Origin of the sequence: Schaalia sp. lx-260 (assembly GCF_021083645.1) — a bacterium.
In the GTDB taxonomy this organism is placed as follows: Bacteria; Actinomycetota; Actinomycetes; order Actinomycetales; family Actinomycetaceae; genus Pauljensenia.
Map to the genome: position 1 here is coordinate 57,672 of NZ_JAJNRQ010000004.1, position 57,671 is coordinate 115,342.

48 protein-coding genes and 1 pseudogene (2 of these 49 cut by a window edge) are annotated in these 57,671 nt (G+C 50.0%); 12 read left to right on the forward strand and 37 right to left on the reverse strand.

What is annotated here, in order from left to right; translation table 11 throughout:
• Positions 1-626, forward strand: the 3' portion of a protein-coding gene (locus tag LRP57_RS05840; protein WP_231205601.1) for an HAD-IIA family hydrolase. The gene continues 196 nt to the left of window position 1, outside the view; 626 of the gene's 822 nt are visible here — the last part of the coding sequence; its start codon lies beyond the left edge, outside the window; its stop codon occupies positions 624-626.
• A gap of 189 nt (positions 627-815) precedes the next feature.
• Positions 816-1,385: an orotate phosphoribosyltransferase gene (gene pyrE / locus LRP57_RS05845; protein ID WP_231205602.1), complete on the forward strand. Its 570-nt coding sequence runs from the start codon at positions 816-818 to the stop codon at positions 1,383-1,385.
• Between the two features lie 308 nt (positions 1,386-1,693).
• On the opposite strand, the gene LRP57_RS05850 is transcribed toward pyrE, so the two are convergent.
• Positions 1,694-2,476 carry an SDR family NAD(P)-dependent oxidoreductase gene (locus tag LRP57_RS05850; RefSeq protein WP_231205603.1) on the reverse strand — a complete coding sequence of 261 codons (783 nt, stop codon included), beginning with the start codon at positions 2,474-2,476 and terminating at the stop codon, positions 1,694-1,696.
• Between the two features lie 174 nt (positions 2,477-2,650).
• Between LRP57_RS05850 and LRP57_RS05855 the strand changes: the two genes are divergently transcribed.
• Positions 2,651-3,469 carry an exodeoxyribonuclease III gene (locus LRP57_RS05855; protein WP_231205604.1) on the forward strand — a complete coding sequence of 273 codons (819 nt, stop codon included), beginning with the start codon at positions 2,651-2,653 and terminating at the stop codon, positions 3,467-3,469.
• Positions 3,470-3,553: 84 nt separating this feature from the next.
• On the opposite strand, the gene LRP57_RS05860 is transcribed toward LRP57_RS05855, so the two are convergent.
• The 16 genes from LRP57_RS05860 to thrC form a co-directional block, all read right to left on the reverse strand.
• The gene (locus tag LRP57_RS05860; RefSeq protein ID WP_231205605.1) at positions 3,554-4,414 is read right to left on the reverse strand and encodes a serine hydrolase domain-containing protein; all 861 of its coding nucleotides are present in this window, start codon (positions 4,412-4,414) and stop codon (positions 3,554-3,556) included.
• A gap of 249 nt (positions 4,415-4,663) precedes the next feature.
• A complete protein-coding gene (locus LRP57_RS05865) occupies positions 4,664-7,279 on the reverse strand; it encodes an ATP-dependent Clp protease ATP-binding subunit (protein WP_231205606.1) in 2,616 nt (871 codons plus the stop codon).
• Between the two features lie 298 nt (positions 7,280-7,577).
• Positions 7,578-7,775 carry a hypothetical protein gene (locus tag LRP57_RS05870; RefSeq protein WP_231205607.1) on the reverse strand — a complete coding sequence of 66 codons (198 nt, stop codon included), beginning with the start codon at positions 7,773-7,775 and terminating at the stop codon, positions 7,578-7,580.
• A 492-nt stretch (positions 7,776-8,267) separates the two neighbouring features.
• Entirely contained in the window at positions 8,268-11,015 is a 2,748-nt protein-coding gene (gene asnB, locus LRP57_RS05875) for an asparagine synthase (glutamine-hydrolyzing) (RefSeq protein WP_231205608.1), read from the reverse strand.
• A 144-nt stretch (positions 11,016-11,159) separates the two neighbouring features.
• Complete coding sequence (locus LRP57_RS05880) at positions 11,160-11,918, reverse strand: hypothetical protein (protein WP_231205609.1); 759 nt, start codon at positions 11,916-11,918, stop codon at positions 11,160-11,162.
• Between the two features lie 242 nt (positions 11,919-12,160).
• Positions 12,161-14,632, reverse strand: coding sequence for an ATP-dependent Clp protease ATP-binding subunit (locus LRP57_RS05885; protein ID WP_231205610.1), 2,472 nt, complete (start codon positions 14,630-14,632; stop codon positions 12,161-12,163).
• A gap of 263 nt (positions 14,633-14,895) precedes the next feature.
• On the reverse strand, positions 14,896-15,321 hold the full coding sequence (dtd, locus tag LRP57_RS05890; RefSeq protein ID WP_231205611.1) for a D-aminoacyl-tRNA deacylase: 426 nt from the start codon (positions 15,319-15,321) through the stop codon (positions 14,896-14,898).
• A gap of 3 nt (positions 15,322-15,324) precedes the next feature.
• On the reverse strand, positions 15,325-16,509 hold the full coding sequence (ygfZ, locus tag LRP57_RS05895) for a CAF17-like 4Fe-4S cluster assembly/insertion protein YgfZ (RefSeq protein ID WP_231205612.1): 1,185 nt from the start codon (positions 16,507-16,509) through the stop codon (positions 15,325-15,327).
• 3 nt (positions 16,510-16,512) lie between these two features.
• A complete protein-coding gene (locus tag LRP57_RS05900) occupies positions 16,513-17,280 on the reverse strand; it encodes an FABP family protein (protein ID WP_231205613.1) in 768 nt (255 codons plus the stop codon).
• 93 nt (positions 17,281-17,373) lie between these two features.
• Entirely contained in the window at positions 17,374-18,336 is a 963-nt protein-coding gene (locus LRP57_RS05905; RefSeq protein ID WP_231205614.1) for a hypothetical protein, read from the reverse strand.
• A gap of 382 nt (positions 18,337-18,718) precedes the next feature.
• On the reverse strand, positions 18,719-20,002 hold the full coding sequence (locus tag LRP57_RS05910) for an adenylosuccinate synthase (RefSeq protein WP_231205615.1): 1,284 nt from the start codon (positions 20,000-20,002) through the stop codon (positions 18,719-18,721).
• Positions 20,003-20,157: 155 nt separating this feature from the next.
• Positions 20,158-20,406, reverse strand: a complete 249-nt coding sequence (locus LRP57_RS05915) for a hypothetical protein (RefSeq protein WP_231205786.1) — start codon at positions 20,404-20,406, stop codon at positions 20,158-20,160.
• A 71-nt stretch (positions 20,407-20,477) separates the two neighbouring features.
• Positions 20,478-21,428: an SPFH domain-containing protein gene (locus LRP57_RS05920; RefSeq protein WP_442984711.1), complete on the reverse strand. Its 951-nt coding sequence runs from the start codon at positions 21,426-21,428 to the stop codon at positions 20,478-20,480.
• Positions 21,429-21,561: 133 nt separating this feature from the next.
• Positions 21,562-22,545 carry a 23S rRNA (guanosine(2251)-2'-O)-methyltransferase RlmB gene (rlmB, locus tag LRP57_RS05925; protein ID WP_231205616.1) on the reverse strand — a complete coding sequence of 328 codons (984 nt, stop codon included), beginning with the start codon at positions 22,543-22,545 and terminating at the stop codon, positions 21,562-21,564.
• Between the two features lie 126 nt (positions 22,546-22,671).
• A complete protein-coding gene (cysS, locus tag LRP57_RS05930; protein WP_231205617.1) occupies positions 22,672-24,135 on the reverse strand; it encodes a cysteine--tRNA ligase in 1,464 nt (487 codons plus the stop codon).
• Between the two features lie 139 nt (positions 24,136-24,274).
• Complete coding sequence (gene thrC, locus LRP57_RS05935; protein WP_231205618.1) at positions 24,275-25,798, reverse strand: threonine synthase; 1,524 nt, start codon at positions 25,796-25,798, stop codon at positions 24,275-24,277.
• Positions 25,799-25,910: 112 nt separating this feature from the next.
• Between thrC and ispF the strand changes: the two genes are divergently transcribed.
• On the forward strand, positions 25,911-26,492 hold the full coding sequence (ispF, locus tag LRP57_RS05940) for a 2-C-methyl-D-erythritol 2,4-cyclodiphosphate synthase (protein ID WP_231205619.1): 582 nt from the start codon (positions 25,911-25,913) through the stop codon (positions 26,490-26,492).
• A 174-nt stretch (positions 26,493-26,666) separates the two neighbouring features.
• On the opposite strand, the gene LRP57_RS05945 is transcribed toward ispF, so the two are convergent.
• The 5 genes from LRP57_RS05945 to LRP57_RS05965 form a co-directional block, all read right to left on the reverse strand.
• On the reverse strand, positions 26,667-28,073 hold the full coding sequence (locus LRP57_RS05945; RefSeq protein WP_231205620.1) for an MFS transporter: 1,407 nt from the start codon (positions 28,071-28,073) through the stop codon (positions 26,667-26,669).
• Positions 28,074-28,200: 127 nt separating this feature from the next.
• On the reverse strand, positions 28,201-28,974 hold the full coding sequence (locus LRP57_RS05950; protein WP_231205621.1) for an IspD/TarI family cytidylyltransferase: 774 nt from the start codon (positions 28,972-28,974) through the stop codon (positions 28,201-28,203).
• The gene (locus tag LRP57_RS05955; protein WP_231205622.1) at positions 28,961-29,515 is read right to left on the reverse strand and encodes a CarD family transcriptional regulator; all 555 of its coding nucleotides are present in this window, start codon (positions 29,513-29,515) and stop codon (positions 28,961-28,963) included. The genes LRP57_RS05950 and LRP57_RS05955 overlap by 14 nt, the downstream gene beginning before the upstream one ends.
• A 240-nt stretch (positions 29,516-29,755) precedes the next feature.
• The gene (locus LRP57_RS05960; RefSeq protein ID WP_231205623.1) at positions 29,756-30,493 is read right to left on the reverse strand and encodes a phosphoglyceromutase; all 738 of its coding nucleotides are present in this window, start codon (positions 30,491-30,493) and stop codon (positions 29,756-29,758) included.
• A 129-nt stretch (positions 30,494-30,622) separates the two neighbouring features.
• The gene (locus LRP57_RS05965) at positions 30,623-30,946 is read right to left on the reverse strand and encodes a histone-like nucleoid-structuring protein Lsr2 (RefSeq protein ID WP_231205624.1); all 324 of its coding nucleotides are present in this window, start codon (positions 30,944-30,946) and stop codon (positions 30,623-30,625) included.
• Positions 30,947-31,472: 526 nt separating this feature from the next.
• On the opposite strand from LRP57_RS05965, the gene LRP57_RS05970 reads away from it, so the two are divergent.
• Positions 31,473-31,931 carry a MarR family winged helix-turn-helix transcriptional regulator gene (locus LRP57_RS05970; protein ID WP_231205625.1) on the forward strand — a complete coding sequence of 153 codons (459 nt, stop codon included), beginning with the start codon at positions 31,473-31,475 and terminating at the stop codon, positions 31,929-31,931.
• A gap of 152 nt (positions 31,932-32,083) precedes the next feature.
• Here LRP57_RS05970 and hemH read toward each other — a convergent pair whose 3' ends face one another.
• The 3 genes from hemH to LRP57_RS05985 form a co-directional block, all read right to left on the reverse strand.
• Complete coding sequence (gene hemH / locus LRP57_RS05975; RefSeq protein ID WP_231205626.1) at positions 32,084-33,142, reverse strand: ferrochelatase; 1,059 nt, start codon at positions 33,140-33,142, stop codon at positions 32,084-32,086.
• 251 nt (positions 33,143-33,393) lie between these two features.
• Complete coding sequence (locus tag LRP57_RS05980; RefSeq protein WP_003792170.1) at positions 33,394-33,492, reverse strand: 30S ribosomal protein bS22; 99 nt, start codon at positions 33,490-33,492, stop codon at positions 33,394-33,396.
• 85 nt (positions 33,493-33,577) lie between these two features.
• On the reverse strand, positions 33,578-33,796 hold the full coding sequence (locus tag LRP57_RS05985) for a helix-turn-helix domain-containing protein (RefSeq protein ID WP_231205788.1): 219 nt from the start codon (positions 33,794-33,796) through the stop codon (positions 33,578-33,580).
• A gap of 275 nt (positions 33,797-34,071) precedes the next feature.
• Between LRP57_RS05985 and LRP57_RS05990 the strand changes: the two are divergent.
• From LRP57_RS05990 to disA, 4 genes and pseudogenes are all read left to right on the forward strand, one after another.
• Positions 34,072-35,442: pseudogene (locus LRP57_RS05990) on the forward strand (TrkH family potassium uptake protein); the annotation flags it as partial.
• Between the two features lie 60 nt (positions 35,443-35,502).
• Complete coding sequence (locus tag LRP57_RS05995; RefSeq protein ID WP_231205627.1) at positions 35,503-36,171, forward strand: potassium channel family protein; 669 nt, start codon at positions 35,503-35,505, stop codon at positions 36,169-36,171.
• A gap of 105 nt (positions 36,172-36,276) precedes the next feature.
• Positions 36,277-37,653, forward strand: a complete 1,377-nt coding sequence (gene radA / locus LRP57_RS06000) for a DNA repair protein RadA (RefSeq protein ID WP_231205628.1) — start codon at positions 36,277-36,279, stop codon at positions 37,651-37,653.
• A gap of 37 nt (positions 37,654-37,690) precedes the next feature.
• Positions 37,691-38,761, forward strand: a complete 1,071-nt coding sequence (disA, locus tag LRP57_RS06005) for a DNA integrity scanning diadenylate cyclase DisA (RefSeq protein ID WP_231205629.1) — start codon at positions 37,691-37,693, stop codon at positions 38,759-38,761.
• Positions 38,762-38,833: 72 nt separating this feature from the next.
• Here the strand turns inward: disA and LRP57_RS06010 are convergent, their stop codons facing one another.
• From LRP57_RS06010 to dacB, 10 genes are all read right to left on the reverse strand, one after another.
• Positions 38,834-39,481, reverse strand: coding sequence for a hypothetical protein (locus tag LRP57_RS06010; protein ID WP_231205630.1), 648 nt, complete (start codon positions 39,479-39,481; stop codon positions 38,834-38,836).
• A gap of 50 nt (positions 39,482-39,531) precedes the next feature.
• Positions 39,532-40,026 (reverse strand): DUF3180 family protein, encoded by a 495-nt coding sequence (locus LRP57_RS06015; RefSeq protein WP_231205631.1) that lies wholly within the window; start codon positions 40,024-40,026, stop codon positions 39,532-39,534.
• Complete coding sequence (gene folK, locus LRP57_RS06020) at positions 40,023-42,245, reverse strand: 2-amino-4-hydroxy-6-hydroxymethyldihydropteridine diphosphokinase (RefSeq protein WP_231205632.1); 2,223 nt, start codon at positions 42,243-42,245, stop codon at positions 40,023-40,025. The genes LRP57_RS06015 and folK overlap by 4 nt, the downstream gene beginning before the upstream one ends.
• On the reverse strand, positions 42,229-43,023 hold the full coding sequence (gene folP / locus LRP57_RS06025; protein ID WP_231205789.1) for a dihydropteroate synthase: 795 nt from the start codon (positions 43,021-43,023) through the stop codon (positions 42,229-42,231). The genes folK and folP overlap by 17 nt, the downstream gene beginning before the upstream one ends.
• Before the next feature lie 62 nt (positions 43,024-43,085).
• Positions 43,086-43,622: a GTP cyclohydrolase I FolE gene (gene folE, locus LRP57_RS06030; RefSeq protein WP_442984622.1), complete on the reverse strand. Its 537-nt coding sequence runs from the start codon at positions 43,620-43,622 to the stop codon at positions 43,086-43,088.
• 32 nt (positions 43,623-43,654) lie between these two features.
• Positions 43,655-45,706, reverse strand: coding sequence for an ATP-dependent zinc metalloprotease FtsH (ftsH, locus tag LRP57_RS06035; protein ID WP_231205634.1), 2,052 nt, complete (start codon positions 45,704-45,706; stop codon positions 43,655-43,657).
• A 19-nt stretch (positions 45,707-45,725) separates the two neighbouring features.
• A complete protein-coding gene (gene hpt, locus LRP57_RS06040; protein ID WP_231205635.1) occupies positions 45,726-46,280 on the reverse strand; it encodes a hypoxanthine phosphoribosyltransferase in 555 nt (184 codons plus the stop codon).
• 66 nt (positions 46,281-46,346) lie between these two features.
• A complete protein-coding gene (tilS, locus tag LRP57_RS06045; RefSeq protein WP_231205636.1) occupies positions 46,347-47,801 on the reverse strand; it encodes a tRNA lysidine(34) synthetase TilS in 1,455 nt (484 codons plus the stop codon).
• Positions 47,764-48,618: a hypothetical protein gene (locus LRP57_RS06050; RefSeq protein ID WP_231205637.1), complete on the reverse strand. Its 855-nt coding sequence runs from the start codon at positions 48,616-48,618 to the stop codon at positions 47,764-47,766. The genes tilS and LRP57_RS06050 overlap by 38 nt, the downstream gene beginning before the upstream one ends.
• A gap of 138 nt (positions 48,619-48,756) precedes the next feature.
• Positions 48,757-50,139, reverse strand: a complete 1,383-nt coding sequence (gene dacB / locus LRP57_RS06055) for a D-alanyl-D-alanine carboxypeptidase/D-alanyl-D-alanine endopeptidase (RefSeq protein ID WP_231205638.1) — start codon at positions 50,137-50,139, stop codon at positions 48,757-48,759.
• A gap of 108 nt (positions 50,140-50,247) precedes the next feature.
• Between dacB and LRP57_RS06060 the strand changes: the two genes are divergently transcribed.
• Entirely contained in the window at positions 50,248-50,757 is a 510-nt protein-coding gene (locus LRP57_RS06060) for an inorganic diphosphatase (RefSeq protein WP_231205639.1), read from the forward strand.
• Positions 50,758-50,861: 104 nt separating this feature from the next.
• Here LRP57_RS06060 and LRP57_RS06065 read toward each other — a convergent pair whose 3' ends face one another.
• Entirely contained in the window at positions 50,862-52,118 is a 1,257-nt protein-coding gene (locus tag LRP57_RS06065) for a C40 family peptidase (RefSeq protein ID WP_231205640.1), read from the reverse strand.
• A gap of 294 nt (positions 52,119-52,412) precedes the next feature.
• Between LRP57_RS06065 and LRP57_RS06070 the strand changes: the two genes are divergently transcribed.
• Positions 52,413-53,480 carry an alpha/beta fold hydrolase gene (locus LRP57_RS06070; protein ID WP_231205790.1) on the forward strand — a complete coding sequence of 356 codons (1,068 nt, stop codon included), beginning with the start codon at positions 52,413-52,415 and terminating at the stop codon, positions 53,478-53,480.
• A gap of 57 nt (positions 53,481-53,537) precedes the next feature.
• On the opposite strand, the gene LRP57_RS06075 is transcribed toward LRP57_RS06070, so the two are convergent.
• Complete coding sequence (locus LRP57_RS06075; protein WP_231205641.1) at positions 53,538-54,824, reverse strand: hypothetical protein; 1,287 nt, start codon at positions 54,822-54,824, stop codon at positions 53,538-53,540.
• 98 nt (positions 54,825-54,922) lie between these two features.
• Here LRP57_RS06075 and LRP57_RS06080 point away from each other — a divergent pair, with 98 nt between their 5' ends.
• Positions 54,923-57,671, forward strand: partial view of an FAD-binding and (Fe-S)-binding domain-containing protein gene (locus tag LRP57_RS06080; RefSeq protein WP_231205642.1) — the 5' portion only. Its footprint extends 308 nt past the window's final position; 2,749 of the gene's 3,057 nt are visible here — the first part of the coding sequence; the start codon lies at positions 54,923-54,925; its stop codon lies beyond the right edge, outside the window.

The window sequence follows — 57,671 nt, forward strand, 5'->3', positions numbered from 1 at the left end:
TATCAGCCCGTTTAGAACGCTCAGGTTTACACGTACCCGAAGAACGTATCTGGACTTCAGCAAATGCCACGGCCTCTTTCCTTTCGCAGCAATCCCCTGAATCTACCGCTTTCGTTATTGGCGAGGCCGGTCTGACAACAGCGCTTCACGGAGCCGGCTACGTTATGACCGACCAAGATCCTGAATACGTGGTCCTCGGTGAAACACGTACCTACGATTTCAATGCCCTGACCCGCGCAATCCGCCTTATTGAAGGCGGAGCAAAATTTATCGCAACAAACCCTGATGTGACGGGGCCTTCAGATGAAGGGACGCTGCCAGCAACAGGTTCAATCGCCGCCATGGTCCAATCAGCTACAGGAAAACGCCCCTATTTTATTGGCAAGCCCAATCCCGTGATGATTCGGGCGGGTCTAAACAAAATCGGTGTCCACTCAGAAAATGCTGCAATGGTCGGTGATCGTATGGACACTGATATTCAAGCAGGTGTCGAAGCTGGTTTACGTACACACCTTGTGTTATCCGGATCGACTTCACTCGATCAAATCGAAAACTTCCCTTTCCGTCCTTTCGGTATTCATGAAGGTATCGGCGAATTAATTGAACTGGTCGAGGCCGCACACTAATCGCGCTTCACTCGCCCGTTCACAGGTGCTTCTCATCATGGGAAGCACCTTTTCATATGAGGTTACGGAGCAGCCCTGTGAGTTATCCGTACAGACCGAGGGCGGCAATGTATCCCTGTGACTTATCGGATTATCCACATGCGATGCTCCCCACTCAGCCCAGCAAGAACCTAGACTATGCTGATAGGTATGACACATGACTCTCACAAAGCCCGTCTTGCCGAATTGGTGAAAACTCTGGCAGTAATCCATGAGAAAGTTACCCTTGCCTCTGGCCGAGAGTCAGATTTCTATGTCGATATGCGACGCGCTACCTTGCATCACGAAGCAGCGCCGCTCATTGGTCACGTCATGCTTGATTTGCTGGAAGAATCTGGCTTTGCTCCCGGTGAAGACTATGTCGCTGTCGGCGGTTTAACTATGGGCGCTGATCCTGTTGCTGCCGCTATGCTGCACGCTGCTTCATCACGTGGCCTTGACCTTGACGCTTTCGTTGTGCGTAAAGCGGCAAAAGATCACGGCATGAAACGCCGCATTGAAGGACCCGATGTGGCCGGACGCAAAGTTATTGTCCTTGAAGACACTTCCACGACCGGTGGCTCACCTTTAGAAGCTGCACATGCTCTGCGTGAAGCTGGAGCTGAAGTTGTCGCTGTTGCTGTTATCGTTGATCGTTCCACAGGTGCACAGGAAAAAATTGAAGCCGAAGGTTTCCCTTACTTTTACGCTCTCAGTTTGGAGGATATCGGTCTGGCCTGACGTGGGCCTACCTCAGTCATTGGCTGCCCTGCTAGTCCCCTCATTCTGTCAGGTGATGAATTTTCATCTGAGTATGCGTGGGGGCACGTAAGTGCGGGGAAGCATATAACGGTAACACCATGTGGGGCGAAGGAAAGTCACTTTCTATCCCCTCAGATATGAGAACTGTGCAGGCGCATCAGTCGGATATGTAAAGCGCGCACAATCCCCTCGTTCTTGGGTTGAACTGATCTTCGTTCCGGGCGCGCGCCGACGAAAACGTGTAATCCCCGCACTTTTAGGCCAAGCACACTCCAGCTTTAACCTGCTCACATATGCGGAATATTCTTCACAACTGCCCGCGTCACCCAACGCGGAGCCAAACGCATAGCTCCCATCAGGACCTTATTTAATGGGTCAGGCGTTACCAAAACACGGCCACGACGCACTGCCGCTAATGTCTGCGAAACCACGCTTTGCGGATGGGACCACGCCCATGAAGGCAAATCATGTACTGCCACACCTGCATTCTCAAAGAAAGCGGTACGTGTCGGTCCAGGCATAACGCATGTCGCACTCACGCCTGTTCCAGATAATTCCATACTTAAACCTTCAGTGAAAGCTTTCACCCAAGCCTTATGAGCACTGTAAGTTCCCGCACCCGTTTCTGAGGCAACAGACGACACATTCACAATTGCCCCATGTCCGCGCTGAATCATTTGCCGCGTCGCGTGGTACGACAACACCATGACCGCATGAACCATCAGATCTAAAGCCCGCGTTTCACATTCAAGATCATTACTGACAAATGCGCGCCCTAAACCGTGGCCCGCATTATTTACCAGTAAATCCACAGGCTGATAGTTAATATCATGCGAGCGCTCCGTCAAAGTAAGGCGTTGGGCCACACGTGCAAGGTCCTTTGGGTCAGTAAGGTCTGCAACTATCACTTGTGTGCGCACACCTGCATGTTCATGCAGTTTGAGCGCAAGGTCGTGTAAAAGATTTTCACGTCGCGCCACAAGGATCACATCATGTCCCGCACGCGCTAATTGCCAACAGAATTCTTCACCTAATCCAGAAGTAGCTCCGGTTACAAGTGCTGTTCCCATACTTTTAGGATAGGCAGACTCGTGTGAATACGCGCTTTGAATATGCGGGTACAGAGTTCACGCCCGCATAACGTGACGCATAGCGTCAGGGAACAGCCTTTTATCTCGACTCGGCAGTGCGACAACCCCCACACTTAGGTGCCGCATAACAGAAGCAGAGGTTAGGCTGAAGGCATGAGAATAGCAACGTGGAATGTGAACTCCATTCGCACCCGAGTAGATCGTGTCCTCGCTTTTCTAGAACGTTCACACACCGATATCCTTGCCATACAAGAAATTAAATGCCGTCCCGATCAGTTCCCCAGCCAGCCTTTTGAAGAAGCAGGTTACTCTGTCGTTGCCCACGGCTTGAATCAGTGGAATGGCGTAGCGGTGCTTTCACGTTTGCCCATTATGAATGTGGAGACTTCTTTCCCGCATCAGCCAACTTTTGGCGAACCTCCCTGTGTAGAAGCACGCGCCCTTGGGGTGACAGTAAATATCGCAGGACAGACAGAACACGCAGGTCAGGAAAAACTTTTCACCATATGGAGCTTGTATGTTCCGAATGGCCGTGAATTGACGCACCCGCATTATGAGTACAAATTGCAGTGGTTGGCTGAGCTTAAACGACAAGGGCAATTATGGTTACATTCGCAACCTGATGCTCATATTGCGCTGGTTGGAGACTGGAATGTAGCGCCTTACGATGAGGACGTATGGGATATGTCAGTTTTTGCGGGAGCAACTCATGTTTCCCCTGCAGAACGCGCAGCATTTCAAGCTTTTACTGAGGATGGTTGGGTTGAAGTGACTCGTGGGCGTGCAGATAATTACACGTACTGGGACTATCAAAAACTACGTTTCCCACGAAATGAGGGGATGCGTATTGACTTCGTATATGCTTCTCCTGCTCTTACCAAGAAAGTAACGGGCGCACAGATTGATCGTGATGAACGCAAAGGAAAAGGCGCGTCCGATCATGTTCCTGTCATTGTTGATATCTCCTTGTAAAAGGAGTGTGTCAAAGGTTTTCAGGCGCGTATAAGGGTCTGGGCTTGTCTTGATCTTTCATATGGTGACGGGAAGTTCATCCACCTACAGGGCGCTGGCATAGGACAGGAGCACTGTGTTCATCTGTGACCAGTGCTCTTTATGCCATGCTCCGAAAGGCTCTGCCCCTAGGAAAACAGCTGCCACCTGATGGTCAGGGTCGATCCACATAAAGGAACCTGATACACCGAAATGACCGTATGAGTTTTCGCTGGCATTCAGCGGCATCCAGTGGGGGGTTTTCTGGCCTCGTATTTCTACGCCCAGTCCCCACGGGCATGGCGTGTGGCGGCCATATCCGGGAACAATCCCTGCAAGTTCAGGGAACTGGATGCTTGTTGCTTCACGGAATAGATCTGTGCTCAACAGCTGTGAGTCCCCTAATTCGCATGCGAAAAGTGTCAGATCTGTAATATTTGACATCCCTGAATGTGCGGGGCTGCCATCAACACGTGATTGGCTCATACCTAGAGGATCAAAAATATTCAGGTCAATCCAGCGTGAGGTGTCCACTCCTGCGCAGGCTTCCACATGTTCACATGCTTTTTCAATTCCAGCATTGGAATATATGCGACGTTTAAGCGGCTCTAATTGTGCAGTAGTGGAATCGAAAGGCAAGCCTGAGGCATGTGAAAGCAGATGCCGCATAGTTGCACCTTGGGGTCCTACTTCATCGTCCAGATGACACATTCCTCGGTCAACTGCGATCAGGCAGGCCCATGTTGCAATCAGTTTTGTCACCGAAGCCAAGGGGTAGACGTGGTTCACGTTGCCTGCTTGTGCGACTACCTGCCCTTGGCGTACCAGTGCCCACGTGTGGTCGAAAGGTGGAATCAGGTGGGCAGGAAGCAGGTCAACAGATTGCATATGTACATCATGGCGCACATAGGGCGGTTCCGCATACATCAGAACCACCCTATGAACATGCTCTTGGAAAGATCTGTAGTATCGCTCCCTAGTTTTCTCACAGGAACCTCAAGCCCCATTCTTGAAGCTTGCCGAACTGATTCAGGAGGGCCGCAGGTGTTATAGGAGGCGATCAGAACTGTTTCAGGTTTCCGCACGCTTATTTCCTTTATGTTGTTTTTGTCAGAAAAACAATGGGGAACGCAAGCGGAAATAATGATGAGAGCAACCAGAGGCACGCTCAGGATTTCACTGTCGTACTTCCAGTGATAATGCCTGAGAGTCCTCAGCACGTGTCACCACGATGGTATCGCCTTCTGTGACTTTATTTGCCAGTAGCAGACGCGCTAATGGGTCACCGATTTCGCGCTGAATAAAACGCTTCAACGGTCGTGCTCCATACGCCGGGTCATAACCACGTGAGGACACATATGCTTTCGCCGCGTCATCCACGTGTAGGGTAATCCTACGATCAGATAAACGTTTACCTAGATCAGCGACCATCAGATCAACGATGCTGTTGATTTCTTGAAGTGATAATGGGTCAAAGAAAACAATCTCATCCAGCCTATTCACAAATTCCGGTTTGAATGAGTGGCGAACGATAGCCATTGTTTGTTCGCGTTTTTCTTCTTCACCTAGTACGGGGTCTGCTAAGTATTGCGAACCCAGATTCGAGGTCAAGATGAGTACAACATTACGGAAATCAACGGTACGCCCTTGACCGTCCGTTAAACGCCCATCATCAAGGACTTGAAGCAAGATATCGTAAACTTCCGGGTCAGCTTTTTCTACCTCGTCAAGAAGGACTACACAGTACGGGCGACGACGCACAGCTTCAGTGAGCTGCCCACCTTGTTCGTAGCCTACATATCCCGGAGGGGCACCGACCAGACGCGACACAGAGTGTTTCTCTGAATATTCACTCATGTCGATACGAACCATTGCACCTTCATCGTCAAAGAGGAATTCTGCGAGCGATTTTGCCAGCTCTGTTTTACCGACACCTGTTGGCCCAAGGAATAAGAATGATCCTGTTGGACGGTCAGGATCTGCGATACCGGCACGTGAACGCCTCACCGCATGTGACACTGCGGCAACGGCTTTTTCTTGTCCTATCAGCCGTTGAGCGATTACTTTTTCCATATGGAGCAATCGTTCTGTTTCTGTTTGCAATAGTTTCCCTGTCGGAATACCTGTCCACGCTTGAACAACTTCAGCAATTTCAGTGGGACCAACTTTTTCAGCAATCATTGGTTCTGTTGCATCTGTTGTTCGCATATCCGTTGTATGCGCTTCATGTTCTTGCGCTTGAGCGATTTGACGCTCCACTGCGGGAATCTCACCATTTTGTAGGCGGCCTGCCTCGTCCCAACGGTTTTCACGAATCGCAAGGTCAAGGGCTGTACGCAGTTCATCGAGTTGGACACGTAAATCACCTACACGGTTATGTCCGGCCTTTTCAGTTTCCCATCGGGCAGTAAGGGCAGCGAGTTCTTCTTGCTCATCAGCAAGGTCAGCACGCAGTTTCATTAAACGTTCTTGTGTGGCGTTGTCTTTCCCATCTGGGTCAGATTGCGTCAGATATGATTCTTCCATCCGCAGACGATCAACGCTGCGGCGACGTTCGTCAATTTCAACGGGGCTGGAATCAAGTTCCATACGTAGACGTGAAGCTGCCTCATCAATAAGGTCAATTGCTTTATCAGGTAACTGCCTGCCTGTAATGTAGCGGTGTGACAACTGAGCAGCCGCCACGAGCGCACCATCAGAAATTGTCACTTTATGGTGCGCTTCGTATTTCGGCGCGATTCCACGCAAAATAGCAATCGTGTCCTCAACGGATGGTTCATCGACAAATACTTGTTGGAAACGCCGTTCTAAAGCAGGGTCTTTTTCGATATTTTCTCTGTACTCATCGAGCGTTGTCGCGCCCACCATACGCAGTTCACCGCGCGCCAGCATGGGTTTGAGCATATTACTGGCATCCATGGCACCTTCTGCTCCACCGCCTGCACCAACCACAGTGTGTAGTTCGTCAATGAAAGTAATGACTTCACCGTTGGATTGTTCGATTTCTGCGAGGACTGCTTTGAGTCGTTCCTCGAATTCGCCGCGATATTTAGCCCCTGCAACCATAGATGCTAAGTCGAGGGCTATCAGTCGTTTCTCACGCAGGGACTGCGGAATGTCACCTGCGACAATGCGTTGCGCAAGTCCTTCAACAACGGCTGTTTTACCGACACCAGGTTCACCGATAAGGACGGGATTATTTTTTGTACGTCGTGATAGTACTTGGATGACACGTCGTATCTGCGTGTCACGCCCAATAACGGGGTCTAGTTTTCCTTCACGCGCCATTTCAGTGAGGTCACGGCCGTATTTACTCAGGGCTTCATATGTTCCTTCCGGATTTGGGGAAGTCACTGGCAGTGGACGTAAATTGCGTAATGCATTTTCGAGGGCACTGACCGTTACGCCATTACGAGTAAGAATCTGACCTGCTTCGCTTGTGCTGGCTGTCAGAGCGATAAGCAGGTGTTCGGTTGATACGTACTGATCTCCGCCATCTTTTGCTCTTTTTTGCGCATCAGCAATGATGTGTGCGACATCAGTGTGGGTACGAGGCTGAGTAGTGTTTCCTATCTGTGAGGGGAGGTTGGCTAGCTCTTGTCGTACTTGCGCGCTTATGTGCTGCCGGTCCGCTCCGATTGCATCCAGCAGGGAGAGCGCGATCCCATCATGCTGTTCCATAAGTGCGTGAAGTATATGCGTTGCTGTGACTTCTGGATTTCCTGCGCTTTGAGCACTCTGGAGGGCTGAGGCGATAGCTTGCCCTGCTTTTGTTGTGAATGTGTCAGTCATCTTTCCCCCAGTTCTGTTATCTGAGCAGTCAGAAAGAGGAATGATGAAGGTTTTTATGGGTCATATTCGATTTCTGCCTGCATGTGGGTGGTGATTTTGTATTTTCACCACATCTTCATAAAGTTGAGTCTAGTACGCTCAACTTTCTTTTGCATGACGAAAATATAGGCTGTGGATAGCGGAATTCTTTTCCACAAAAGAACATTCACCTATCGCAACCGACACCCACATACACGAATGTCACGGCAAGAACATAGTCTCACCGTGACACTCGCACACATAACAAGCAGGTGACTCCTTAACGATGTTCACCTTCTACAAGTCCCCTATTTGCATACCATCGATAAATAAATGGTCGCAGGATACGCATAAGGAGCAAAGCCAGCAACAAGCTCAGCAGTAAGCGGTTAAGTAGCGCCCAATCAGAAACTATTGCGAAAAACACCTGAAAAATCATGTAAGAACCCATACTCACCATGTAAGTTACACGACGCATCATTATCACCTATGAAAAAATTGATGAAAGAACGCTTCCAGCTATCATCGTTCCCACCGAGCAGGTTAACGAATTACTATTACACCATTCCTGAATGCTCCGATAAATCTTCGCACTATTCGCTCTATTTAGCTGATAATTAGTGTTATTCACTAAACAAAAGAACTGTAGCAAATATAGTTGAATAAAGGCGATTTTTCATCAAACCTCCACAGACACATTCACATCATAATCACGAATAATTATTAAATAAATATTTAATTAATTCATGATTTTCGCCCACTATATCAACATACGAAACCCACGACACATTCCAGACAGGACGAAACCTAAAAAATACCTCAATGCTACACATTGACACGCAACGATAGGCCACCACATACACGAATGCCACGGCAAGAACACAGCCTCACCGTGACACTCGCACACATAGCGCGCCCCTAGCCGTCACCACCCCTTATAGAGCACAGCAATAAGGACACAGCCCATCTACTACATCTCATCACGATCAAAAACCACAGCCATTGGAGTTTGCTGACTGCCCTGACCCAACGGATTATCAGCAAATTGCAGCTCATAATGCTCAGCTGACAAACCCGCATGTAAACCTAAAACATTACGACCAATATCATTCGCATCCATCACGACAACCCCATCGAAAGTATCACGGAAAGATTCAGGGACCGCCTCACGAATAATCGCAGTTAAATGCTGTGCCACTGCATCAGGATCTTTCGGTGGCAACTTCGCCGATACATTCGACGGATACACCGAATACTCCGTAGGACCATCAATAGCACGCACATTCGCACCTGCTAAATCGTAGAAAACACCCTTTTTACCACGAAGCTTACCTACAACACTGCCAGCCGCAGCATACAAAATACGACCCAAACCAGCCTCATCAATTGCAAGCTGCATCGTCACTGGATCACCTAAACCAATACCAGCCGGCGTGCGCGTCACACACTTTGACAACTGTTTCGCAGCAAACGAAGGTTTCACTTCCCAAACAAACCACGAACGTCCCTGCATAATCGCAATGATTTTTTCTGAAACAGTGAGATTCCATCGGCGCCCCTGCGTAGCTACACGATCATCCTCATCACCCAAAGATTCCAAATCCTTGAAAAAATCCGTCACATAGCGCGTAATTTCCGTGTCCATATCACTGTCCGCAGAAAACTTTTCTGTCTGCAATGGATAACGACGCGATACTGTGCCATCAGGCAAAACAATATCCAACTGCTTGCCTTCATTTGCTTCCAAAGGAGTATGCGCATCCGGCGGCAAAAACTTGCCATGCTCAGACAAATCACGCGCATCATGACCCGCATCTAAGTCAGCGCCTAAATCGTCACTATCCAAATAGATACGCGCCCACAATTCCACATTAACTAAACGCCAGAACAGCATAGTCGAAGCATCATTACGCCCATTAATAAAATCATCAAAAGTTTTCAAAACTTCCGCTTGATTGAACCACGGACGCTGCCCAAAGGAACGCGAGGACAAAATATCAAAAATTTCACCCTTGATACGGCGGAACCATTCATCTTCAGGAGTAGTAAAACCAATCTTATTACGACGCAAACGAATAGAATCCGGAACCAAACCTGCTACCGCTCGACGCAGTACGTTCTTATTCCAACCGGAGGTAATAATCGCCTCATCAGAAAGAGAAAAGAGGAACTTCACCGTGTCCTTGTCAAGGAAAGGCACCCGCCCTTCCAAAGAGAAACGCATAGTATTACGGTCCTCATAGCGCAGCAGCGAAGGCAAAGAATTATGGAAAAGATCCTGAATCAGGCGCTCTTTTAAGTTATCGCGCACCACATCCATACGCTCATCCGCATAACGCTGTGCAAAATCTTGATTAAATAACGTATGCGCATGAACCGGCCTGCGGCGACGCACCTTATCCATCGCAGTAAAACGCCCCAGACGCGCCAGAACATCAGCGCTACGCGCCACTTCCGCCGCTAAAGCCGCATGACGACCCTGCGCGCGTAACTGTCGGAAATAGACGAAATAATACGGGATATAACCGGCCATCATTTCATCAGCACCCTGACCATCCAAAAGTACCGTGACAGATTTCGCGGCCTCACGCATCACTACATATTGCGCATAAGGACCCGTTGAAATAGTGGGTTCTTCCTGCGTGCGCACAAAATCAACCATGTCATTTTTGAACTGGTCCGCGCTTGGGTAAATCTTATGTGCCTGCACATGCCCTTCACATGCAGCCAAAGCATCATCCACATAGCGTTCCTCATCATTGAGCGAACCTGGGAAAACAGCAGAGAAAGTATTTTGACGCGCACCCACAGCCGAAGTGGAACGATCAGCGCCTTGTGAAAGCATTTGATTAATGATGAGGGCAACTGTTGTCGAATCTAAACCACCCGATAATGAGGTGCCCACAGGAACTTCAGATTGCAAGCGTTCACGGACAGATTCTACGAGGCGTTCTTGATACTCGCGCACAGTCTCCGCGTCTAAAGGACGATTAATCTGAGCAGCGGCGCGTAATTCCTCTTTCAGGGAAGTGTATGACGAGTACTCAATACCGTCTTCACTTACCGTCACCATTTCACCTGGCATGAGACGCGTAATTCCACGGAAGAATGTGCGCGGATTATCTTCATGAATACGGAAAGCTAAGTAGCGGTACACTGTGCGGTCATCAGCGCGACGTGCAACCAAACCGGTTGCAAGAATTGTTTTCAGTTCAGAAGCAAAGACAATATTTGGACCCTGCGTAGATGGCGCGTCCATTTGCTGTGACAAATCTGCGATGTACAGCGGCTTAATACCAAAATGGTCACGCGACAATGTGAGGACACGATCAACGCTATCCCAAATTGCCACACCCCACATGCCATCCATACGATCAAAAAAAGCCGACCCGTACGTGGCAAAGCCTTCGAGGACTACCTCCGTGTCAGAGTCCGTTCGCATATGCACGCCTGCGGCTTCAAGTTCTGCTCTCAACGGTAAGTAGTTGTAGCATTCACCGTTGTAGATGATGGTGTAACGACCATCAGCACTTGTCATTGGCTGAGCGCCACTTTCACGTGCCAAAATCGCTAGGCGACGGTGAGAAAGTCCCACACCTTCATCAGTGAACACACCTTGACCGTCTGGCCCACGATGACACTGACATGCATTCATTAATTCAAGAATGTCCTGTTTTAACCGAGGGTCATGACCGTAATAGCCACCGATTCCGCACATATCTTGCCGTCCTACTCTTTTCGTCTTTCTTGTGAACTATACGGGCTGGTCAGGAAAGAACCCACTGAGCAACGCATAAATTCGGATAAAGACACCGTCATCCTAGAAGCGTCATCTGATGATGCCAACAATATACATGGATTGCTACAATCTTAAACCTGCACGTATAGAATTTCGTCGCCTATTCACATGAAGCAACTTCACGACACCAACAACAGTAACAATAATTCCACACAGTCCTACAATAGAAGCCCACACAAATGCGCGCGTACCGAAATCAAGGATATTTTCCTGAGAGTAGAAACTCATCCCCTCCAAGGTAAAACTCCCCTCACCTTCACAGGTCAGCGCGTAGCTCCCCGCCTCCAAATCATAGATCTGAAAACCTGCCATTAGTGAGGTCGTTTCCATCGGATGCGCCACACCGTCCTGCCCTGTCATCGTGCAGGAATAGACATCAGGACGCGAAGCCGCCACAAAATACGAACCCGAAGCATCCACACTCACCATGTCACCATTATTCAATGTACGAACAGTGGATACCTTTTCCATAAGCGAGCCATTCACCATTAATGACCCCAAGAAAACCAGAGGAGCCACAAGGAACATGACGAACAGGCCCAACACCACAATCCACACCGAAGGAGCACGTGAAGGCAACGAGGGGCCAGAATACGCTGGAGCAGCATACAGCTGATGCCCCACGGGAACACCAGTTGGCCCACCCTGAAATTGAGGAACAGGTAACGGACCCTGCGGATTCACCTCACCATATTGAGGCCAAGGCGTTGAACCTGCACCATCATTCCCCTCATATGTTGAAGAATGAGCCGAGGCGTGAGCACCCTCCTGTGAAGGGCTGACACGTCGGCCGTAACGTGGTTCTTCGGAAAGATCAGCCATAAAAGTACGCCTCCTGCAACATGGGAATGCACATCCATTAGACCACACAATAGCGGGGAAAAGGTGAGCCGCGCAGCCTAAGAGCTACACGGCCCACACATGAGAAACGTTCACACTGTCACATCACATATGTCATATGTTCCATGCCAACAGGTGAACCTTTCTGAACCGTCAGATAAACACCAGTCGCACTGCCCGCAAAAGTATCGACTCAATGAAAATCTGACACACCTGATTCACATTCACTGACCGTTAAACGTGAATTCTCGGTCAAACCCTTCGCCGCTCACGCCGACCGTCACAACCTGCCCCGCAACAATGTCACCGAACAAAATACGCTCAGACAAAGCATCCTCAATGTCACGTTGAATCGCTCGACGCAAAGGACGCGCACCCAAAACAGGATCAAAACCACGATCAGCTAACAAAGCGCGAGCCTCATCTGTGAGCTGAAGTTTCATATCCTGAGCTTCCATACGGATCGCAAGCTGAGCAATCATCAAATCAACGATCTGAGTGATCTGTTCCTTCGTGAGCGGTGGGAACACGATCGTGTCATCCACACGGTTCAAAAACTCGGGACGGAAATGCTGCTTAAGTTCTTCTGCAACTTTCGCTTTCATCCGCGAATAATCATGCGTCAAATTATCAGCAGACTGGAAGCCCGTCAGAACACCTTTATTGATATCCCGCGTCCCCAAGTTCGTTGTCATAATGATGACAGTGTTCTTAAAGTCCACTTTACGACCCTGCGAATCAGTCAAACGACCTTCTTCAAGGATTTGCAATAGGGAGTTGAAAATATCCGGATGCGCCTTTTCAACCTCATCAAAAAGAACAACACTGAATGGACGACGACGAACCTTCTCGGTCAACTGGCCACCTTCATCATAGCCAACATAACCCGGAGGAGCACCGAACATACGAGAAGCCGTGTGCTTTTCAGAAAATTCCGACATATCAAGCTGAATCAAAGCATCCTCATCACCAAAGAGGAACTCAGCGAGCGCTTTAGCTAACTCAGTCTTACCCACACCCGTCGGGCCAGCAAAAATGAAAGAACCACCCGGACGTTTCGGATCCTTCAAACCGGAACGTGTACGACGAATCGACTGGGATAGTGCTTTAACAGCCTCATCCTGACCGATAACACGCTTATGCAGTTCTTCTTCCATACGCAAAAGTTTCGCGGATTCTGTTTGCGTCAACTTAAAGACTGGAATACCGGTAGACATCGCCAAAACCTCAGCGATTTCATCTTCCGTTACCTCAGCAAGCTCATCAGAAGCCCCGCCCTTCCATGCTTCCTCTTTATTTTGACGTTCCTGCGTTAAAGAGGACTCTTCATCACGCAACGAAGCAGCTTTTTCAAAGTCCTGATCGTCGATAGCTGATTCTTTTTCACGACGAACCTGCGCGATCTTCTCATCCAATTCACGTAACTCCGGTGGCGCAGTCATACGCGCAATATGCATACGCGCCCCAGCCTCATCCATCAGATCAATGGCTTTGTCCGGCAAGAAACGATCTGAAATATACCTGTCAGCAAGCTCCGCAGCTGCTTCAATTGCCCCATCAGTGATAATCACACGATGATGAGCTTCGTAACGATCCCGCAGCCCTTTCAAAATCCCCGTGGTTTCAGCAACGGAAGGTTCTTCCACTTTCACAGGCTGGAAACGACGTTCCAAAGCAGCATCTTTTTCAATGTACTTACGGTACTCATCGTTTGTTGTTGCACCGATAGTTTGAAGCTCACCACGGGCAAGCATAGGCTTTAACATCTGAGCCGCATCAATTGAACCTTCAGCAGCACCTGCACCAACCAACGTATGAATCTCGTCGATAAACAAAATAATGTCACCGCGTGTGCGGATTTCTTTCAGAACCTTCTTTAAGCGTTCCTCAAAGTCACCGCGATAACGTGAACCCGCTACCAAAGAACCCATATCCAATGAGTAAATCTGTTTATTCTTAATGGTTTCAGGGACATCACCATGAACAATTGCTTGCGCTAAACCTTCAACAACCGCTGTCTTACCAACACCAGGTTCACCAATGAGGACAGGGTTATTTTTTGTGCGCCGTGAAAGAACCTGCATGACACGTTCCATCTCAGTACGGCGACCAATAACGGGGTCCAGCTTGTTTTCACGGGCAGCCTGCGTAAGATTCCGTCCAAATTGTTCAAGAATCGCAGAATTAGCGCGCTCTGGTCCTGATGCTACTCCGCCACCTACGCCTACACTTTCGCGGCCTTCACCATCAGTAGCACGCTGGTATCCGGACAACAGTTGAATCACTGTCTCACGTAACTTACTTAAGTCAACATCAAGCTTTGCTAACACCTCAGCAGCAACACCTTCGCCTTCTTTGAGCAAGCCCAATAAAAGGTGTTCCGTCCCAATGTAATTGTGTCCTAGTTGCAAGGCTTCACGTAAAGATAATTCAAAAACACGTTTCGCACGTGGAGTGAAAGGAATATGCCCTTCCACTGGCTTTTGACCTTCACCAATTGCGTCAATCACGGCAGCGCGCACATCGTCACGCTTCACCTCAACCATCTCTAAAGCTTTCGCAGCAACCCCTTCACCTTCAGTGATGAGGCCCAGCAGTAAATGCTCAGTTCCAATGTAATTATGGTTCAGGCTTCGCGCTTCATCCTGCGCGAGGACGACAACTCGCCGCGCTCGGTCAGTAAACCTTTCAAACATGATGTGCCCTTCCCCTCTCAACTATGTCAGCTTTTCTGAGCCACATAGCGCTGTTTATATAGCGCCTCAGTGATATGCAGATACGTTCCGACACTTTCATTGATTACAAGCCTAAAGGTCCGCGCACATTGATGCGTCCGTGTTCACCCAGAGCGTGAAAAGAACACCCTACATGCACACATCACTGCCACTCGTGTATCGACAAAGCTATACCGGCAAGGAACACATCACTGCGGTCACGCCCGCAGGCCACCAGCCACAACTCACGCTTCAACAAGCAAAGTAAACGGCCCATCATTTACTAAAGACACATCCATCATCGCGCCAAAACGCCCCGTTTCTACATGTAAACCACGGTCCCGTAACCCACGGACAACGGCCTGCACCAAAGGCTCCGCATAGTGACTTGGCGCAGCATGGCTCCACGAAGGACGACGGCCTTTACGAGTATCCCCATACAATGTGAATTGACTGACGACAAGTACAGGCGCTCCAGCATCTTGGAGGGATACTTCACCCTCTAATATCCTTAATTCCGCTATTTTCCGTACAATCGTGTCAACCTGAGCAGGCCCATCCGTATGCGTCACGCCAATAAGAGCAAGCACACCGGCACTTTCAATTGCCCCAACAACTTGCCCATCTACTGTCACACTCGCCTGCTTCACACGTTGCAATACAGCCCGCATAATTTACTGACCCCCTGAGGCGGCAACGACACCGCCTCCGCCAAGAGCTGGAGTATCAGGACGACGTAAAAGCGGATTACGTAAATTCGCGCCTGGCCGCTCACGTGGAGACACTGACGATTTCCCATCCAAGGGGACAATCAGTTCCTGCGCTGCTGCTACACCATCAATATCAAGTACTGCATCTGCAGGCACATTACGCGCAATGACAGCAAGAGCAATCGGACCCATATCGGCATGACGTGCTGATGATGTCACTCGCCCAACGACACGCCCCCCGAAAGTGATACGCGCTCCCGAAGCGGGCAGATCCCCTCGGAAACCGTCAAGTTGCAAGAAAACACAACGACGAGGTGGCCGCCCTAAGTTCAGGACACGGGCCACAGATTCTTGACCGCGATAACAACCTTTCTTGGTGTGAACGGCTGTCCGTAACCAGTCCAGTTCTGCCGGGATAGTGCGTTCATCAACTTCGGAGGCAATATCAGGTTTCCATGCAGCTACTCGCATCGCATTCCATGCAAGAAAACCAGCCGGCCGTCTTTTCTGGCCTGCTGCAATCCACTCATGCGCAAAAGTGTGCGCAGCATCTTGGGTGACAACATGAATCATCATGTGTAGGCCACTGGCCGGATGATCGCCAGAAAAGTAGGAAGCGCCTCCATCAAGGACACCTGGCCACGGGTCTTCCCACGTCATCAGGTAGCCAGCACAGTCCGTGATTGCTTCGCGCGAGCGCTTATGAGCCGTTGAAAATAGGCGAATATCTTCACGGATACACACGTGTACGCGGAGCATGAACTGCATAGAAATTAGCCACTGAGCCAGTTTTTCCGCGTGAGAACGAGCGGTAATGAGCCACGTATTTTCGCCGTCATCCAGTGCGGCAGCCGCATATTCAATGTGACCATTCGGGTCCAGAATCAGTATTTCCCGTGAATCTCCCGGACCCATTCCTGTGACATTTTGAGAAGCCAACGAGGTCAACCACGTCTGTCGGTCAGGCCCGCTCACAACAACAGCTGCAAGGTCTAAACGGTCAAGAATGCCTTCCCCTGCTTCAATTGCCCATTGTTCACCTGAAGGATCACCAAAATGTAAGGGAATACCTACGGTTATTTCTGCAGCATCATCACATACTATCTGCGGATGAGCGTGAAAAACTGTGCGTGGAATGTTCAATGTCATTTTTTAGCGTTCCAATGTCGGTGAGGTGGAAAATCCTGCGGTGTTTGTGTGTTCTGTGCCTGATGTGGCAGGAGCAGCATATGCTTCCTCAGGTTCTTCAGATATGCGCATAAGGCGGCCTGATAGTTCCACCGCAACTTCTGCGCCTGCGCGTGTACATTCCTGTGTCCACATCATTTCACCATTCACAAGCCCATACATCCGCCCTAGGTGCGTAATGTCATCAGCCTGCGGTGCGCGCGCGATCGCATCAGAAACAAGCTGTACTCGCGGACCCACAGACACACCGGCCCAAAGCGTGCCCAGCCCTGTTGTTGTCGCACTCGTTCCCATCAGTTCTCTGGGAGCGTACTGCCCAGGAGCAAGCGTTGTTACATCAACTTGTCCGGGAAGTAAGTGAATATAGGATGTTTCTTCCCATAGAATGTCACTTTCGTCCATAAGGCTCAAAGCTGTATGCGCATCCCATACGGGGTCAATACTCATACCTTCACGTACCTGCGCGTAACGAATTGTTGTTGTCATACGCATGTAGTCGCCAACGATGTCGCATCGAATTTCTTCTATCACAGGCTGGTCGTCTGATGCCTCAGGATCGTTTTCCTCATTGGCGTGTTCTGCTTCCCCTGCTTGTGCGCGAGGGGAGGTTTGCGCGGGCGCGGATGTGTCGGTGAGGAATTGGGCGCTATACATTCCCCAGCCTTTCCATGAACCAAGCATCCATGCAAGAGGCGCAAGACTCGCAGGCAGATTATCTGGAATTACCATCATGACTACTAGGGTACCCAGTACAGGAATAATCGCCACGCGAGCCAATACACCTACAACCGGCCTGTGTTTTACCTTCGTGTGGTTTTGTCAGGTTTAACCGAGGCGGATCAAAGCATAGATCGGGAATGTGGCGGTTAAGAAAATAAGTGCTCCGATAGCTGCTGCGCGAGAGGTGCTACTGGCCCACCGTTCAGCAAATAAGCGGTCAATTACTGTGACAACAACAGCGACAGTGCCACCAAGGAGTACACCTAAAATCACAACTCCAACATGAAGTGACGTACCTGCGCCGAAAGAAAGTACATGCATTACCGCGTTGATCCGTGAGGTTTGGACTGCTTGAGCAAAAAACATCATTGAACCTATACCTGCGGCGATAGTGCAGGTAAAACAGCAGAGGACATTAATCCACTGGCGAGAGCCTAAACGCATTGCCCATGAAGCAGTAATCACTGTAAAAGCAGTGAAGGGAATAGCGAAAGCCCACCGCGGTGACACGCTCATTCCGGTCCAAGTTGAGCCACTCATTGCGATAAGGAGACCTGTTACTGAAGCCACGATTGTCGCGGTTGTTGCTTGCGTAGGCCATGTGGGGCTAAATCCGACATGTGTTGATATGCGCTTAGTGCCTGCGGATTCTCCACGTGAAAAAACCTGTGAATGATCTATGGGACGTGGGGCACTTAAAACCTCAGCAATAAGTACAAGGACTACAAGGAGCGCCGTTAATAGTGTGATCCAATAGAGGTCTTTCACTACAGATACCGCGACATTGGACACAAGCGCACCAAAAACAATACCTGCCTGACCAAAGACAGATGTGGGGGTGCCTGTCAGTTGCGGCCATTGCAGTGCTAAAAGAATGGCTGCTAGGACAGGTATGGTCAACATGAGCCAGTGCCCGTTCGAGATAATCGAGGTGAGGGCAGCTACTATGCTCAGCACAGTTACTGTCATCGGGCCAGCAGTTGCTGGGCGGATGAGGGTTGTGTGAATAAATGATTTTTTGTGCGCCTGAGCACGGGCACGACGAGAAATACCTATTTCGGCCTGCATATTTTCGGGCAGGACCTTCCGTGTATCATCCGCTTCCACGTATGTATCTTTACATAGGTATGCGCTTGTTTTCGTTTATTCTCCACAAAATTTTTTCCCAGTGAGCATTCACGCATATATCGTCGTAAGATAGGCAGGCACCGAGTCGCTAAGCCCCGGGCTCCACACTCTGCCGCTACGAGCGGCCTTCGCGCCGACAGGCGCTTTCGGCTCGGTGTTTTTCTTCTTTACTGTGAAGTTCTCCGTACACGATCCCCGATTACAGGATGTCTGTCACGCTTTTTCTGCGCTGAGTAGTTGCTTTTGTTTTATCAGGTTGCATTGTTTATACAGCAATGCGCTCACCGCAGTTTTACGGTGAGCGCACAGAAAATGAGTTTTCTTAAGCGAAGATCGGTGTCCGCACGATTGTTGCTTCGCGTCCTGGTCCTACGCCGATAGAGGAAATACGGCAATTGCATAGTTCCTCTAAACGTTCCACATATGCGCGCGCATTCACTGGCAGGTCCTCGTAGCGACGTATCCCTGTGATGTCTTCAGTCCACCCAGGCATTTCCTCGTATACGGGAATAGCGTGGTGGAATGAGGTTTGATCCATTGGCATTTCATTCATGCGAACGCCATCAACGTCGTATGCCACGCATACGGGGATTGTGTCGTATCCGGTGAGGACATCGAGTTTCGTCAAGCAAATATCTGTTAATCCGTTGATGCGAGCAGCGTAGCGAACTACCACGGCATCAAACCAGCCGCAACGGCGAGGACGTCCGGTTGTTACACCGAATTCTCTGCCTTTTCCACGGAGTGCTTGCCCTATTTCATTTGTCAGTTCTGTGGGGAAAGGACCTTCACCAACACGTGTCGTATAGGCTTTGGCCACGCCAACAACCGCATCAATACGAGTGGGGCCAACACCTGTGCCTGTCAATGCGCCGCCGGCAGTCGGATTTGATGAGGTGACGAAAGGATAGGTGCCGTGGTCAATGTCAAGCATTGTGGCTTGTCCTCCTTCAAAGAGGACAGTTTTTCCTTCGTCGAGGGCTTTGTTTACCACATATGATGCGTCAACAACCATAGGTCGAATCCGGTCCGCGTAGGAGAGGAGTTCTTCCACTACGGTATCTGGATTGATGGGTTGGGCTCCGAAGGCCTCTAAGGTTGTGTTCTTCCCAGACAGTGCGCTGTGTACTTTTTGTCGCAAAATGGATGGGTCGAAAAGGTCTTGTATGCGGATACCGATACGGTTCATTTTGTCGGCGTATGTGGGGCCGATTCCGCGACCAGTGGTGCCAATTTGCCGTTCACCTAATGATTTTTCGGTGACGCGATCCATGATGCGGTTGTAGCTGGGGATGATATGAGCGTTGGCAGAGATAAGTAATCGTGATACGTCCACACCGCGCGATGTCATTTCTTCGAGTTCTTGGAAAAGAACTTCAAGGTCAACGACGACCCCGTTACCAATAACTGGTGTGACTCCTTGCGAAAGGATACCTGCTGGAAGGAGGTGAAGTGCGTATTTTTCTTTACCTATGACAACTGTATGACCTGCGTTATTACCGCCGTTGAATTTTACGACCACATCTGTCCGTTGACCTAATTGATCTGTGGCTTTACCTTTGCCTTCATCGCCCCATTGAGCTCCGAGCACGATCACCGCTGGCATGGTGGTTCTCCTGTTTAACCGATTCTGCGTAATATGCCTCGGCACAACGCAGGCAGAACGGTGGTTCTACCTCATGAATTGTAGTCGAGAAATACTGCGAACGCTGCCAGTAAAAGTGATGTGCGTGTAAGTCACGTCATGCACAGTTATGCGTATTATTCAGAAATATCATTCTGTTTTGAGGGGCGGCCACGTGAACGCAGGGGCGCGGCTGTATATTCGCGTCCGGCTTGTGTGAGAGCACGTCGCAAAATAATTTCAATCTGCGCATTCACTGACCTTAGTTCGTCAGATGCCCATTTTGCCAGAGCGTCATGAACAAAAGGATCTAATCGCAGGAGGATACTTTTTCGCGTGTTCTTTTGCGTATGTGGGCGCTGGTCTTCCTTGGCTTTTTCAGGCAAGGAAGCGGGCGATAACAGTTGTTCTTTGTCATCGCCGCGCCCTTTTATTTTGTCGCTCACTCCATCTCCTGTCAGGAGTACAAAGAGCCAGCATTAATAACTGGGGTTGTGTTTTGTTCAGAGCAGAGGACAACAAGGAGGTTGGATACCATCTGCGCTTTTCGTTCATCATCAAGGGTCACAATGTCGTCTTGTTCAAGGCGTTTCAGTGCTTGATCGACCATTGTTACTGCACCTTCGACGATTTGTTCTCGCGCAGCGATTACCGCACCTGCTTGTTGGCGTTGCAACATTGCTTGCGCGATTTCAGGGGCATAGGCCAAGGACGATATGCGTACTTCGACAATTTCAAGACCTGCCATAGAAACACGTGCTGATAGTTCTGCAGCTAGCTCTGCGGAAACGATATCAGTTCCACCGCGTAGCGATGTTTCACCTGGGCCAGGTTCGTCGTAGGGGTGAATGGTTGCGACGTGCCGGAGCGCTGCTTCTGATTGGGTGTGAATAAATTCTTCATATTTTTCAACAGAGTAAACTGCTCGGGCTGTGTCAGCTACTTTCCATACCACGATTGCTGCAATGTTAATAGGGTTACCATCGAGGTCATTTACTTTGAGTTCTTGAGTTTCAAAGTTGCGTATTTTAACGGATACTTTCTTTCCGGTGGTTAAAGGCGGAACCCATACAAGACCTGTGCGGCGAACAGTGCCAATGTAGCGTCCGAAGAATTGTCGGACACTGGTTTGTCCTGGGGAAACTATATCCAGTGATGTCAGACCAAAAAGCAGGACAACACCAAAAACTACAGCCGAGAGAGCGAAATAAGTTCCCGCCACAGATTCATCTGTCTCTGTAGCTTGTACAGCCATGATAAATCCGTAGATGCTGCCTGCAAGTAAAGTTAAAACAAGCAGAAGGAACACGAAAGACAAACCTGAACCGTAGCTAAGTGCAGGTTTTTCAATGATTTCACCATCAGTGGTGCGTATTTGCATTGTCTGAACTTTTTGTTTGTTCATCATCTTTTCTTTCCTCTAAGAGAGGCCGTATACGCTCTGGGCGTCAAAACCTCTTAAGTGATATATATATGATATCACTTTTTTTATGAAAGAAAACCCGACGGCATTCACACACCGTCGGGCACACACTGCAACGTCACCCCTCATGCGCACGGCGCACTGACATTACCTCATATAAAGCAATACCCGTAGCCACCGCAGCATTCAAAGACTCCACCACCGAAGAAATCGGGATTGACACCACCTGATCGCATTTTTCACGCACTAAACGCGATAAACCTGAACCCTCAGCACCAGTAACTACAACCAAAGGAAGCGTCGCCAACTCCAAATCACGTAGCTCAACATCACCGCCGCCATCAAGTCCAACAACAAAGAAACCTGCACGTTTACAGTCCTCTAAAGCACGCACCAAATTCGTTGCGCGAGCTACAGGCACATGCGCAGCAGCCCCTGCCGATACCTTCCACGCAGTCGTCGTCACACCCGCACTCCGACGCTCAGGCAAAATCAGACCATCCGCACCAAAAGCACCGGCACTACGCAAAACCGCCCCCACATTATGCGGATCTGTCACCTGATCTAAAGCAACCAACAAAGGCGCATTCACCTGCTGAACAGAATCAGCAATAAGATCAGCAACATCACTGTACTCGTAGGCAGGAACCTCCACAGCAACACCCTGATGAACAGCACCATCAGTTGCCACATCCAGATCACGACGTGTCACCTCATACACGGGCGCGCCTAAAGCCGTAGCCTGACGAACGACTTCCTCTACACGATCATCTTTCACATTCCCCATCACGAAAACACGCGACAACGGAACACCGGCACGTACAGCCTCGGCCACCGGATTACGACCAGCAATAAGCTCATACCCCTCGGGCACCTTAATCGATGACTTCGCACGAGCACGAGCAATCGCGGCTTCTTGAGCTTCACGTTTTTCACGCGCAATCTTACGTTTATGCGCCGGATGATATGTCCGATCTTCAGCTTTCGGAGTCGGCCCTCGCCCCTCTAAACGCCGTCGCGAATGACCTCCCGTACCAACCGTCGCCCCTTTCTTTGAGCCAGGTTTACGTACCGCACCGCGACGCCCATCATTACCCGCCATTACTACACTCCTACTCCCACAAGTACACGCAATAACACAACAATTCAGCTTAATAGCATAAAGCTGACCTACCTGCACGCGCAGACAAAAACCGACACGATATTGCCCACAACACGCATATTTACCCTAAGCCAAATGCCAAGAGGCTCCTTCACGCCCATCTTCAACCACAATACCTGCAGCAGCTAAACGATCACGTAATTCGTCAGCACGCGCCCAATCCTTCTGTGCGCGAGCCTGAGCACGATCAGCCATAGTTGCTTCAACCAGCGCCGCCAAAACTTCAGCGCCCCTATCAGTCACGCCAAGGCAAGCCTCGGCACTATTTGTTGAAGCATTCCACTGATCGCAAGCCGGATCACACCCCCACACATCAAGCATGGAACGCACATACAGTTGCGCTCGACGTACCGCTTCCACATCCCCATCATTGAGGGCCACATTCCCCTGCTTCATGTACTCATACACCACAGCAAGAGCGCCTGCCACATTCAAATCATCATTCATCGCATCAGTAAAAGCACGCGGCAAATCCTCTGGCGTTAATGAACACACCTCCGTTTCTGGAATACGACCAGCCACCTCAATTGTGCGCGCAACAAAACCAGAAAATTTTGCCCATGCCGAAGCTGCCGCAGGTAAAGTTTGCGGCCCCCATTCGATAGCGGAACGATGATGCACCGTTGACAGCGCCCACCTGATGACTACGGCAGGATAATCGCGTGTCAAAGAATCCAAGGACAACACATTTCCCAAGGATTTACTCATTTTTTCACCGTGAGTAGTCACCCACGCATTGTGAACCCACAGGCGCGCATAATTCCACCCGGCCCCGTGTGATTGAGCCTGCTCATTTTCATGGTGAGGGAAACGCAAATCAATGCCTCCACCATGAATATCAAATTCTTCACCCAGGTAATGACAAGCCATTGCTGAACATTCAAGGTGCCATCCCGGACGACCTCGCCCCCATGGTGAATCCCATGAAGCCGTTTCTGGCTCAGATGTTTTTGCTGCTTTCCACAAGGCAAAATCACGCGGGTCACGTTTACCTGCTTCACGTGAAGAATCAATCTGAGCAGGATCTTCTGTGGTGAGCATATCCTCAAGACGCTGACGAGTTAAAGAACCATAGTCTGAAAGCGAACGCACATCGAAATACACATTATTTTGACCATCAGCATAGGCATGTCCACGATCAATAAGACGCTGAATCAAAGCAATCTGCTGGGGGATATGCCCTGTTGCTCGTGGCTCATATGTCGGTGGAATCACCCCCAGAGCACGGTAAGCTGCCGCAAATTCCTGTTCAAAACGGTAAGCCCATGCCCACCATTGCCAGTCTGCTTCCTCCGATTTCATGAGGATTTTATCGTCAATATCGGTGACATTACGTACATATGTCACCTCGTAGCCACTGCGCTTCAACCAGCGAATCAGAGTATCGAAGGCCACAGCGCTACGCAGGTGCCCTACATGCGGCGAACCTTGAACCGTCGCACCACATAAGTAAATTCCTACATGTTCTGGACGTATCGGACGAAGCGGTTGGAGCTGAGCGGTTCGTGAGTCGTACATGTGTAACGTCATAGGTCCATCGTAATAGGCTCAGCACTGCCCACGTGTATCAGCCAGATGAATCGGACATATGATACACAAACTCAACTAATACGCCTACATAGTGACAACGGAGAGGACACCCCGCCGCACTATCAGCGGTAAGCGGACCTTAGTTTCGGCCCTCATAGCTAAGGGAAGATACCTCATGATGTTCACTTGGTTGAGGAAAGGCACGCACATGTGTACGCACAAGCTCTTTTAACTTTTCCACATCATTTGGCATATCTGTCACTTTTTGTGGAGCATCCTCAATACCCAAAAAACGCTGCGGCATGGGCGGAACTTCACCGATTGCTTCAGCAACTGTGTCCGCAAATTTCACAGGTAATGCTGTTTCCATCACGACAAGTGGCGTATCCACGTGGGCCACCCATTGTTTTGCCACATGCACACCGTCAGCCGTATGAGTATCCAATAAATACCCACTGTTTTTGTAGACCTGACGTATTTGTGTCACGCGATCAGCATGACCTGAAGAACCTGACACGAAACCCCACGTGTCACGCAGTGAAGCAAATTCTGGAGTATCTGACAGATCAAAAAAGCCCTGAGTCGTCAAGGACGCACCGAAAAGATCAGCAACACGCTCAGCGTCACGATGGAGCATATCCCACACAAAACGCTCAAAATTTGACGCTTTTGAAATATCCATAGACGGTGACGAGGTGGCAAGGGTATCTGCTGATGAACGAACCCTGTACACGCCCGTACGGAAAAATTCGTCAAGAACATCATTTTCATTTGTTGCCACAATTAACGTATCGAGCGGGAGTCCCATCGAGCGCGCAATATGAGCAGCACATACGTTACCGAAGTTACCTGAAGGCACACAGACACTGATTTTCTGCTGATTCGGATGGGTTCCCCTTGCAAGTGCTACCTGTTCCGATACGCGAATCCATGTCGCCACGTAGTACACAACTTGAGCAACCAGGCGCGCCCAGTTAATTGAATTCACCGCGCCTATGTGCCATTCGGCTTTGAAATCCGCATCCATGTTGAGGGATTTGACGAGGTCTTGGCAGTCATCAAATACTCCGTCAACCGCGACGTTCACAATATTGTCATCCATCAGGGAAAACATTTGTGCTCGTTGGAAAGGAGTCATCCTACCTGCTGGAGTCAACATGACGACGGATAATCCGGCGCGTCCACGCAACGCATATTCAGCAGCCGAACCTGTGTCACCACTGGTGGCTCCGACAATGGTGAGCCAACTATTCCTGCGTGTGAGTTCATATTCAAAGAGTTCACCTAAAAGCTGCATAGCCATATCTTTGAAAGCCGCTGTCGGCCCTTCAGATAGGTGTGAGAGCCACAGGCCGTCTCCGAGGTCTGTCACGGGCACGATATCCGGTGTAGAAAATGTCGGGGTACGGTAGGCCCGTTCGCATATTCCTACAAGATCCTCAGTTGGAATATCGTCGATAAATAACGAGAGGACACGTGCCGCTAAAGCAGCATAGCCTTCCTCATTCAAAGTGGTACGCCACTGCGCGAGTATTTCTTCGGTGATCGTCGGGTAGTCCACCGGCATGTATAAACCGCCATCTGGAGCAAGTCCCATCAGCAAAATATCACTGAAGCTCATGGTGGGCGTATCTGTTGCTGAACGAGTTGAAAGGTAACGCACAGAGCGATTCTATCGGTGGAGTCTCACTTGTTGTTGAGTGTTTCATGCAAGGCCCATTCGTGCCCTCGCACGTCGTAGTGTCGCTACGAAAAAGAAGCCGTAGGCTTGAGGTATGAGCGACTCTTTATCCACTGACTTATCCGATATGTCACCTGCAGAGCCTTTTTTTCCTTTCCGAACGGGACAGGCATGTGACGTTCACGCTTTTGCTAAGGATCACGCTTCTGAGCGCCCGCTGATGCTTGCATGTTTACAGTGGCCCGATGAAACACCACTGTCGGGACATTCAGATGCAGATGTTGCAGCACATGCTTTATGTGATGCGATTCTTGCAGCCTGTGGACTGGGTGAATTAGGAACTGTTTTCGGTACAGACCGTCCGCAGTGGGCGAATGCCAGTGGAGAAACTTTTATGCGTGAGGTCATGCGTATGGCGCATGATGCGGGCTGGCGCCTTGGAAATGCTACTGTTCAAATTATCGGTAAACGTCCGCGTATGGCTGCTCGTCTACCTGAAGCATGTCAGCGCATGAGCAGTATTGTCGGCGCACCGGTTTCTGTTAGTGCAACGACAACAGACGGATTAGGTTTTACTGGCCGTGGTGATGGTTTGGCAGCGATCGCTAATGTCCTCGTATTTCGTAAAGACTTTCTTGGGGCTAACTTGTCAGGTTTCGGAGGCGTATCACAATAGCTGTACGCTCACCGGCGTACGTAAGACTGCCCAGACAAAAAGGGTCCTGCTTTGGGGAATAGATGCACGTATTTTCGCATTTAGGCCGCACACGTGGTGGGTGCGCGAAAAACTCTCGCACACCCACCGAAGGAAAGCAGTTCGGATATGTCAGTTTGTTCCGAGATTTTCCTTTTAATTCGTCGTTTCTGAGGTCTTTCCTGCGTGCCGTTCAGATTCATCGAAGTGATCTAAATGTGCTTCTTCGACTTTGACAGGCAGTATCAGTAGTAAGCCTGCCAGTAAAATCAAAGCGATGCCAAGGACACCCCAGTGCGTGTATTCTCCGCCAGGATTGACTATTTCACCTACTGTTAATGCCAGTAAGTACATGGCGGGTGCAAGGAAGGAAACAGCTCGGCCTGTTGTAGCGTAGAGGCCGAAAATTTCACCTTCACGTCCCTCGGGAATCATACGAGCCAGCAGGGAACGTGACGCAGATTGGACAGGGCCAACGAAAATACACAGGATAAGGCCAAGAATCCAAAACACTATCGGACCGTTAGCGTAGAATACGAAAATCCCTGTACCTGACAGTGTCATTGCGATAAGGGATGTGACGATAACTTTTTTGGGACCAAATTTGTCGTCTAAAGCTCCAAAGGCGATAGTCGCTAAACCTGCGACCACATTTGACGCGATCGCAAAAATCATCACATCGCTGGCAGTGAAGTGGAAAGTTGTTTTCGCAATAATTGCGCCATATGTGAATGTTCCTGCCAGGCCGTCACGAAAGACCGCTGAGGCGATCAGGAAAAACAGGGTATGCGGAGCGACTTTCTTAAGGTTCCGCACGGTTTTCCACAGTAAACGGTAGGACTGTATGAGGCTTTCGCGCCCTTCTTGAGCATCAGGTTGTTCCACATGCACATGGCGCGGTTTTGGTGATCGGATAATGACAGGTAAAGCAAAAATCGTGAATTGTGCGGCTGCCACGAGCATAGCGACACGAATATTCATGTCATTTTCAGTGGTTACACCAAACCAACCAACTTCGGGGGCTATGAATCCGACATAGATAATGAGGAGGAGGACAATCCCACCAATATAGCCGGCCCCCCAGCCAAAACCTGAAATGCGACCCATATCTTCTTTGCGGGCAATATGGTTCAGCATGGCGTTGTAGTTAACAGAGGCAAATTCAAAGAATATGTTGCCTAAGCCTAGTAGGAGCACACCCAACCACAGTGCGTTGATGGGTCCAAGTGGACTATTGGGGTACACGAAATACATGGCGAGCATACATACAACGACAAGGCCTGTAAACCATCCGAGGAGTACCCCGCCTTTGCCTCGTCTGTCTGCGCGTTGACCGGTAATTGGCGCAAGTAAAGCGATGACGAGGCCCGCAACTGTCAAACCAATGGACAGGTACCGTGATGCTGTAGCTCCGTCAGTGAATTTTCCGTCACTGGTCAGGTAGGTAGTGAACACAAAAGTTGTAGCGACAGCGTTAAATGCTGCTGATCCCCAGTCCCACATTGCCCATTCAATAACGGGGCGGGTCAGAAGTTTTCTGTGTTTTACAGTGTGATCTGACATGTATCCTCCTCGGATATTGATGTCGTTGACATCCTTCACGTGTCTTTACTCAACAGCGCGCACAGTCACGTCGATATAGGGACATGCGCATACACATGTTGCGTGCACACACGCATATTACGTGTTGTCACTGTTTGAGTATCAGTTCCGCTAACGCAAGATCGATACTAGTGGTGATTTTCATTGCCTGTAAATCACCCGTAACAACGTGGACAGTTCCTCCCATCGCTTCCACTAGTGCTGCATCATCTGTTGCAGCGGTCATTTCATTATGAGAAAGTTCAGCACCATACTCGTGAGCTCGACGTATTGTCGCCCAGGTAAAGCCTTGTGGCGTTTGAATTGCAACCATGCAACGACGTTCAGGTGTCGCTGTCACCACTCGTGGTACGTCATCGGCTGCAGAAGGTCGATCCACCATTTTTAATGTGTCTGTGACAGGCATAGCAGGAATCACGGCTTCGTACCCTTGGCGTACTGCCGTGATAACACGGGTAATCACGTCAGTAGGAGTTAAGCAACGGGCTGCATCATGTATGAGAATCACCGTATCATCTTGTAATTCATCACCGCATGTACGTGCGAGGTTGCTTATTGCGGCCAATCCTCGCCCAACAGAGGCTTGGCGCGATTGTGAGGCTCCTACGACAATGTGAACTTGCGTGTCGGTTCCTGGTACATGGTTTTCCGGAAAAACAGCGCGAAAATCGTCATACGCTTCCGGGGGGGCTGTAATGACGATACCTGCAATACCAGCGTGAGCGAGTCCACGTGCCGCGCGTAGAACAAGCGGCTGACCGACTAAAGGAATAAGAGCTTTAGGAAGAGTATTTCCTAGGCGCTTACCTGCACCCGCGGCTGTCAGCACCGCATAAGCGCGTGTCATATCAGTTGTCGTCACCTGAATGTGGTGCGTCAGTGTCAGCGTCGTCTGTATCGAGGTCCGGCATGATGATTTGTCCTTCTGCGAGGATTTCATCAAGGCGGATAGCAGCAGCCGCTTTGTCGATACCGCGCGCAAGGGCAAGTTCAGAGGTTAAGATTTGGCGCGCTTTTGTGAGCATGCGTTTTTCACCGGTTGACAGTTTCTTTTGGTCGTCACGGCGCGTCAGGTCACGGACTACCTCTGAGACACGAACAATGTCGCCTGTCGCAATTTTTTCTTGATTTGCTTTGTAGCGTCGTGACCAATTTGTTGGTTCTTCAACGTAGGGGGAACGAAGAACTGAAAGGACTTCCTCTAAGCCGTCCTCATCAACCACGTCGCGCACGCCGACAAGATCAACATTTTCTGCGGGTACTTGAATGGTGAGGTCACCTTGACTGACACGCAAAGTCAGGTAGGTCCTTTCTTCACCGCGGATTTTGCGGATCGAAATTTCTTCGATCGTGGCTGCACCGTGATGTGGATACACAACGGTCTGACCGATGGCGAACGACATTGGAGCTCCCTGCGCATATAGACAACAGCGTATTCATACTACCATTTGCTGTGCTTTAAGAGGCAGTGTGCACATTTTCCGGAATATTTACCCCGCTTTTTCGCTGTATCACACACTCCACCTCATAAAAAGAGGGCAGGGCACATATGATATGCACCCTGCCCTGTAGTATCTGTCGCCCTGAGGGCATCGACCATAGTCTTAGCTATCGGTCCGTCTCAGCGCCTTCCAGACGAGGTCTTACTTACCTTGATTCGCAACTGCCGCAATCTTTGCTTCAGCTTCAGGATCAAGGTAGCGGCCACCTTTCTTTACAGGTTGCAAAGTTTCCTCATCCAATTCATAAACCAACGGGATACCGGTGGGAATATTGACACCAGCGATTTCATCGTCGGAAATCTGATCGAGGTGCTTGACGATAGCGCGTAATGAGTTACCGTGGGCAGCGATCATTACTGTCTTTCCTGTGCGAATTTCAGGAACAATTGTTTCTTCCCAGTACGGCAACAGGCGTTCGAGCACGTCTTTTAGACATTCGGTGCTTGGGATCTGTTCACCTGCATAACGCGGGTCGCTGTCTTGAGAAAATTCTGATCCCAGTTCAATTGCCGGCGGTGGCACATCGTAGGAACGACGCCACAGCATGAATTGCTCATCACCGTATTCGTCACGGATTTCCTTTTTATTCTTCCCTTGCAAAGCACCGTAGTGACGTTCGTTGAGACGCCAGTGGCGTTGCACGGGGATCCAGTGACGATCAGCCGCATCAAGAGCCAGGTTCGCTGTCATGATTGCACGGCGAAGCATAGAGGTGAACAGAATATCCGGTAGGACACCTGCTTCCTTCAGGAATTCACCGCCGCGAGCAGCTTCTGCTCGTCCTTTTTCTGAGAGAGGAACATCCACCCAACCGGTGAATAAGTTCTTTGCATTCCATTCGCTTTCGCCGTGGCGAAGCAGCACTAATGTATAAGTCACGATCAGTATTCTCCTCTGTATCGTCGGTATTGTCTTAGGGCACAAGGCCCACTAGGGCATACACATATCATCACGGGAGGCTATTCCTCCCACATAAAGGCACGATATACCGTAAAACCTCAAAAATGGTTAGGCGTTTTCAGCGTGATACTGGCTCACTAATTCCGCAGGGATACGTCCACGTTCACTCACAGCGATCCCTCGCTTTTTCGCCCATGCGCGCACCTCGGCACTTAAACCGGGGACAGCAGTAACGCCAGATGTTCTGCGACGCTGACGGCCGCCGATACGACGTCCCGCAGCAATCCATTCATCTAACGTTTTCTTCATACGCGCGAGGTTTTCCTCAGAAAGGTCAATTTCGTAATCAATTCCATCAAAAGAAAAAGAAACTGTACGCTGAGCTTCCGCTCCATCCATATCGTCAATAAGAATTACTTTTGTTTTCTTCATGAGCGCCTCACTTTGTGACCAAAACAGAAAAGTATCCGCAGTACACCAGACATGTTTATTCTAATATAAAAGAACTTGACAGCGAACTTATAAAGAAAATATTAAAGCGTTTTATACCTCACTTATATGAGCAGAATAAAGTGAAAGTTAAATAATTTCCTTCATTCGATTCACCTCTTTAATTCTGCTCCTTAACTTTTCCTATGAAAGAGAAATAATTGACTGAAGAAGAAAATAAAATTGATTCTGGCCTGCGGAAAAATTGAAACTTAACTCATACTTTGTCTGCTTGAGCATCTGAAATTATCAATTGCCACTTTCTTTTTCTTCACTAAACCTGTAAATTAACTTCACTGAAACGATTACTACAGCGCAAGAACACAAAATTCTTGCTTAAACAAAGGCGAATAGGACTTTACGGATTCTCATTCCACACTATTGCACCTAGACTCATAGACAATGCCTGCGCTCAGGCCACACGTCCCCGCCCTCCCCCACACACAGAAAGCTCAGAAGGAAGAAAATCATGAACTCCGATATTCCGGGTTGCCCTTGGGAAACATGTTTTTCAACTACCACACGACTTGCCCTTCGATTAGAAAATGAACTCAAGAAAAAAAGTTCACTCAGCCTGCCTGAATACAATGTCCTCCTGCATACCGAACGCGCAGGGAAAAATGGGATTCGTTTAGGAATGTTGGCCCGTAGCGTTGTTTTCAGTCCTTCACGTTTAACTCATACTCTGCATCGACTCGTTGAACGCGGCTACATCACGCGCACACTGTGTTCGCAAGACAAAAGAGGCGGCATCATTACACTCACACGTGCAGGAAATGCCGCTCTACGCAAAGCAACATCCCATCACGCAGATCTGCTGAAAAAACTGCTGCTTGATGACATGACTCCGGAAGAAAGCGCTGTTTTTGAGAAAGTTTTCCAGCGCATTAGGCAACGGCTAGATGAGGAAGAATTCAGCACTTTCTAAATAGCATTGCCTACTTTCTTATTACTCTCAGGCAGGGCATCACCATTGCTACGGAGTAGCTGCATGCTTAGGAAGTAGGCAACCTAAGGCAGCAGCACCCAACCTAAGGTATAAGTGGTCCGCAAACGCGTGAATATCCTGCTTTCGCCCGCTTATTTGTTGTTCAACCAGCCTGCTGTGCCCTGCCGTATTTGTTCAGCAAGAGTAGCAACAGCACCCTTTGATCCATTCCCCCAAGGAATATAGTGAAATTCTGTGCCACCGGCTTCATAGAAGGCCTGTCGGTTCAGCTCATTTATTTCTTCTAAGGTTTCCAAACAATCTGCCATAAATCCTGGACAGATCACATCAAGACGCCCTTTGTATGTGCACCCTAATTCTTTGACCGTATCAATCGTTGCTGGACCCACCCATTCCGCACGCCCAAAAACAGATTGATAGGTTCGCATAATAGCTTCTCGGGGCAAACGCAGACGTTCCGCAAGAAGGTCGTAGGTTTCCTCACATTCGCTTGGGTAGGGATCACCTAGATCACGCATTGCCACAGGGATTGAATGGAAAGATAAAATCAGTCGATCTCCTGCATCAAAATGAGGGCGACCATGTTCTTGCCAATGAGCTTCAATTGCTTGAGCTAAAGCCTCAATATATTCAGAGGCTCCTTGGAAGCTACGGATTGTGCGTATTTCCATTTGATCTCGTGCAGATAACGCCCAACGCGCTACCTCGTCATACACAGTCCCTACCGTACTGGCTGCGTACTGTGGATAGGCTGACAAGATAAGGACTTTTCTGCATCCTGCATTGTATATGCGGGTGAGTTCGTCCTTGATGGAAGGATTTCCGTAGCGCATGGCAATGCGTATATTGAGCTGCTCACCAAAAATGCGTTGAAGTTGCTCTGCTTGTTCTTGCGTGCCGCGCATAAGTGGGGAACCGTCCTCTGTCCAAATACTGCGGTATTGAGGGGCGATCATACGCGGACGAAAAGGAAGGATGAAGGTTTCAAGAATCATTTTCCACAGCAAAGGCCGCATCTCAACAACACGCGGGTCGCTCAGGAATTCACGTAGGAAAGTTCGTATAGCTGAGGGCGTAGGAGCTTCAGGGGTGCCAAGATTAATAAGGAGAAGCGTCGGTCGTGTCTGCATTGACGTTTCCGAAATAGCTGGAGTCTGCGAATTTTCTGACACTGTACTCACGTTCGTCATAACCTGACTTTAGCGGAAGTTGTGTACAAAACATGAACTAGCGCACTCTTTTAGAGCTTTTTCCTTATCCTCAGGCCTATTTCCTCAGATTCTATACCAAGAGGTGCAGAGGTTTTAGAAAAGAAATACATGCGAAAAAAGTGTCAGAAAATATTTCTTTCAATGTGACAAAGCAAAATAAAGCAAGGGCCCGACCGATGTCGGACCCCTGAATATGTGTCATTGACGGACAGTATTCGCCCGTCACGCGCTCACTTCTTATTGCGACGCTGATGACGAGTTTTACGAAGCAGTTTACGGTGCTTCTTCTTTGCCATACGCTTACGGCGCTTCTTAATGACGGAGCCCATTGGGTCCCTCCCTCGAATCGTTGGATGTATACGGCAAGGTTTACCGTAATGAGGTCACGTGCCAATAAGCACATTCCCCAATATCTTACCCCTCAGTACCAAAAGCTCGTGTATCAGTTTGTTCAGCCAAACCTGCATGAAGTAACTGATTCACAACAACCTCGGGTACACGGAAACTCTTTCCCACCCGAATTGCCGGCATTTCGCCGCTATGAATGAGCCTATACACTGTCATCCGCGATACGCGCATGACATCCGCCACCTCGGACACCGTCATGAGACGAGGAGCAGACTTGTGTTCCATTGATGACTCCCATTGTGGCACGAGGCGTTCGGCTCTCCTGCCGTCCTTGTTTCAACCTCAAGGATAATAATAACGGGCACAGGTACCTCAAATGCAACTTTGTTCACACAAATCTCAATAGAATCTTTTATCACACTGCTATTCACAATAAAAGACAACGCGACTTAGGATACATGTGAAGCACTCATAATTTTCCAATGCCACGAACTAGGTAAGCTATGGCCGATTCCACGCACACCTCTCACAGCAGAGCTCACACACGCAAACAACATCCTTTGCCTGTGTCCTATGTGCAGATCCTACGTACCTGGATCGCAAAACGTGCGCGAAATGCACCAGCCCGCTTAGCTATCGGAGTCTTTGCGCTGATCGTCACTTTCATCACGCTTTTACTCAGTTTGCCTATATCTTCAACAGGTAACCAACCCCTCGCATTTGTTGACATCCTCTTTACCGCAGTATCTGCGGTCTGCGTCACCGGTCTGACCACGGTTGACACAGCAACCCAATGGACCACTTTCGGACAAGCAGTTATTGCACTTGGTGTCATGGTTGGCGGACTCGGTGTGATGACCCTCGCTTCCATACTCGGCGTTGCTGTTTCACGCCATCTGGGACTCACTCAAAGAATGTTGGCCGCCGCCGAAACCAAACAAGACAATATGAGCAAATTATCCCGCCTGCTCATCGCCGTCGTTGTCACCTCGTTAACTGCTGAAATCATACTTTTTGCGGTATTTTTCCCCAGATTCCTCACATTAGGCACACTGACCCCTCTCGAATCCGCATGGCAAGCACTTTTCATGGCAATCTCTGTTTTCAATAACGCAGGATTCGTTATCCTCGTCGGCGGTCTTGGCCCCTTCGTCTCAGACTGGTGGATGCTTTTCCCCATCATCCTAGGCACAATGGTTGGGGCTGTTGGCTTTCCCGTGATTTTGGATCTTTCCTCTCACTGGCGCACACCTCACAAATGGTCGCTCCACACGAAACTCACTCTGTCGGTCTACCTCACCCTAGCCTTCGTGGGAACTCTCATGCTGGCCCTCAGCGAATGGACAAATCCTGAAACCCTCGCACAAGCCGACATACCCACCAAAACCCTCAACATCTTGCTTGCAGGTGTCAACAGTCGTTCTTCTGGACTCTCAGCACTCGATGTGGGAGTCATGCGACCACATACACATTTCGTTCAAGACATACTCATGATGATCGGCGGAGGCTCCGCTTCAACTGCCGGCGGAATCAAAGTGACAACTTTTGCGGTTCTGCTCCTCGCAGTTATCGCAGAAGCACGCGGTGATCGTGACATTGAAACTTTCGGGCGCCGCATCCCCATTTCAGTTGTACGTTTAGCTGTTGCGGTCACGCTTATGGGTATTGCCCTCGTGTCGATTTCTGTCGTCATTTTGCTGTCCATGACGAACTACACCCTCGACGTCATCCTCTTTGAATCTGTTTCCGCATTCGCAACCGTCGGCTTATCCACCGGCATCACAGCAACCCTGCCAGCCGGAGCCAAATACGTTCTGGCCTTACTTATGTTCGCAGGCCGTACAGGAACAGTGACAATGGCCGCGGCCTTTGCTGTACGTGAACGCTCACGCCTCATACGTATGCCAGAAGAACGCCCTATCATCGGCTAAAGTAACTCATACGAGCAGCGTACTTATTCACATAAACACAGAAAATGGGACAATACACCTATGACAGAAGAAAAAACGCTGGCATCTGGCACACTCGTCATTGGTCTTGGCCGCTTTGGATCAGCAGTGGCATTGACCCTGGAAAAAATGGGCTACGAAATTCTCGCTGTCGAAAAAGACGCTCGACGTGTCCGCCAATTTACCGGGCGTTTCCCACTGGTCGAAGCTGATGCCTCCTCAATGGAAGCACTTGACCAGATCGGAGCAAAAGAATTTCGCAGTGCAGTTGTCGGCATCGGCACATCACTTGAAGCTTCTGTTTTAATCACCGCGAACCTCGTTGATTTAGGAATACCTAACATATGGGCTAAAGCAATTTCGCGCGAGCACGGCAGAATTTTGCGACGAATCGGCGCTCATCACGTTGTATATCCCGAATTTGATGCCGGACAACGCACAGCACACCTGGTCGGTGGGCGCATGAAAGACTACATCGAAATGGAAAAAAACGGCTTCGCCATTATGAAGCTGCATCCACCAAAAGAAGTTCAAGGTTTTTCTTTGGCAGAACTCGATTTACGTGGACGATACGGCGTAAATGTGCTGGGCGTTTTGCGTCCTGGTGAACCTTTTGAATATGCCACATCACGGACACGTATTGAAGCTGAGGACTTAATTATTGTGTCCGGTGATTCTGATTTACTTGAACACTTTGCGCATCGCCCCTAAAGGTAGCTGTTTCCTGCCACGCAACAGCAGCAATCTGCATAAGAAGCGTTCCTTGCTTTCCTTACCTGTGCTCCAGATGTAGGTGCGAGGTTTTAGAGTGGAATCATGGCCAAAGAAAAAACAAGCTACCGATGTACTGAATGTGGATGGACATCCCCAAAATGGTGTGGGCAATGCCGTGAATGTCACGCATGGGGCACCGTAGAAGAAGCGCTGCCTGTGGGCAGTGAACCCTCAGTACCAACAGCGCGAACGCCACTTCATCCTGCTGTTCCTATTGCACAGGTTGATGCACAGTATGCTGCTTTCCTGCCAACAGGTGAAAGCGAAGTAGATCGCGTTCTTGGTGGCGGTATTGTCCGCGGCGCTGTCATTTTATTGGCCGGTGAACCAGGGGTCGGTAAATCTACCTTGCTCCTGGAAGTAGCTGCACGATGCGCACGCCACAGTCGCTTACATCAAGAAGGACCAGTCTTATACGTCACCGGCGAAGAATCCGCCTCGCAGGTCCGTTTACGCGCTGAACGTATCGGAGCATTCGATGACGCGCTATTACTGTCAGATGACAATGATCTACCCACACTTTTAGGCCATATTGAACAAGTGAATCCTTCACTTGTGATTATCGATTCCGTTCAAACTATCCACGCCCCTCATACAGAAGGCACAACCGGTGGAACCACACAGGTACGTGCTGTAGCTTCCGCTATTATTCGAGTGGCAAAAACACGGAATTTACCTGTGCTCCTCGTTGGTCATGTCACAAAAGACGGAGGAATCGCAGGGCCTCGCGTTTTAGAACATTTAGTTGATGTGGTCTGTCAATGCGAAGGTGATCGCCATTCACGTCTGCGCCTATTACGCTCCGTTAAAAATCGTTACGGACCTACCGATGAGGTTGGTTGTTTTGAACTCACTGAAACAGGTATGACGGGCCTACCTGACCCGTCTGGATTATTTCTTTCGCAAGGAAGCCCCGCCGTAGCTGGTTCATGCGTCACCATTTCTTTGGAAGGACGCCGCCCTATACCCACAGAAATTCAATCACTTGTAGCAGCAAGCGCAGCTGCTTCACCTAGGCGCGCCACATCAGGGGTCGATCATTCACGTGTCGCTATGATTTTGGCCGTACTTCACGCACGTTTAGGTATTGACACATCAACATGCGATGTGTACGTATCAACTGTGGGCGGAGCCCGCCTCAATGAACCTGCCGCAGATTTAGCAACAGCGGTTGCTATCGCTTCGGCTACTCGTAATGCCATTCCTCATCACCGGCAAGTCATCATTGGCGAAGTAGGACTCACAGGGGAAGTACGTCCGTGTACAGGAACCAGTCAGCGACTCCAAGAAGCCGCACGTCTCGGATTTACTCGCGCCATTATCCCAGCAACTGGTACCGAAGATATTCGACCAATCGAAGGTATGGATCTGTTCACGGTTTCTGACTTGAAAACTGCTATTAACGTCGCCCTGACGTAATATCAGGGTAGGAAATTCACACACAGGGAGTAAGCACATGACCTCTGACACTTCAACGTTAAGAAGCGTGCTTCAAGCAGTTGCCCCTGGCACTGCATTACGCGAAGGTTTGGAACGTATTAAACGTTCACGTACAGGCGCACTTATCGTCCTTGGTTACTCCCCTGAAGTTGAAGCAATCTGTACGGGCGGTTTCGACTTGGATATTCCTTTCACCGCTTCACGACTGCGCGAACTAGCAAAAATGGATGGCGCTGTCGTTATCGATAGTGAAAATTGGCGTATCCGTAAAGCAAATGTTCAGCTCATGCCAGATTCAAGTATCCCAACAGATGAATCAGGTATGCGACACAGGGCAGCCCAACGCACAGCCCGTCACCTTGGTTTACCCGTTTTGTCACTTTCTTCCTCAATGAAGATGATTTCCATTTACGTAGGTACACATCATCATCTGGTTGAAGAACCTGAAGCGCTGCTTGCACGCGCAAACCTCGCTGTCGATACACTCGACCGTTACACTCAGCGTCTCGACGAAGTCCTCCAAACACTCACTGTCCTCGAAATGCGTGATGCAGCAACTATCCGTGACGTAGCAACCGTCTTGCAACGCATGGAAATGATTCGACGTATCACCACAGAAATTAACGAATACCTTGAAGAACTCGGTTCAAGCGGTCGTTTACTTGCTCTCCAAGTCGATGATCTTGTGCGCGGCTCTGCCTCTGAACGCGCCCTCGTGCTTCGTGATTATGTACGGGATCCTGAAACTTTACATATCACTGAGCAACGCCTATCCGAATTAACCGGAGACAAACTCGTTGATTTATCCGCAATTGCCAATGTGCTTGGGCTGAGTGTTTTTGACGTGTCAGACCTTGATCGCACGATCTTGCCGCGCGGCATACGTGCTCTTTCCTTAGTGCCTCGTCTGCCCTGGTCTGTCATTAAAGAAGTATCAGCCCACTGGTCTACCCTCGCGGAATTACGCGACGCAAGTACTGAAGAACTTCAAGCAATCGAAGGTATTGGCCCCTACCGGGCAAAACTCATTCAAGAATCACTTGAAAATCAATACGCCCTTGCGTCCACCGGCATTGTCGGATGGTAAAGTCGCACCCTTCCCTTAAAGAATCGCATGAAGCTGCTTGTGCGTACTTCCCTATGCTTCACCGGATAGTGCTCACTTCACTTCAAAATACACATCAGAACCTACAGGTGCCTGTCCATCATGCACCTGAACATGGTACGCCCCCGCAGGAGCCGTATCAGGTGTCCCATCGCTGTCACTGTCATAGGCAGAACACCCTGCGTAACGGCGTCCATCCCACATGAGAGTCCCCTCCCACGTGGTACCCACACTTAATAACAAAGGAGTTGAATCCGCCTCGTCTTTTTCACAGGTACGACCATCAAAAACGACTTCTGTACCACTGGAAATTACTGCTGAATAACGATTCTTTTGGAGCACACACGCGGTTTGCCCTTTATTTGTCAAACGGAAAACTACTTTCTCACCAGTGCCAACCGTAGTTTCTTGCGCAACAGTTTCAACTGTCACATCCGCGGCTTGACAGGACGGCACAGTAATACGACCATCAGCGCCCACAATCCCATCAGGAGTCCTTTCCTCCATCATCCCCACTGATGATTGAGCAGCCTCTGATTGCACATGTAAACGACTAAAATACGCACGCGCCGCAACAACAGTCCACCAAATAGCTGCCCCCACAAGCGCGATAATGACAAGCAGCGCAATGCCCGTAATAATTCGACGAGGCCACAAATTCGTATGACGGCGTTTTTTTCGTGAAGCACCTGAATGACCCATAAAACCAACCCTCCCTCGTTTAACGCGTACATGTGAACAAAATACACGCCTTATGACGGTGTTTTTGGCGGGTAATTCCCCATACGCGAAGCCGAAGCCTCCGAGTCATCATCTGTGTCAACCACACACCAGCGTTCCACTATTCCCGCACAAACCGCGCAGACAAGAGCTGAGATCCCCACAACCAGAGCAACAATTCCGCAATAACGCATATAGTCAGAATCCATCCGCGCCAGCATTATCGCAGCCATTCCGAAAAAAACGCCCACCGTTGAACACGAAACATAAGTGGTTGCACGAGCCAATGCTGCTGAGCGAGCCGCAGCAATTGGCCTCATCCACGTTGGCTTACGCGCGCGTAAACGCCGAATATGGAATCCAAGGTAAAGAAGCAGCCCAGACAATACGGCAAAAAAGATCGCTAAGAAAAAAGTTGGCTGGAAAGGTGAGCCCCCCAAACGAATAACACCGAGGACAACAACAGCCCCGCACACCGTTGCAACTGCAACAATGAGAGCTAAAAGGCTCACCTTTACAGGTTTCACCGCGTATTCTCCTCATCACGAATCACGGGGAACTGACCGGTCACAGTGGGACGTACCGTTACTGAACGGCGAAGCAGCGGAGGAACCGTATCCTCATGCTGACGTGGGCCACGTGAAATTTCTGCGGGAAGGTCTGGAACAAGGCGCGAGTAACGGGCAGAAGATGCAGCAGATTCCTCTGCCGCATGACTTTCATCATGATGATCTGCATGATGTTCTGCAGGGTCCTCATCAATAATGCGAACCTGAGCTGAAGCAAAATCCCAGCGAGGTAACTCTGTTGCTGGTTTTACTGCAGAACGCCCCTGAGCCGCAGCCCTTTTAGCAGCATTAGACCGTGAAATCCAGCCGGGAAGTTGCATGGTCTTTTCATCAGTGGCCCGCACATTCGCTGTCTCTCGTATGCGCGTTGTATCCTCAACGTCGGCTGGTATGCGGGCAAGATTCTCCTCATCGGCAGCATGAATCTCAGTTCCAGCATGAGTGAGCGCCGGTTCATCTGTATCAATAGATTCTTGAGGCAAAGCCAGCAGATCCGCTATGCTACGTCGCTGCACCACAGGTTCTGTGTGACGAGTGCTTTGCTCGCTTTTGTTGTCGGATACGCGGGTTTCACTTTTCGCGGGCTCCGCACCACAGGCGTCAAAAGTTTGCTGCTTATACTCGGTTTCACGTGTGGATTCGTGTGCTGCATACTCTTGCGCAGGAAAAGAGGGGACCTGCTCAGCAGTCCATTTATTCTCTGGAATCACATACTCATCAGCATAAAAATCTGATTCATACGGCTGCGCTGCAGACGTTAGCGCCTCTGGGCAGTCCTGCTGTACGTGCGAGCGCTCACGGTGATGGCCCGAACCAGGTTGTGACCATTTCTGCCATAAAGCACGCCATACCTGATCGTCACGATCATCTGAAGGCGCTAAGCCTACTCTTGACGATTCGGGAAGTAATTCCACGCGGCTTGGCAGTACCGTCGGCGGTAAAATATTCATCTGCGGCACAGTAAGTGGTGGAACAGCGGCAGATACCGACTCAGGGCCAGCATGAGGTATCCCACCTGTAGGACCGGCAGATCCCACAAGATTTTCAGGTGCTGGATCTTCAATATGCGCACAAGATTTATCTGTCGTTTCCTTTTGCGCATGAATACCAACAGTAAGCGCACCATCCCCTGTCCCATCGTGAACAGAGTCCAGATAAGCCTGAGAATCTGCAAGAACCGTTTCTGATTCTTCCAGCCAATCTTCAATGGCATCCACAATTCCAGAACGATCCTGCGTTAAGGGTAATAGGTCAGCCACTCGACCGTGCCCCACCAGTACAGCGTCCGGATCAGCTAAAAGCCACGGTGCAAGAACGAAAGCGCGGCCAAAAGCACGTGGATGCGGGAGCTGCAGGTCAGCCTCGTGAATATGTTCCTCACCGTACTGGATCAGATCAATGTCAACTGTGCGTGGGCCCCAACGTTCCTCACGGAGCCGCCCATAGTTTTGCTCGATACGTAAAGTCGTATCAAGAAGTTCCCGTGCGCTTAGCGTCGTGCGGATCAGGAGGACCGCATTCCAGTGGTCTTCTTGTGCTGCTTGCCCTGCCATTAAAACAGGATGGGTGCGCAGTAGCGGTGAAATTTCAATAATTTCAATGTGAGGGTGTTCAATCAGATCTTCAATGACGTAACGCAAAGTTAAAGGAACATTCCCGACATTCCCACCTAAAGCAAGAACCGCATCTGTCCACATGAGCGGGGAATGTGTAGGCGCAGATGCCTTCCGTCGAGGCGGTGATAACTCAGCAGGAGCATCTGAAATTGCGTCTGCGTGTTGAGGTGTGGATTCTCTGTGACCTACAGGGACGTGACCGCGTGTTAATGTCACCGCAATATCAGAAAAACGCGCATTAATTGGTGCCTCAGGTTTATGTACAGTGACTTGAGCGCCCACTACCCGCGGGTAGGTCATTACGGCCTCAGCAATGCGACCCGCAAGAGTTTCAATCAACCGAACTGATGGCCCTTGGATCATCTGAATCACCATATGAGCCACATCCGCGTATGACACCGTATCTGCAAGATCATCACTACCAACGGCGCGCGACACATCAACCCACATGGAAACATCCACGCGGAAAAGCTGCGGTTGTTTCTGTTCTTGCGGTAAAACACCGTGGATGCCTTCAGCGCTCACACCTGTCAATGTGATGACATCAAGCCTGTCCGTCATGGCAGACACCTCCGGTTTTTTCTTGGCCCATAGACCTCACACATGCGACATGAGCAGGAACATCATGGACACGTACTCCCCACACCCCATGTTTTGCCACACGAGCCGTGATATCCACAGTTGCCTCATCGCGATCTGCGATAGGTGACAAAGAAAGGAAACGCTTACGTGATGCCCCTATAAGGACAGGGTACCCCAGAGCACATAAACGATCTGTTTGATGAACAATTTCCCAGCACTGTTCATTCGTTAAAGAAAAACCTAAACCGGGGTCCACGATGATACGGTCTTGCGGGACACCTGCTTCACATGCGGCCTCAATTTGCTGGAGTACACGTGAAAGGACTGTAGCGACCACATCATGACCATGATCAAAAGTCTCATTCGGATCGCCAGGTAGAGCATGGAAACGTTGGATAACGTAGGCACATTCTGAGTGGGCGACCGTGGTATTCATATCTGAATCCCACATGCCACCAGATACGTCATTAATAATTGCAACCCCTGCTTGAGCACAGCGACGCGCTGTTTCTGCGTGCAACGTGTCAACTGACACAACGACACCTGCATTCACAAGATGGGTCACGACTTCACGTATGCGGTCCCATTCTTCGCCTGGTGTGATTCGAGTCGAATGCGGGCGGGTAGATTCCCCTCCGATGTCAATAAGGTCAGCTCCCGCTTCTAACATTTCATAAGCGTGATCCAGTGCTCGTGAGTGTTCTGCCCAACGGCCACCATCAGAAAACGAATCCGGCGTTAAATTCAAAATACCCATCACCAGTGTTCTCCCCGTGGGCACGGTAAGCCCATGAGGTAATCGCAGGAGCGGATATTTACTCACCGAGGACCACCTAGTACGAGCGACATCATTTCTGCACGTGTGGCAGCGTCTTTCATTATGCCTCGTAGTGCCGATGTGACCGTTGAAGATCCCGGTTTGTTGATGCCACGCATTGCCATGCACATGTGCTCTGCTTCAATGACAACTATGACACCTTGAGGTGTCAGTACCTCATCAATAGCCTGAGCAATCTGCGCGGTGAGTCGTTCTTGCACTTGTGGCCGACGCGCGTAGCCTTCAACTACTCGCGCCAGTTTTGACAAACCCGTTACTCGACCGTGTGAAGGAATATAGCCAACATGTGCACGACCATAGAAAGGCAAAAAGTGATGCTCACACACCGAATGGAAAGGGATGTCGCGGACAAGGACTAGTTCATCTGTTCCTGTTTCAAAAACTGTGCTCAGATGTTCACGTGGATCTTCTTCAAGTCCTTTGAGTAGTTCTTTCCACGCACGACCCATCCGGGCAGGAGTGTCCCGCAGACCGTCACGAGCAGGGTCTTCCCCTACCGCTTCCAGTAGTTGACGCATTGCATCGACTACTGCCTCCTCGTTGTAGGCCACTATTCCCCCTCAGGAGTCGCATGAGGTGTTTCTGACGGTTCAGAAGGAAGGTTCGCTTCCTCTGTCTGAAGGTGTGCTTCAGATTCAGCTATGTCGTCTTTTTCAGAATGTGCGCTCACTGGGTTCCCTAGAACAGCTCCTGGGATTGCTGCCTCAGATAGGTAATTCCATACTGGACGATCCGGCTGTTTACGAACCGCTGTGAATATTTCTTTCAGCGCTGTTTCGTCCAGTGTTTCTTCTTCTAGGAGGCGCTGTGACAGCGTATCCAAAACATCGCGGTTACGTGTGAGGATTTCCCATGCTTCACGTGTCGCGTTATCCAGGAGTAGGCGAACTTCTTCGTCAATGATTGTCGCAATCGTTTCTGAGGTACCGCGTCCTTGGGCTTGGCCCTGATTATGAGCAAATGGGTCAGTATCCGAGGAACCGAGTTTCACATTACCGACACGCGAGGACATCCCGTAGTCTGTCACCATTGCTCGTGCTGATTCTGTGGCTTTTTGAATGTCATTTGCCGCACCGGTTGACGGGTCACGGAACACGATTTCTTCAGCAACACGACCACCCATGCTGTACACGAGATTGTCCAATAGTTGGTTGCGTGTACGAGAGTAACGGTCTTCTGTTGGCATCACCATGGTGTAGCCCAAAGCGCGGCCGCGCGGCAAAATCGTCACCTTTGTCACCGGATCGGTGTAGTTCAAAGCCGCTGCACACAAGGCGTGTCCGGCTTCATGGTAGGCGGTCACCGCTTTATCGTGATCGTTCATGACACGTGTACGTTTCTGAGGACCAGCAATCACACGATCAATAGCTTCATCAATGGCGCGATTGTCAATAAGGTCCGCGTGAGAACGCGCTGTCAACAAAGCTGCTTCATTGAGTACGTTGGCGAGGTCCGCTCCGGTAAAACCTGGGGTACGTTTTGCGATCTGGCGTAGGTCTACGTCCTCAGTCATGGGTTTACCGGCCGCATGTACTTTCAGGATTGCTTCACGCCCCTTCAGATCAGGGGCTTCAACAGCGATTTGCCTATCGAAACGGCCTGGACGCAGTAAAGCTGGGTCCAGAACGTCAGGACGGTTCGTTGCGGCAATCAAAATGACATTTGCACGGTTGTCGAAGCCATCAAGTTCAACAAGAAGCTGATTGAGGGTTTGTTCGCGTTCATCGTTACCGCCGCCAAAACCGGAACCACGGTGACGACCAACCGCATCAATTTCGTCAATAAAGATAATCGCTGGAGCCGCTTTCTTTGCTTGACCAAATAGGTCACGCACACGCAGCGCACCCATACCAACATACAGTTCAAGGAATTCTGAACCAGAGATAGAAAAGAACGGTGCATGTGCTTCACCGGCAACCGCTTTCGCAAGCAGTGTTTTACCTGTTCCCGGAGGACCGTACAACAAAACGCCCCTGGGAATTTTGGCACCTACACGTTGGAATTTTTCTGGTGAAGACAAAAACTCGCGTATTTCCTCAAGTTCTTCAACAGCTTCATCTGCACCTGCAACGTCACCAAAGGTAATGTCTGGACGTTCTTGGTTGACTTCACGAATCTTGGATTGGCCGAAAGCATCCATCATTCGGCCTCCACCCCAACGGCGCATCAGGAACCAGAATGCTCCAACAAGGATGATGATGGGCACTAGTGTTTGCACCATTGCGGATAGGAAGGATGTCTGAGGGTACAGGGTGTTCCATCCGCGTGCGGGTTCAAGTTTCGTTACAGTCGATACCAGTTCTTCGCTTTGAATACGTGCGTAACTGAAAGTGATGGAGCGTCCTAAGTTACGATCTTGGTCGCCGAGGCCAGTTGATTTATGAGTCCAGTCAGCGGTGAGCCGAACAACGACTTGCTGAGTTCCCTCGTTAATATCAACGCGTTCAACCGTGTCGCTTGTGAGTATTTCAAGACCTTCTGATGTATCAACTGATCGCGGCTGAAACCACGCCCATGCAACCCAGGCACCCATCGACAAAATCAGCAGGGGCACGAGTACCCATGCCCAGTTCACTCGCTTCTTTTTTGCGTTTTCCGTCACGACAATCCTTTATTGAGTTTCAGCCACCATACACATGCGGTGCCAACGTACCGACAAAAGGCAGATGACGGTAGTTTTCAGCGTAATCTAAGCCATATCCGACAACGAATTCATTCGGAATTTCAAAACCGACGTAGGCGACATCAACTTCCACTTTTGCGGCTTCTGGTTTACGCAGCATAGTGGCAATCTGTACTGATGCTGCTCCGCGTGATTCTAAGTTTTTCCGTAACCATGACAGTGTTAAACCGGAGTCAATGATGTCTTCAACGATCAGCACATGTTTACCATGAACGTCGTTATCTAGATCTTTGAGGATACGTACGACACCTGAAGATTTTGTGCCTGAACCGTAGGAGGACACAGCCATCCAGTCCATTTTTAATGGAGTATGAATTTTACGGGATAAATCCGCCATCACCATGATAGCTCCACGTAAAACACCTACCAGCAAAATTTCACGACCAACATAGTCACGGTCAATTTCTGCTGCCATTTCAGTTAAACGCTGATCCAGTTCAGCTTCGTCAACGAGGATGCTTTTCAGATCCTGTCCCATATCGGTTGCGTCCACCGCGTTTCTTTCCTCTCTGCTGTACGGATCACAGAATGTTCTGGGTCCTCACAACACTATTCTGTTCTAGCGTGCCACATTTCCATGCCTTGATGCATGGCATAGATCGTTTACGGGCGATTCACCACATTTCAAATAGGCTTTTTTCCCTTTACCGTATCGGTCGATGACGACTCCTGGTAGATGCAATGGTCCTTGACCATGCCACTGTTTCACCAAATCCACAGCTTGTCGAATATGCGTTGAGGATAGCTGGCCTGCGCGTGCTCCGCCCTCTAATAAGAACAGCCTGACAACTCGTGCAAGAACAGCATATGGCAGGTTTTTCACAGCGGATACACTCAAAATATACGTGTTGTTTTTACTTAAATTCAGTCCTGTAGCATATGTTTTGTCAGATATTTCTTGCACTGCGCAGTCACATTCAGGTTGATCTGTATTAGGGGATGGGTCGCCTGATTTATCCCATTCGGGCATATGTGTTTCAGGGGCAGATTCCAGTGGTTGAGTCGAAAAATTATGAGGCGTTAGTGCTGGTCTTTCGCAATTACCCGAGTGCGAGTGCGCATCATGTTGCAGATCCGACATGTGTGAAATATGAGGCATGTGCTCAAAATCTTCTTGACCTATATGGCGCACTTCACGTAAAGCGTTACGGTATTCATGCCATGCCCACTGCGTCAAGGCATCGTCATCATCAGCAGCATTCGCAGCAGTTCTAGCAAGGGCCTGCGTCACATCTTGACCTAAAGCACGGTTGAGCAGGGGTAAAACATCTGCTCGCACGGCCGCTCGACGTAAAGGAGAACCATCACGAGTTTTCCATGGTCCGTCCGGAAAATTCGAGGGGTCTTCCACCCACGGGATCCCTAAAGTCTTAACCGCTTCACGAATAATCTCACGCCTGACCCCTAAAAAAGGGCGCACCCACACGCCATCTTTCCCATAGCGACACGCATCCATTGCACGTAACGACCCTGTGCCAGAGCCTCTGGCTAAACGCAGAATCACTGTTTCGGCTTGATCGTCAAGGGTGTGTCCCAGAAAAATTGGAACGCAGGAGCCACCTTCTTGTTCATGTATGCGCGCGGCATAGTCAATAAGGGCCGCTCTACGTCCTTGGCGAGCAGCAGCTTCTGGTCCGCCTTCCTGCGCCATGTTGATATGACATATATGAGCGTACGCGCCTAGCTGTCTGGCTTGCGCACATACGCGTTCAGCTTCTGCGGATGATTCAGCACGAACACCATGATCGACTGTCAATGTGTGCACATGCAGTCCTGCCCGCATTCCCGCATCAAGAGTGGCCACGGTGAGTGCTGTCGAGTCAGCGCCACCGGAAAAACCTACAAGAACAGCTTTCGCTCCCTCTTTTTTCATCTGTTGAATATACGGGCGTACAGCAAGACTGATTTCTCTCACCGCACCACGAGGTTGAGGGCCTATGAGGGTAACTGCCTGACTCAAAGGCCGTGCGTGTTGTTCAACCCACACGTCGCCCCCACATATCAGGTTGCGCATATTCAGCCACGGTAGGCAAGTTTGCTACGTCCCGTAAAAGTTCCGGAAGCATTCGCGCCGCCACCACGTAATCTGCGAAATTTTGTGTACGTTCACATATCACGCTGATGTCGGGTGGTGGGGTCAGTATTTTACGGAGGACATGTAGTCGCGCTGCTTCATTATGTTTTTTGTCGTAGTGGCGCAACCATTGGCATGAAGGCATATCAACAGGTGTGAGCGCATCCATTGAAGCGTAAGCCAAGGCGTCTGAAAGGAAAATGAAATGCGCAAGCTCATGTGTTGTATCGGGGAGCGCACTCATTAAATGAATGAGGTATTCGATGAGGTGTGGCGCGTATATGTGGTGTGTAGCAGTAAGTGCTGTGCGTAGGGACACCCATCGGCACCAGTCGTTTTGGTCAAGCTGAAATTGTTGTGCTTGAGTAAAAATGTTCGGTGCGACAAGTACACGTGTATTTCGGGTCATATCCCATATGCCAGTCACATGGCGCATAGTTGTACGCCCCCACAGGGCTGTCTTATATAAAGCCGTTGGGCGTATGTTAAGGCTCTGGCCTGTAACTAGTTGACGTAAAGCTGTGAAACACACGGTTGCGGCAGCTCGTCGTTCAACGATTTCAATGGGAGATTTGATGACTGTGGAAGCTGCTTCAGGTAGGTGACTTAAACGCTGCACGTAGGGTTTGACCCATTCATCTGTGCGCCGTAGTCTGCGAACAACAGCAGCCGCTGTCGGAGCCGTTACATGCGGTCCCGATGGTAGGGAAGCGATCATGAATCGCATGAAAACGTCGTCCGCGCAGTCAGTACTCATGTTCCTAGTTTAGTGTCCTTTAAGGAAAGTCTCACTGCAGTTTTCATTGCACCATTAATAACTTCCGTACATGCGAGGGCAAAATAACGGTGTGCCTACCGGAATTCTGTCGGCATTCCGTGTGGCGTGCCAATACGTTTATAAGTTCGAGAGTTCGTGTAAAAATTCGTCAATGTGAGGTCGTGTCGTCACAGCTTCATTGCGCGGTACGTCATCATTTCCGAGGGCAAAAATCAGCAAGCGCCCTGAGGTTGTGGTGAGGACTCCAGCCATTGACACGGTTTTACCGAGCGTTCCTGTTTTTGCCTGCACATTTGCGCGAGTGTTTTCTGATTGTAAGCGTGAGGTGAGTGTCCCTGAAACGCCTGCGATGGGTAGTGAACGCACGAGGTTGGCAACTGCCGGCGTTTTGTGTTCACGAACAGAATCGAAAATAGTAGCAATTAGTGTATCTGCGCTTACTCGATCGTTTTCAGATAAACCTGAGCAGTCGTCTAAGTGAATACCTTGTGTGGGAATTCCTGCATTTTGGAGGGTTAAGATCAGAGTGCTTACAGCGCCAGAGTAGGAAGTTTCTGCCCCTATTGTTCGTGCAGTTAAACGACAGTACTGGTCAGCAAGCGTGTTATCTGATTGCTCTAACATGTACCGTATTTGCTGTGCTTGTGTTGCTGATTCTATGCGAGCGACTTCGTATGTGTTTTCTGGAGGAGCAGCTTCACTTATCATTTCGACAGTGATGCCTGCTGCACGCAGATAGTCAGCGAAAAGAGTAGCCACCGTAGCGGCAGGGGCACTATAGAATGCATTTTCTTGACCATCAATACGACCAGCGTCAACCGCAAAAGCTGCGACATGTCCTTCGTAGTCACCGGAGTTTTGTTGATCCCATGTATTCAAGTGTGATGGTCCAGTAAAAGGCTGAGGAGCCCAGTACAGTTGCACTGCATTCACACCGTTGTTGTTCAGGGCGGCTATTGTTTTTCCCGCAAGGTCAGCCACGCCTGCCTGTCCATTGACTGCGTCTGGGTTTCCTGTTCCTGCTCCAAGGAGAAGGTCACCTTGTCCCCATAGGTATAGGTTTGTTCCTTCACGGGATACGCCTGTTGCTAATCGCTGGGAGGGGGATAGATGCGTTAAAGCGGCGTATGCGGTGAGAATTTTTGTGACTGAGGCGGGGGTGTGTGCTTGGGAAGTATTTTTTTCTAGCAGGGTTTCACCTGTCGTTGCATCGACTATTTTGGCCCAGCTTTTCCAGCCACCTTCGGCTGCGGCTGCTTCATTTTTTTGCCATAAGTGTTCTAGCTGTTTTGGATCGACAGGGTTGCCTTCTGTGGCTTTCCATTGGACGTTTTGATTCTTTTCCACATGTGGGAGTGCGGGCGGCGCTGCGGGACTGACAGCCTGTGAGAAAGTGAGAAAACCGGGGACACGATCGTATAGATCTGCCACCACATAGCCGACGGTCGCAAATAATAGCGCTGTAACGCTTAGAATCACCATGACGGCTTTATGTCTCACGGGTTTCCTCCTCAATATGATGGTAGGTAATCACAATAGTGTAGATGTAGGCATTAACCGACTCTGTGCCACCCTTGTGGCGGCGCAAGCCCAACTGAGGAGTGCATTGTGGAGTTTGACGTGACAATCGAGATTCCTAAAGGGAATCGAAATAAATATGAAATCGATCATAAAACGGGTCGTATTCGACTTGATCGTATGTTATTCACATCAACACGTTACCCCGATGACTATGGATTCATTGATGACACGCTTGGCGAGGACGGAGATCCTTTAGATGCTCTGGTCCTGTTGGAAGAACCAACTTTCCCCGGATGCGTGATCCGTTGCCGCGCATTAGGTATGTTCCGTATGCGCGATGAGAAAGGCGGTGACGATAAGGTTTTATGCGTTCCAGCCTCAGATCAACGTGCGTCGTGGAGAACAGAGATTGAGGACGTGTCAGAGTTCCATCGCCTTGAAATTCAGCATTTCTTCGAGGTGTATAAGGACTTGGAGCCGGGTAAATCAGTTGAGGGTGCTCACTGGGTAGGCCGTGAGGAGGCGGAAGCAGAAATTCGTCGCTCATATGAACGTCTGAAAGAGGCTGAGGCCAGCGGTGAACTCGATCATCATTAATACTGGCTTATCTTACGTGAGTTGAGCATATGCATGTGTGGGGAGTGCCTTTCGGCACTCCCCACACATTTTCACTGTGTATTTAATGGGATAAGTATTGAGAGTCAGTATCGAACGACGTAGGGTGCAGGATTGCCCCATATAGGAGTCGCATGGAGACTCATTCCCGGCATAGGAGCCTCAATCATCTGACCATTACCAATGTAAATAGCAACATGGTGGTAGTAGCTTGGTCCGCCCCAGAAAATCAAATCGCCAGGCTGTTTTTGACCGTAAGGGATCTTTGTTCCTGCAAAGTATTGGTCTGTTGCACCACGAGGAACTGACACACCTTGAGAACGGAATGCTTGCTGAACCAGACCCGAGCAATCGTAGCCGTTAGGTCCGTTGCCGCCCCAAATGTACGGTAAGCCAACTTTGGACCAAGCGAATGCGATCACACCAGCGGCAACACCTGAGCTTGAAACCGGTCTGCTAGGTGCAGGGGGGTTCCATGCGGGAGCGCTCGGCGCATATGCTGCAGCGGCTTGGCGTGCAGCCTCAGCTTGACGTGCGGCTTCGGCTTGGCGAGCTGCTTCTGCTTGGCGTGCAGCCTCAGCCTGACGAGCTGCTTCGGCCGCAGCAGCGGCTTGACGTTCTGCCTCTAAAGCAGCTTCGCGTTCTTGAATCAGCTCAACCGTTGTATTTTGTTTCTTTGCGAGTTCTTCAACCAAAACCTGCTTACGCATATCCATTTCGTTGCGAACAGCAAGGGCTTGATCGTAAGCGGCTTGAGCTTCAGATGCGCGCTGGGATACAAGATCAACAGCATCTTGTTGTTTTTCAACAGCACGATCAGCGACCCCGCGCATTACCTGAGCGACCTGTTCAAGTGCAGCAACTTCCTGCATCCGGCTATCTGCCTGATGGGAAACGTTTTTGATCGTGGTCTGTTTAGTTTCAACAGAACGTAAACCATCAGCTTCTAAATAGGGGCTCAGGGAATCTAAAGGTGAACCACCCTCACGATATGCAGTGACAGCAACGGAAGCAATACGTGTTTTCGCTTGGTCAAAATCTGCCTGAGCTTTATTTGCGTCAGCTTGCGCAGCCTCAGCTGTTGCTTTCGCGTCGTCAAGGACTTGCATCGCGCTATTGTATTGCTCGGTCACGGCAGCTGATTTACGTCCGGCTTCTTCTGCGCGAGCAGCGACATTTGCAAGCTCTACTTCAATTTGTGCAACGGACATTTTCGCTGCTTCTTCTGCAGCTTTTGCCCGATTAATGTCATCTTCCGACGGTGTTGCTTGCGCGAGGCTCGGAAGCGCAATAAAAGAAGCAGTTATGAGCGCGGCAAGGGCCATACGTCGAGTACGCTTCACTGTCTCACCATACTTTCTGCTCTTGTTTAGTCAATATCAAAAACCACTATTGACTCTAATTCATCACTCGTCACTTACGCAATAAATATCCACATTATTAACATTTGTCACACCTGTAACATCCTGATCTTTTTCGCACACGCTTCACACTTCATACTGTTCTTCCGCCCCTCACAACACGCATTTTTCACCGAAAACACGTAGGCTAAAAGCGTGACTCGCACCTCAAAGACACATCAGAACGACAGTACACAAGAAAACACAACCCCCACATCGCAGAACCACATTGACGTTATGCGACCGTGGGGAAATGACGGCCCCCCACCCGTCAACGCATGGCGCGAAGACATCCTCGGCCCACAATTCGAGTCACGCACACTAGAACTACTCCCCGACGACGAAGGCGAATGCCCCGCCACACTCATCCGACACGTCCCCACCTGGGACCCAGATAATCCCGTGACCACTCCCCTACGCTTCGTTGCCCTCTACATTCACGGACGCAATGACTACTTCTTTCAACCCGAACTTGCCCACTGCATCGCCGCAGCACAAGGCGCGTTCTACGCTCTCGACCTCAGAAAATATGGGCGCTCCCTGCGCCCAGGACAAACCATCGGCTACGTTGACACCCTTGTAACATACGATGAGGACATCAGCGAAGCCCTTGAAATCATCCGCACAGAAGTCGGATCACTTCCGCTCGTCCTCATCGGACACTCAACCGGAGGCCTACTTGCCACCCTATGGGCCTACCGACATCCTGGAGCAGTTGCTGGACTCATCCTCAACTCCGCATGGCTAGAAATGCACACCATGGCCTCTATGCGACCGGCTGCGCAACACGTACTCGGCACAATCGCCTCATACAAACCCACATGGGAAGTCCCTTCCGGAGACGGCAACGACTACTACTCACGTTCCCTCCTCGGCGGATGGGCAGAATCAGGATTTGACCTCCCTGATGACCTACAGCCCTACGAGGACGATCCAGCAATCAAAGGATGGGATTACGTCACCGAATGGAAACGACCCCAGAGCTACCCAATTTTTGCCGCATGGTTAGACGCTATTTTGACCGGACACAGCCTCATTGAAAAATCTGTTCACCTTGACTGCCCCGTTTTATCAATGATGTCCACATCCTCATACTTCTCACACGTGTGGGCGCCCGAAGTCTTTCGCTCAGATATTGTCCTCGATGCCAACATCATCGCTGAACGCTCAACACATTTAAGCCCACTGGTCACCATCGCCCGTTTCCCAGGCAGACACGACCTTTTCCTATCCGATCCGCCTGTACGCACACAAGTATGGGACACCATGACACGCTGGCTCACCACATTCGTCGCAGGGAAATAAAACACCACGCCAGAACCTTAAAAGCCCCCTCGACTGGCAATATGCGTATTCCCTATATCAATGACGAGCCGGATATTCACGAGAACGAGCAGGCCTACGCCGACGTTCACGTATGCGTTCCCTATTGACTTCCTCCACAGAATCCTTCAAAGAAGGACCCCTACGATCCGCAATATGTAAATGTTCCCAACCATTAACCGATGGTAAACCCAACGCAATCATTGCTTCATCAGGTGTACGGAAAACAGAGGGACCAAAATGCAACATGCCATCCGTTCCCAAAACAAATCCCGATGGAATACCCGTATCAGGATGAGACTTCAACAGCACGTCCTCACCAATTATCCGCGCAAGAGCACGTAAACCTTCCTTATCACACTTCAGTAAGGAAACATCCACTGCGAACGCACTGTCAGCATTTCCCTGAGCGGCACGATCTGAAAAATCCTGACGATCAACCGACGAATACGACGCAGCATCCGCTAAACGCGCAGCTTGAAGGCCCTCATCCTGATGTGAGCGCAAATCAGAAAGCACTTCCCGTCCATACCGGCGGCTCCTAAGGGGCACCTGCGCTTGTGTCTGAGCTGAAAGAACAAAAGAATCAGGGCGGCGTGGTGCATCAGGCTGCGAGATACGAATATGCGGATCTACAGATGACACCTGTGGTGATACATGCTCCGGTTTTGCAGGCGCAGGCACTTCAGGCGCGCGCTCAGATGCAGAAATACTTGGTACCTGACTGCTGCGCCCAGATAACACATACGGCGCATGACCATAAATTCGAGAACCCACCGTAGCAACTTCCAAGAAAGTCCTACCATTAGTCATCTGACGGAAAGACATCTCATGGACTTCCACACCGGAAGTAGCCAGAACATCCAACGCTGGACGCACAGATTCATCAATCGAAGCAACCACCATAACTAAACGCGGTCCTGAACCCGCAGACGGTGGCATAGATTCCTTAAAACGCGCCCAACCGGATTTGAAACCCTCAATGTCACCAGGATATTCCTGCGCTAAATCTGACCACGACAAAGCCGCGGTATGCGCCAAACGTGACAGTGACGAAATAAGAACATCCGAATCTAAATGCTGCACAACCTCAACAGAAACAACCTGACCTGTCGCATCTAAAGCAATCAGTCGCGGAGTTGGCTCACTTTCATCTCCATGCGATACCGCATCGTCCCATGTAATAGGGAATAAAGGCCGCGAAACAATTTCTAAAACTTGTGAACACACAGCCCGGACAACCTCAGGAGTCACACCCCCCGGAACATTACGTCCAAATTGGGCAGGAATAAGACGACCCTCGTCAAACTCGAATAGAGCCATCATGCTCTCCTCATCCTCAATACACCCACGGCTGAACCATTGTCCCATATTGAAGTGGACACTGCGGACACTCACACCTACACCAATGTAAGAATCTACATATGGACCCGATCGAGCCTGGTAGCCCCCTGAGCACAGATCAACGTACCTTCATTGACATCTTACGGCTTCGCATTACAGGAGAAGTCGACTCATCAACAGGCACACGCGCACGCTATTCCACGGACGCTGGAAACTATCGAATTCCCCCCTTAGCCGTTGTTTTCCCTCAACACGTAGATGATGTGCTTATTGCACTTGAATGCGCTCGCACACATCAGATTCCTGTCACTTCACGAGGCGGTGGCACCTCATGCGCTGGAAACGCAATCGGCCCAGGCATCGTCATTGACTTCACACGGCATATGAACCGTGTCCTACATATCGACCCTGAAAACCGTACAGCAATTGTTGAACCCGGCTGCATACAAACCACCCTCCAAGCTGCTGCAGCACCCTACGGTTTGCGTTTTGGCCCTGATCCTTCCAGTCATAATCGTGCAAGTATCGGCGGAATGGTCGGCAATAATGCGTGTGGGCCTCATGCAACAGCCTGGGGTCGTACAGCCGACAACGTCATATCACTCGACTGCATTGACGGTCATGGGAGGCGTTTCACGGCGCACACATCACATGCCTCGGATATACCTGAAGTTCCTGGGCTCGCGCAGCTCATTGACTCTCATCTTGCAATTATTCGCCGCGAACTAGGGACCTTCGGCAGGCAAGTATCCGGCTATTCCCTAGAACACCTCACCCCTGAAAAACGCCGAAATCTAGCAGCAATGCTCGTTGGTACTGAAGGAACACTTGTCACAATCCTGTCAGTTACCGTTGCTTTAGTTCCCGTGCCTACAGCGCCAGTTTTAGTGGCATTAGGGTATGCGGATATGATTCAGGCCGCCGATGATGTTCCTACTGTGCTCGCGCATAAGCCGCTTGCCGTCGAAGGAATGGACGCTCGCCTTGTCGATGTTGTTCGACAGCACCGCGGACCGGGGGCCGTACCTGAACTGCCAGAGGGAACCGGCTGGCTTTTGTGCGAAGTCGGCGGCGAGAATCCTGAAGATTCTTTAGCGCGCGCACATGCGTTGGCCGCTGATGCCCACACACATGCGACTGCTATTTACCCTCCGGGAACCCAAGCGTCAGCTTTATGGCGGATTCGCGCAGACGGAGCAGGCCTTGGTGGACGCACACCCTATGATTCGCTGACAGGCAAGGGCGGCGAACAAGCGTGGCCAGGTTTTGAGGACGCGGCCGTGCCTCCTGCACGTTTAGGATCCTATTTACGTGATTTCACAGCTCTCATGCAACGCTATGGCATTGATGGCTTACTGTACGGGCATTTCGGTGATGGGTGTGTTCATGTGCGCCTGAACATGCCTTTAGCAGATGAAGCGGGGGTTGCTCATTCGCGGCGTTTCCTCGAAGAATCAGCAGCTTTATGCGCTTCTCATGGTGGTTCTGTTTCGGGAGAACACGGCGATGGCCGCGCGCGTTCAGAGTTGCTGCGTTTTATGTATTCACCGGATCTTTTAGATCTTTTTGCGCAGGTCAAGCATCTTTTCGATTCGCAGAATTTACTTAATCCAGGGGTTTTAACCGCACCTATGGACAAAGCCCATGCCTCTCAACGTTTGCACGCTCGTACTCACGCTGCCTCCGTGGAACATACACGTAATCTGCACCCTGACATTGATCCGCTTGATCGTTATTTACGTCGTCCTAAGGCCCGTCCAATACTTGCCGACAACGGTTTCGCCTTCCGTGAAGACCACGGCGATTTCACCCAAGCAATCCACCGTTGCACAGGCGTAGGTAAATGCCGTGCAGATATCTCAGGGTCTTTCATGTGCCCATCGTATAAAGCGAGCCGTCATGAAAAAGATGTGACTCGTGGCCGTGCGCGCATACTTCAAGATGCAGCAAATGGGCAGCTCATTGCGCGTATTGATTCGCCAGAGGTCCTCGAAGCACTCGATTTATGCCTCGCATGTAAAGCGTGTTCTTCTGATTGTCCTGCCGGTGTTGACATGGCGAAGTACCGTTCTGAAGTTCTTTTTCGACGGTATCGTGGGCGTATGCGGCCCCTTTCTCATTGGACTTTAGGGTGGCTGCCACGCTGGACACGTCTGAGCGCACGGGTCCCTGGTCTTGCTGCGATCAGTAACATGGTGATGAAAAATAATCTGATACGTCGCAGTATTTTTTCGCTTATTGGTTTAGATACGAGGCGACCTATGCCTTCCCTGCAATCGGGGACTTTTACGCGCTGGGCACGACGACGTGGTTTGGATTCGTGTGTGCCTCAAGTCGAGCACGCGTCCGTGGATGAGGGACAGGAAGTTTCGCAGTCTGACTACTGTGGTGAAGCTCAGTCGTATGTGCGTGCTTCACGTTTTGTTGTGGTCTGGGCGGATTCGTTCTCGCAGACTCTTGATGATGCGGGAGCTCGGGCAGTGGTGAGCGTGTTAGAAGCTCAAGGTTTCCACGTAATTATTCCTGAGGATGCGTGTTGTGGTCTTACGTGGATTACTACTGGGCAACTAACTGGCGCAAAGAAACGTCTGACGCATTTGCTTGGAGTACTCGCACCTTTTGCTGCTAACGGTATTCCTATTGTTGGGGTGGAGCCGTCTTGTACAGCTGTTTTACGTGATGATTTATTGGATTTGTTACCGGATGATCCACGTTCTGCTCTGGTGAGTGGGGCTGTTAAAACTTTAGCGGAAGTGTTGACGCATATTCCGAAGGCCGAACGTCGCCTGCCTGATTTGTCAGGTATTGAGGTGATCGCGCAGCCTCATT

What these genes read in the sequence shown, in the direction of transcription:
- pyrE (WP_231205602.1), top strand. Translation starts at nt 816, where the DNA reads ATGACACATGACTCTCACAAAGCCCGTCTTGCCGAATTGGTGAAAACT.
- LRP57_RS05850 (WP_231205603.1), bottom strand. Translation starts at nt 2,476, where the DNA reads ATGGGAACAGCACTTGTAACCGGAGCTACTTCTGGATTAGGTGAAGAA.
- LRP57_RS05855 (WP_231205604.1), top strand. Translation starts at nt 2,651, where the DNA reads ATGAGAATAGCAACGTGGAATGTGAACTCCATTCGCACCCGAGTAGAT.
- LRP57_RS05860 (WP_231205605.1), bottom strand. Translation starts at nt 4,414, where the DNA reads ATGTATGCGGAACCGCCCTATGTGCGCCATGATGTACATATGCAATCT.
- LRP57_RS05865 (WP_231205606.1), bottom strand. Translation starts at nt 7,279, where the DNA reads ATGACTGACACATTCACAACAAAAGCAGGGCAAGCTATCGCCTCAGCC.
- LRP57_RS05870 (WP_231205607.1), bottom strand. Translation starts at nt 7,775, where the DNA reads ATGCGTCGTGTAACTTACATGGTGAGTATGGGTTCTTACATGATTTTT.
- asnB (WP_231205608.1), bottom strand. Translation starts at nt 11,015, where the DNA reads ATGTGCGGAATCGGTGGCTATTACGGTCATGACCCTCGGTTAAAACAG.
- LRP57_RS05880 (WP_231205609.1), bottom strand. Translation starts at nt 11,918, where the DNA reads ATGGCTGATCTTTCCGAAGAACCACGTTACGGCCGACGTGTCAGCCCT.
- LRP57_RS05885 (WP_231205610.1), bottom strand. Translation starts at nt 14,632, where the DNA reads ATGTTTGAAAGGTTTACTGACCGAGCGCGGCGAGTTGTCGTCCTCGCG.
- dtd (WP_231205611.1), bottom strand. Translation starts at nt 15,321, where the DNA reads ATGCGGGCTGTATTGCAACGTGTGAAGCAGGCGAGTGTGACAGTAGAT.
- ygfZ (WP_231205612.1), bottom strand. Translation starts at nt 16,509, where the DNA reads ATGACATTGAACATTCCACGCACAGTTTTTCACGCTCATCCGCAGATA.
- LRP57_RS05900 (WP_231205613.1), bottom strand. Translation starts at nt 17,280, where the DNA reads ATGATGGTAATTCCAGATAATCTGCCTGCGAGTCTTGCGCCTCTTGCA.
- LRP57_RS05905 (WP_231205614.1), bottom strand. Translation starts at nt 18,336, where the DNA reads ATGCAGGCCGAAATAGGTATTTCTCGTCGTGCCCGTGCTCAGGCGCAC.
- LRP57_RS05910 (WP_231205615.1), bottom strand. Translation starts at nt 20,002, where the DNA reads ATGCCAGCGGTGATCGTGCTCGGAGCTCAATGGGGCGATGAAGGCAAA.
- LRP57_RS05920 (WP_442984711.1), bottom strand. Translation starts at nt 21,428, where the DNA reads ATGATGAACAAACAAAAAGTTCAGACAATGCAAATACGCACCACTGAT.
- rlmB (WP_231205616.1), bottom strand. Translation starts at nt 22,545, where the DNA reads ATGGCGGGTAATGATGGGCGTCGCGGTGCGGTACGTAAACCTGGCTCA.
- cysS (WP_231205617.1), bottom strand. Translation starts at nt 24,135, where the DNA reads ATGACGTTACACATGTACGACTCACGAACCGCTCAGCTCCAACCGCTT.
- ispF (WP_231205619.1), top strand. Translation starts at nt 25,911, where the DNA reads ATGAGCGACTCTTTATCCACTGACTTATCCGATATGTCACCTGCAGAG.
- LRP57_RS05945 (WP_231205620.1), bottom strand. Translation starts at nt 28,073, where the DNA reads ATGTCAGATCACACTGTAAAACACAGAAAACTTCTGACCCGCCCCGTT.
- LRP57_RS05955 (WP_231205622.1), bottom strand. Translation starts at nt 29,515, where the DNA reads ATGTCGTTCGCCATCGGTCAGACCGTTGTGTATCCACATCACGGTGCA.
- LRP57_RS05965 (WP_231205624.1), bottom strand. Translation starts at nt 30,946, where the DNA reads ATGAAGAAAACAAAAGTAATTCTTATTGACGATATGGATGGAGCGGAA.
- LRP57_RS05970 (WP_231205625.1), top strand. Translation starts at nt 31,473, where the DNA reads ATGAACTCCGATATTCCGGGTTGCCCTTGGGAAACATGTTTTTCAACT.
- hemH (WP_231205626.1), bottom strand. Translation starts at nt 33,142, where the DNA reads ATGACGAACGTGAGTACAGTGTCAGAAAATTCGCAGACTCCAGCTATT.
- LRP57_RS05980 (WP_003792170.1), bottom strand. Translation starts at nt 33,492, where the DNA reads ATGGGCTCCGTCATTAAGAAGCGCCGTAAGCGTATGGCAAAGAAGAAG.
- LRP57_RS05985 (WP_231205788.1), bottom strand. Translation starts at nt 33,796, where the DNA reads ATGGAACACAAGTCTGCTCCTCGTCTCATGACGGTGTCCGAGGTGGCG.
- LRP57_RS05995 (WP_231205627.1), top strand. Translation starts at nt 35,503, where the DNA reads ATGACAGAAGAAAAAACGCTGGCATCTGGCACACTCGTCATTGGTCTT.
- radA (WP_231205628.1), top strand. Translation starts at nt 36,277, where the DNA reads ATGGCCAAAGAAAAAACAAGCTACCGATGTACTGAATGTGGATGGACA.
- disA (WP_231205629.1), top strand. Translation starts at nt 37,691, where the DNA reads ATGACCTCTGACACTTCAACGTTAAGAAGCGTGCTTCAAGCAGTTGCC.
- LRP57_RS06010 (WP_231205630.1), bottom strand. Translation starts at nt 39,481, where the DNA reads ATGGGTCATTCAGGTGCTTCACGAAAAAAACGCCGTCATACGAATTTG.
- folK (WP_231205632.1), bottom strand. Translation starts at nt 42,245, where the DNA reads ATGACGGACAGGCTTGATGTCATCACATTGACAGGTGTGAGCGCTGAA.
- folP (WP_231205789.1), bottom strand. Translation starts at nt 43,023, where the DNA reads ATGGGTATTTTGAATTTAACGCCGGATTCGTTTTCTGATGGTGGCCGT.
- folE (WP_442984622.1), bottom strand. Translation starts at nt 43,622, where the DNA reads ATGCGTCAACTACTGGAAGCGGTAGGGGAAGACCCTGCTCGTGACGGT.
- tilS (WP_231205636.1), bottom strand. Translation starts at nt 47,801, where the DNA reads ATGCGCAACCTGATATGTGGGGGCGACGTGTGGGTTGAACAACACGCA.
- LRP57_RS06050 (WP_231205637.1), bottom strand. Translation starts at nt 48,618, where the DNA reads ATGAGTACTGACTGCGCGGACGACGTTTTCATGCGATTCATGATCGCT.
- LRP57_RS06070 (WP_231205790.1), top strand. Translation starts at nt 52,413, where the DNA reads ATGCGACCGTGGGGAAATGACGGCCCCCCACCCGTCAACGCATGGCGC.
- LRP57_RS06075 (WP_231205641.1), bottom strand. Translation starts at nt 54,824, where the DNA reads ATGATGGCTCTATTCGAGTTTGACGAGGGTCGTCTTATTCCTGCCCAA.